Below are 57671 nucleotides of genomic sequence, written 5' to 3'. Positions count from 1 at the left end.
GGTCGGCGTGGCCGACGAGTCACCGGCCCGGCGGGGCATCACCCACCTGGTGGAGCATCTGGTGCTGCCCGGGCCGGCGCAGGTGAGCAGCCACCTCAACAGCCGGACCGGGACCGAGCACACCTACTTCCACGTCCAGGGCTCGGCCGAGCGGATCACCGAGTTCCTCGCCGGCGTCTGTGCCGCGCTGCGCCGCCTGCCGGACGGCCGGATGGCGGCCGAGAAGGAGGTGCTGCGCAGCGAGGCGGCCGGCCGGGTGAGCGATCCGCTGCCGATGCGCCGGCACGGCGCCCGGGACTTCGGCATGCCGAGCTATCCCGAGTGGGGCCTGTCCGGGCTCGCCGCCGAACATCTCAACGAATGGATCGCCCGCTACTTCACCAGGGACAACGCGGCTCTCTGGGTGGCCGGTGACGACCTTCCCGAGGGGCTGGCGCTGGATCTGCCGGACGGTGCCCGGCAGCCGGCGCCGGCGCCGTCGTCGGTTCTGCCGGTGACCCCGGCCGCCTTCGCCGGTTCCGGCGACCGGACCGCCTGGGACACGGCGGTACGCCGGGAGGCCCGCGCCGCGGTCTTCGCCAACGTGCTCGAGCGGCACCTGGACCGGGACCTCTGCCGGCGCAGCCCGATCGCCGGCGCGGTACGGACCGAGTACCAGCCACGCGCCGCCCGGACCGCCCGGATCACCGCCTTCGCCGAACCGCTCGCCGGGCAACGTGACGCGGCACTCCACGGGCTGGTCGAGGTGCTGAGCGCGATGCGCACCGGGCGGATCGAGGCGGATGACGTGACCACCGTCGTCGGGCTGACCTGCGACGGGTTGCGGGAGGCCGAGGAGCGGGGCGGGCGGCTCCCGGGGCAGGCGTTCAACGTGCTGGCCGGGCTGAGCGTGCGGAGCCTGGACGACGCGATCGCCGAGGTGCGTGCGGTCACGGCGCCGGAGGTGGCCGAGGTCGCGGCGACGGCGTACGACGCGGGGCTGCTGATGACGCCGGCCGGCACGTCGGCCGACTGGGCCGGCTATCCGGCGGTGCCCCCGGGTTCCGGGTCGGTGGTGACCGGCCGTACCCGGCGGTCCCGGACGGACCGGGGCCTCCGGCTGGTCCACGGCGACGACGGGATCAGCCTGATGACCGGCGAGACGGCGCGGACCGTACGGTACGACGCCTGCGCCGCCGTGCTGGCCTGGCCGGACGGCGCCCGGGAGCTGATCGGCGACGACGGCATCGCGGTACGCGTGGAACCCGCCCTGTTCCGCCACGGTGAGGCCGTGACCAGCGAGATCGACGCCCGGGTACCGGGGGCGCACCGGGTCGGTATGCCGGCCCGTGATCCCGGGTCGATCCCGCGTCCGCGCCGCGGGCTCTGGCGGACGGGCTCGTTGTCGCGTCCCGAGTGATCGACGCTTATGCTGCCCGCCATGTCCCAACCCACCGACGTGGTGCTCGACAGCGCCGCCGCCTATCCGGAGATCAACGCACTACGCGCCGCGCTGGCCCGGCGTGACTGGCCGGCCTGCCGGACCCTGCTCGACTCCGCCGGTTCGATGGAGCGCACCGGGCTGATCCGCGCGGTGTGCGAGGACGAGGGCCTGGAGGGTTTCCTGCGTGCCGTGCTGGCCGCGGACCCCGCGGACGGCGCCGCCTCCGCGCTGCTCGGCACCCACCTGATCGACGTCGGCTGGAAGATCCGCACCGGGGCCCGCGCACAGTACGTGAGCCGCGAGCAGTTCGCCGCGTTCCACGACTGGCTGCGCAAGGCGGAACAGGTGCTGATCGACGGCGCCGCGTACAACCCGAAGGACCCGGCGGTCTGGACCGCCCGGATCACCTCGGCGCGCGGCCTGCAACTCGGTCTGGCCGAGAGCCGGCGGCGTTACGACCGGCTCACCGCCGCCGACCCGTACCACCTGCCCGGGCAGCTCCAGCTTCTGCAGATGCTCTGCCCCAAGTGGGACGGCTCCTGGGAGCAGGTGCACGAGTTCGCCCGGGACGCGGTGGGTGCCGCGCCGGCCGGCGGGCCGCACGGCGTGCTGATCGCGGAGGCGCACATCGAGCACGTCTTCGACGCGGACAACCGCGCCGAGATGATGGGTTACCTGGCGAACGAGCAGGTTCGCGCGGAGATCTACCAGGCGGCGCAGCGGTCCATCTGGCATCCCGGGTTCGGCCGTGGCTATGGCTGGATCGAAGCGCTCAGCTCCTTCGCGCTGCTCTTCATGCTCCTGGACGACCAGCGCGCGGCCGCCGCCACGTTCACCGCCATGGGCAACCTGGCGACCCGGCACCCGTGGGACTACCTGGCCGACGACGTCGTCACCCAGATCCAACAGGCTCGGACCTGGGCGCTCGGAGGGAAGCGATGATCACTCAACTCGAGGTCGGCGGCATACCCACGGTGCTCGGGCCGACGACCGGGCCGATGCACGCCGGACTGGTGTTCCGGGTCGGATTCGCGGACGAGCCGCTGGCCAAGCGGGGGATCACCCATCTCGTCGAGCACCTGGCGCTGCACTCCTTCGGGGTGGCCGACTACCACTACAACGGCGCCACCAGCGTGGAGTACACGTTCTTCCACACCCGGGGCGCCGAGGCGGACATCGTCAAGTTCCTCAACGGGGTGTGCGCCGCGCTGAACGACCTGCCGATGCACCGGCTCACCACGGAGAAGGAGATCCTGCGTACCGAGGAGAACGGTCGCAGCGAGGGCCCGACCGAGGCGCTGGCACTCTGGCGGCACGGCGCCCGCGACTACGGCGTCGTCACCTACCCGGAGTGGGGGCTGTCCGGGATCACCCCGGATGACCTGCGAGCCTGGGTCGGCCGGTACTTCACCCGGCAGAACGCGGCGCTCTGGATCGCCGGCCCGGCCGTGCCGGCCGGGCTTCAGCTCACCCTTCCCACCGGGCGCCGCATGCCGGCGCCGGCTCAGTCCTCCGCCCTTCCGGTACGCCCGGCGTACTTCTCCGGTCCGTCCAACGTCGTCGCCTGGGACGCGGTGGTACGCCGGGAGGCCCGTGCCGCGGTCTTCTCCGGAGTCCTGGAGCGGGCCCTGTTCCGCTCCCTGCGCCAGGAGAGCGGCCTGTCCTACACCGTGCACGCCGGCTACGAGCCCCGGGGCGACGGCAGCGCGGTGATCTCCGCGTTCGCCGACGCGCTGCCGGAGAAGCAGGGCGCCGTGCTCGGCGGCTTCGTCGACGTGCTGGCGTCCGCCCGGCTCGGGTTGATCGACCAGGCCGAGGTGACCACCGTCGTCAACCAGCGCACCGAGGAACTGACCCACGCCGAGGAGAACGGCAGCCGGCTTCCAGGGCAGGCGTTCAACCTGCTCGCCGGCCGTCCGGTGCAGAGCCTCGACGAGGCGCTCGCCGAACTGCGCGCGGTCACCCGGGACGACGTCGCGGCGGTCGCCGCCTCGGCGTTCGCCGACGGTCTGCTGATGACCCCGGGACTGACCAGCGCCGATTGGGCCGGGTACACCGCGGCGCCGAACTCCTCCGACGTGGTGGTTCAGGGCACCACGTACCCCTCGCTGGAGGACCCGGCGCTCGCTCTGATCGCCGGGGAGAGCGGCGTGAGCGTCGTCGGCGACGGCTCGGCGGCGACGGTCTGGTTCGACCAGTGCGCGGCCGTGCTGGCCTGGCCGGACGGGGCACGGCGCTTCGTCGGGCACGACGGCATCCAGGTGAGCTTCGAACCGACGCTCTTCATGAACGGGCATGCCCTGATCCCGGCGCTCGACGCGCGGGTCCGGCCGGAGCTGCGTACCCCGATGCCGCCCCGCGACGCGGCCCGGATCCCGATTCCCCGCCCGAAGCCCCCGCAGGAGCATCAGCCGGCGCCGGCCGCGCCGGAGACCGAAAGCGGAGGTACGGCCGGAGCCGTCCTCGGCCTGGTGGTGCTCTCGCCGATCCTGCTCTTCTTCGGCCTCATCGGGGTGGTCATGCTGATCTCCGCGGTCGCCGACAGTGAGGACACCGGCTCGGAGGTGATCCTCGGTCTGTCGTTCCTGTTCGTCGCCGTGGCCTGCGGGTTCGGTGTCGGCAAGGCGATCCGGAAGTTGCGGAACCGCTGACGGCTCGGCCGGCGAGGCACGATGGTGAGGTGAAGGCGACGATCCGGGCCGGGCTGTCCGGCGTGGCGGCGGCCGCGGTCGCGCTCGGCGTGGCCGAACTGGTCGCGGTGGCGACCGGCGCCCGCTCCGCGCCGCTGGTCGCGGTCGGCGGGGTGGTGGTCGACCACGTGCCGGCCCCGGTCAAGGACTTCGGCATCGCGGTCTTCGGGGTGCACGACAAGATCGCGCTGCTGGTGGGCACCGCGCTGCTGGTCACCGGGTACGCCTACGGCCTCGGCGTGATCGGCCGGCGGCGCTGGGCAGTCGCGGTCACCGGCATCGCCGTCTTCGGGGCGATCGGTGCGGCGGCCGCGCTCACGCGCACCGGGGTGGGCCCGGAGGCGGTGCTGCCGTCGCTGCTGGGTGCGGCCGTCGCGGTGCCGGTGCTCCGGTACCTGCTCCGGGCGGCGGGTAGGGCCGAGCCGGTGACCACCGCATCTTTCCCGGCGGCCACGGTCGGCCCGGACCCGGCAGGTGCCGGGCCGACCGTGGCGGGACGCGACGATTCGGCGCAGGGCCGGAGTGCGTACCTCCGCCGAAGCCGGCGCCGCTTCGTGCGTGACCTGGGAATCGTGGCCGGGATCGCGGCGGCCGGCGGGGTTGCGGGCCGGATGCTGACCTCGCGGCGCGCGGTGACCGCGGCCCGGCAGTCGGTCGCGTTGCCGGTCACCACCGAGCCGGCGCCGGTGCTGCCGGCCGCGGTGCAGGTGCCCGGAGCGGTGCCCTATGTGACACCGAACCGGGATTTCTACCGGATCGACACGGCGCTGGTGACGCCGCAGGTGGATCCGGCGTCCTGGCGGCTGCGGATCCACGGGATGGTGCGCAACCCGATCACGCTCACCTGGGCGGACCTGCTGCGCCGGCCGATGGTGGCCCGGTACGTGACGCTGGCCTGCGTCTCCAACGAGGTGGGCGGCGACCTGATCGGAAACGCGCTCTGGCTGGGTACGCCGATCAGGGAACTGCTCGACGAGGCGGACCCGCTGCCCGAGGCGGATCAGGTGGTGCAGCGCTCGGTGGACGGCTGGACCTGCGGCACACCGACCGCGGTGCTGCGGGACGGGCGGGACGCGCTGCTCGCGATCGGGATGAACGGCGAGCCGCTGCCGGTCTCCCACGGCTTCCCGGTCCGGATGGTCGTTCCCGGACTCTACGGCTACGTCTCCGCCTGCAAATGGATCACCGAGCTGGAGCTGACGAGATTCGCTGACTTCGATGCGTATTGGGTGCCGCGCGGCTGGTCGGCGCAGGCCCCGGTGAAAACCCAGTCGCGAATTGACACCCCGCGCGACGGTGCCTCCCGGCGGTCCGGTCCGGTCACGGTGGCCGGCGTGGCCTGGGCACAGCACCGCGGGATCGCCAAGGTCGAAGTGCAGGTCGACGACGGTCCGTGGACGAACGCGGCGCTCGCACCCACGGTGTCGGCCGACACCTGGACGCAATGGAGCCTGAGTTGGCCGGCGGAGCCCGGCCGGCACACCCTGCGCGTGCGGGCGACCGATCTCGACGGCTCGACGCAGACCGGTGCGCGGGCCGAACCGGCACCCGACGGTGCCACCGGATGGCACGAGGTGGCCGTCAACATCGAATAGCGGAAAGCCGCACTTTCGGTCCGACTCGAAAACGCAAGTCGCTCATACGGTGGGTTGCATGTCCACCGATGCGGTTGAAGAACCGCTGAACCACTCGACACGGTCCTCGGCCGAGGACCGTGTCGCAAGCCGTGTGGTGATGCCGCGCGCCGGGCGGCGTCAGGCCGCCGGTGCCTGCCGTTGTGCGGGTACCGCCGTCTTGTGGGGCCGGCCGAGGCGCGCCTCGAGCCGGACAAGGTCGACCCGTCCGTGACGATCGGCCAGGTCCTCCCAGCCGACCGCGAGCAGCCGCAGCCGCTCCGATTCGCTGAAACCTCCCCAGACACCGTACGGCTCGCGGACCGCGAGGGCGTGCGCCGCACACTCCGCCCGGACCGGGCAGGCGCCGCACATGGCCTTGGCCTTGGCCTCGCGGCGATTGCGGGACGATCCGCGCTCGCCGTCGGGGTGGAAGAACTGCGCGCTGTCCCGGCCCCGGCAGAGTCCCAGCCTCTGCCAGTCCCACAAATCGGCGATGGGCCCGGGCAGTCTGCGAACGTTCGACATCAACACCCTCCTCCCGCGCGGCACCGCGGAGCGTTCGACATCGGCCTGCTACAGGCCTTTGGCGGGTGTACCCCGGCGATCGCCGGCTCACACGCAACATGTCGATGTCTTCGTGAGCGGTATGGCAAAGGGGTGGCAAGTCATACCTTTCTTTCCCGTTTTTTCCATCTAAAGCGCGTAATGCTGCGGCCCTCGCGTGATCTCCTCTGAGAGAGAAGGAGGATCACTGTGCGTACCGTCCTCGTGTGCGTCCGAACCCCGCTGGCGGCCCAGACCGTCGCGTCCACCGCGGCCCGGCTCGGCATGACCGGCGTCGTCCGGACCGCGGTCAGCGAGACCGAGGCCATGATCCGCCTGGCTGAACGGCCGGCAGAAGTGGTTCTCGCCGACACCGCCGTGACCCGTCCCGACAGCGTCGGGTTCACCCGGCGCGTCCTGGCCCGCGCGCCGCAGGCACAAGTGGTGCTCTTCGGCGCTGAAGACCCCCGGGTGGCGGCCGCAGCCGTCGCCGCCGGCGCCCGCGGAGTCATCCGCGGAGTCGAGCACGACCTGGTCAGCGTCGTCGCCAAGGCACTACTTCTGCTGCTGTTGCCGGTCCGCCCGCAGGGCATGCCGATCAACGGAGCAAACGCGCAACCGGCCACCGTGGCCGGCGGCGTGCGCAACAACAACTCCCCGGCGGCCCGGGGTCAGTACCACGGCGGTCCCGGCATGGGCGTACCGAACGCGGCGGCGGTACCGGCCATGCTGCCCAACTCGCCGATGGTCCCGGCACAGCGTGGCGACGCACCGATCGACCCGGCAACCGGCCGGCCGATGGTGGCGTGGCCCGGCAACGAGGCCGGTGTCGGCATGGCGGACGCGGCTCCGGCGACCCGGCGGCTCACGCTCACCGAGCGAGAGCTACAGGTGCTGCGGGGGATGGCCGACGGCAAGAGCAACGCCGAGATCGGCCGCGAACTGTTCGTCTCGGAGGACACCGTCAAGACGCACGCCCGGCGGTTGTTCCGCAAGCTGGGCGCTCGCGACCGCGCGCACGCGGTCGCCGCCGGCTTCCGAGCCGGCCTGGTCGCCTAGAGAAGCAAAATCGGAGGGTACGGACGACGGGTTCTAATTCTCGTCGTCCGTGCCCTCTGTCAGTGTGTCGTGCACGCCGTCGGCGTAGCCGCGTGCGTACTCCCACGTGACGTAGTGGTCGGGGTCGGGATCGTAGGCCGGCTCGTGCACCCGGGGCCGCCCGCTGCTCAGCAGGTGCCGCAGGTTTCCGCGCAGCAGATCCCAGTCGAAGTAGTGCGGCTCGTGGCAGTCCTCGCACTCGATGACCAGTCCGCGGATGCCTGTCGGACTCAGCAGCGCCTGGTAAATCTCCAGGTCGGAGAGGTCCTCCAGGACGTCCTGCCGCTCTTCCTCGGTCAGCGGTTCGGACTCGACGTCCTCGTTGAGGTCGTCGAGACCGGCGGCCGGGTCGGTCGGGTCGCCGTTGAACGGGTCGATCGGCTCTTCTTGCACCCTCATACCGTACTCACCTTGGCGGTGGGTGTGCTGGCCCGCACGTTCTGTCCGCCGCCCGGGTGCCCCGTGTGGGATGGGTAGGATGATGAACTCCGCCTCTTCTCTAGGGATGATTTGTGGAAACTGACAGCGCCCGAACTGTTCCCCTCGGCCTCACGTTCGACGACGTGTTGTTGCAGCCCGGTGAGTCGGACGTCGTGCCCAGCCGGGTCAACACCATCACCAGGCTGACCCGTAACGTCGAGCTCTGCGTCCCGCTGCTCTCCGCGGCGATGGACACCGTGACCGAGGCGCGCATGGCGATCGCCATGGCGCGTGAGGGCGGCATCGGCGTGCTGCACCGCAATCTCTCCGCGGAGGACCAGGCCGCGCAGGTCGATCTGGTGAAGCGTTCCGAGTCCGGGATGATCACCAATCCGATCACCTGCAACCCCGACGACACCCTCGCCCAGGTCGACGCCCTCTGCGGGAGGTACCGGATCTCCGGTGCCCCGGTGGTGGACGGCACCGGCAAGCTGGTCGGCATCGTGACGAACCGCGACATGCGCTTCGTGACCGACCCCAGCGCCAAGGTGCGCGACGTGATGACGAAGGCGCCGCTGATCACCGCGCCGGTCGGGGTGAGTAAGGACGACGCGCTCGAGCTGCTGCGCCGGCACAAGGTGGAGAAGCTGCCGCTCGTCGACGAGCAGGGCCGGCTGCGTGGCCTGATCACGGTCAAGGACTTCACCAAGACCGAGCAGTTCCCGAACGCGACGAAGGACTCGCAGGGCCGGCTCCGGGTGGCCGCGGCGGTCGGTGTCGGCGACGACGCCTACAAGCGGGCGCGCGGCTTGATCGACGCCGGTGTGGACGTCGTCATCGTGGATACCTCGCACGGCCACCAGCGCCAGGTGCTCGACATGATCGCCCGGCTGAAGCGGGACACCACCACCGACATCGTCGGCGGCAACGTGGCGACCTATGCGGGCGCCAAGGCGATGGTCGAGGCGGGCGCCGACGCGGTCAAGGTCGGTGTCGGGCCGGGCGCCATCTGCACCACCCGGATCGTGGCCGGCGTCGGCGTTCCCCAGATCACCGCGATCATGGAGGCGGCCCGGGCCTGCAAGCCGGCCGGTGTCCCGGTGATCGGCGACGGCGGTATTCAGTACAGCGGCGACATCGCCAAGGCACTGGTTGCCGGGGCCAACTCGGTGATGCTCGGCGGTTTGCTGGCCGGTTCCGAGGAGAGCCCCGGCGAGCTGGTCTTCGTCAACGGCAAGCAGTACAAGGCGTACCGCGGCATGGGCTCGCTGGGTGCCATGCAGTCGCGCGGCCAGGCCAAGTCGTACTCCAAGGACCGCTACTTCCAGCACGACGTGCCGGAGGAGAAGCTGGTGCCGGAAGGCGTCGAGGGTCAGGTGCCCTACCGTGGCCCGCTGTCGCGGGTGGTGGGCCAGTTGGTCGGCGGCGTGCGGCTGGCGATGGGTTACGCGGGTGCCGAGACCATCTCGGACCTGCAGGAGCGGGGACAGCTCATCCGGATCACCGCGGCCGGCCTCAAGGAGAGCCACCCGCACGACATCCAGATGACCGTCGAGGCTCCGAACTACCACTCCCGATAAAGCCTTCCAACCACCCCACCCACCGCCTATTAAAGGACTGAAGGCGCTTCCATCATGCGTGACGTCGTGGAGATCGGCCTCGGCAAGACCGCCCAGCGCGGGTACCACCTGGATGACATCGCGATCGTTCCGAGCCGTCGTACCCGCGACGTGGACGACGTGTCGACCGAGTGGAAGCTCGACGCGTACCCCTTCAAGATCCCCTGCGTCGCGCACCCGTCGGACGCCACCATGAGCCCCGACTCCGCCATCGCCCTGGGCCGCCTCGGCGGCCTGGGCGTGCTGAACGCCGAGGGTCTCTGGACCCGCTACGAGGACCCCTCCAAGATCCTCGAGGAGCTCGCCTCGCTGGACGAGGACGCCGATGCGACCAAGCGGTTGCAGGAGGTGTACGCCGAGCCGATCAAGCCGGACCTGATCGCCGAGCGGGTCCGGCAGATCCGGGCCGGCGGCGTCACCGTGGCCGTCCGGGTGTCGCCGCAGCACACCCTGGCGCTGGCACCGGTGGTCCTCGACGCCGGCGTTGACCTGCTGGTCATCCAGGGCACCCTGGTCTCGGCCGAGCACGTGTCCACGACGGACGAACCGCTCAACCTCAAGGAGTTCATCGCCGACCTCGACCTGCCGGTCATCGTCGGCGGCTGCACCGACTACAAGACGGCGCTGCACCTGATGCGTACCGGTGCGGCCGGCGTCATCGTCGGCGTCGGCGCCGACGAGTGGGCCACCACGGACACGGTGCTCGGCATCCGGGTGCCGATGGCCACCGCGATCGCCGACGCCGCGGCCGCCCGCCGCGACTACCTGGACGAGACCGGCGGCCGCTACGTGCACCTGATCGCCGACGGTGGCATCGCCACCTCCGGTGACATCGCCAAGGCGATCGGCTGCGGTGCGGACGCGGTGATGCTGGGCGAGCCGCTCTCGCTCGCCGAGGGCGCGCCGGCCGGTGGTGCCTGGTGGCACTCGGCCGCCAGCCACCCGGCCCTGCCGCGCGGTGGTTTCTGCATCGCCGGCGAGCCGGACGGCACCCTGGAAGAGGTTCTGTACGGTCCCGCCGACCGGCCGGACGGTCAGCTCAACCTGTTCGGCGGCCTGCGCCGGGCGATGGCCAAGTGCGGTTACCGCGACGTCAAGGAGTTCCAGAAGGTAGCCCTGGTCCTCGATAGGGCTTGATTGCTCCGCGGCGTTTCTACGGGGCCGGGGGTTTCTCGGTCCCGTAGAGCCAGGCCTGGAAGAAGGCGTCGAGGTCCTTTCCGGAGGCCGCCTCCGCCGCCGCGGTGAACTCCTCGGCGGTGACGTTGCCGTTGCGGTGTTCGCTCGTCCACGACTTCACCAGCTTGGCGAACGCCGGGTCGCCGATGGTGCGGCGCAGCGCGTGTACGGTCATCGCGCCCCGCTGGTAGACGGCCTCACCGAAGATGCGGGCCGGGGTCGGGTCGCCGGGAATCAGGCGCCAGTCGAAGCTGGCGTACCTCTGGTCGAACAGCTCCTGCGCGGTCGCCTCGCCCTCGTGCTCGGACCAGAGCCATTCCGCGTACGTGGCGAAGCCCTCGTTGAGCCAGATGTCCTGCCACCGGCTCAACGCCACGCTGTCACCGAACCACTGGTGCGCCAGCTCGTGCGCGACCACCCCCGGGTTGGGGCCGCTCGTGAAGAACGTGTTGCCGTAGACCGGCCGGGACTGCGTCTCCAGCGCGTAGGCGATCTGGTCCGCGTCGACCACGACGCCGCCGTTGGCGTCGAACGGATACGGCCCGAAGTGCCCCGCCAGGAAGTCGGTGATCTCCCCGGTCCGGGCGAGAGACCGGGCCGCCGGGCCGCGAGCCGGGAGCGACTCGGGGATCGCCGTCACCATCGGCTTGCCGGCGTGGGTGCCCGTGGTGATCCGGTACTGGCCGATGACCACGGTGGAGAGGTAACTCGCCATCGGCGAGCTCTCGCTCCAGTGCCAGGTGGTCAGGTCGTCCGTCGTCTCCCGCGCGCCGGGTACGCCGTTGCTGAGCACCTCGACGCCGTCCGGGACGGTCATCGCGAGCCGGAAGGTGGCCTTGTCCGACGGATGGTCGTTGACCGGGTACCAGGTGCTGGCCGACTCCGGCTGGCCGAGCGCGATGGCGCCGTCCGCGGTACGCATCCACCCGCCGTTGCCGAGCGTCTTGTTCTCCAGCAGGCCGGGCCGGCCCGCGTACCGGACCACGACGGTGAACCGCTGCCCGTTGCGGATGCCGGCGGCCGGCGTGACCACCAGTTCGTTGCCCTCGGCGGTGCCGGTGGCGGCCGCTCCGTCCACAGTGATCTCCTCGGCCTTGAGGTGAGCGAGATCGAAGTTGAACCGGGACAGGTCCTGGGTGGCGGTCGCGGTGATGGTCGCGGTGCCGCTGAGCCGGCCGGCGCCCGGGTCGTACCGCAGGTTCAGGTCGTAACCGGCGACGTCGTACCCACCGTTGCCGTACTTGGGAAAGTACGGGTCACCGGCACCGTCCGTGCCGGGACGGAAGGTGGGCGCGGCCGACGGGCTGGGCGGCGGTGCCAGCCGGTTCTCGTCGGGGGAGCACCCGGTGAGCAGTAGTAGCACCAGGGCCGGCCAGCCGCGTCGCATCATGATTCGAGATTACGGCGCTATCCCTTGTCGACCAGCTTGGGATGATCTGCCAGGTAGGCGGCGTGTTGATTCCTGGCCAGCGCCTTGAGGAAGCCCTTGCCCTCCGCCTTCAGCTGTTCGCCCAGGTAACCGCCGCCACGGCCGACCCCGCCGCCGGGCAGGCTCACCATGGTGATGTTCGCCGGGGTCAGGTCACGCAGGGCGTACGCGTACTCGAACGGGGTACGCCCACCCACGTACACCAGCGACTTGCCGAGCGCGCGGATCACCCCGCCGAGCTTCGCCGGATCCTCCAGCCCCTGCTTCATCGCCGTGGCCAGGATCGCCCGGACCAGTTGCCGGTGGTGCCGCTGCCGGTCGTAGTCGCCGTTCGGCAGGCCGTACCGCTGCCGGGCGTAGTCGATCGCCTGCCAGCCCACCAGGTGCCGTTTGCCGGGCTGGTACACCGCCTGCGGCCCGACGAAGTCGCCGCCGCCGCGGGCGAGTGGGCGCAGCGATCCGTCCGGCTTGCGATGCCGGGACTCGACCCGCTGGTCGATCGTCATGTCGATGCCGCCGAGCTCGTCGACGAGCTTCGCCATGCCGCCGAAGTTGAGGATCGCGCCGCCCTGGAAGGTCTTGATCCCGGTGTACCGGCTGAGCGTCTTGGTGAGCAGCTCGTACCCCTGCGCGACGCTCTTCTTCTTCGAACCCGGGATGCGCGACCCCCGGCTCATCGCCTCGGTGATCTTGTAGCGACCGCCGCCGAATCCGGACTTCTTGTAGGCCGGGATGTCCACCCGCAGGTCGCGGGGGAGCGAGTAGAGGTATGCGGATTTCAGCCCGGCGTCCACGTGCAACAGCATGATGGCGTCGGCGTGCGGCTCCCAGTCCGGAATGGAGACTCGGGTGTCGACGCCGACCAGCACCAGATCCAGCGGGCCTTTGATGTCGACGCCGGGTGAGGGGGCGGGCGACGGCGAGGCCGAGGGAGTGGCCGATGCCGTGGCCGAGGGCCCCGGCTGGGGACCGGCCGGTGCGGCGGCCGGCTCGGAGGAATTCCGATTGATCGCTACCGCGACGCCGATGCCGGCGACCAGCGCCAGGATGACGCCGGCGAGCATCGCCCAAGTGATCTTGCTGTTCCGCATAGCGGAACCCTAGAGGACCGCCGGTGTAGTGCTCAACGTTCGTCCATATCCCGCTGAATGGTCCCGGGTCTTGCGGAATTCAAGATCGCCAGTACGCTGGCTCGGCGACGCGTCGATACGCGACCGTCGCTACGGGGGAGGCTAGTAGCGTATGAAATCCACTCACCGGCGCATCACAGTCGGGCTCGTCACCGCGGGTCTCGCCGTGAGCCTCGGCGGGTTCGGCGTTGCCGGTGCCGCGGAATCGCCTTCGCTGCCGGTGCGGCTCATCGTGGGCTTCAAGCCCGGGGTCGACACCGCCACGGCCGCTCTCTCCGCCGCCGCCCGGCTCGGTGTGAGCGAGGCGAGCGCCCGTCGCAGCAAGATGTCGAGTCAGCTGGGCGTCGAGCTCCGGGCCAAGTCCGTCGAGGTCGCCGGATCGAAGGCGACGGCCGCGATCGCCGCGCTGGAGAGCGACCCGGACGTCGCGTACGTCGAGGTGGACCGGCAGTCCCGGGCGTTCGACGTGGCGCCGAACGACCCGGTCTTCGCCGCCGGCAACCAGCGAGAGCTGACCCAGCTCAACGTGCCGAAGGCGTGGGACACCACGACCGGCGCGGCCGTGAAGGTCGCGGTCCTGGACACCGGCGTCTCGCCGGTCGGTGACCTGGCCGGCAAGGTGCTTCCCGGATACGACTTCTTCAACTACGACAACGACGCCAACGACAACGACGCGGGCGCGTTCCGCCACGGCACGGTGGTCGCCTCGCTGATCGCGGCCACCCCCAACAACGGGACCGGCATGGCCGGGGTCTGCGCCAGTTGCCAGATCCTCCCGGTGAAGGTCCTGGGCGGCAAGAACGGCGTCGGCTACAACTACGACATCGCCCAGGGGATCATCTACGCGGTCAAGCAGGGCGCGAAGATCATCAACATGTCGCTGGGCGGCCCGTCGCGCTCGACGACCATTCAGAACGCGGTGGCGTACGCGAACGGCCGCGGTGTTCTGGTGGTTGCCGCGGCCGGTAACGAGGGCGACGAGGGCAACCCGGTCAACTACCCGGCGGCGTACCCGGACGTGCTGTCGGTGGCCGCCACCAACACCCGTACCGGCGGCACCGCGCTGACGAGCTGGTCCAGCTACGGCGCGAACTGGGTGGACGTCGCGGCGCCGGGCATCACCGCCGGCATGTGGAGCAACGGCAGGTACTGCTGGGACGGCGACTACACGAACTGCGGCGGCTACACCCTGCAGGGCACCTCGTTCGCCGCCCCGCTGGTCGCCGGTGCGGCCGCGCTGGTCGCCTCGGTGCGTCCGAACTACTCCGGGTGGAGCCTGCAGAACTCGATCGTCGCCAGCGCTCGCAAGATCAGCAACCGGGTGAAGTACGGCCTGGTGGACGCGAACGCCTCGCTCTTCAAGGCCACCGACACCGTGCCGCCGACCGTGGGCGGGATCAGCCCGCGGCAGAACGCGGCGGTGCACGGCACGGTGCCGATCGTCCCGACCGGGATGGCCGACAGCAAGTCCGGCATCCGCGCCGTCGATCTGTACGTGGACGGCAAGTGGCACAGCGTGGATTACACCGCCCCGTTCGCGCCCGCTCTGAACACCGCCGGGCGTAACGGCGCGCTCAAGCTGCAGCTGCGGGTCACCGACAAGGCCGGCAACCGCACCATGAGCGGTTACCGCGTCGTGATCGCCGACAACGTGAAGCCGACCGTGAGCATCACCAAGGGCCCGAAGAACAAGGCCAAGGTGAAGGGCACCGTCAGAATCAATGTCAAGGCCTCCGACCGGTCCGGCATCCGCAAGGTGCAGCTGCTGGTGAACGGCAAGGTGGTCGCCACCGATACGAAGGCGGGCTACCAGCTCAGCTTCCAGGTGGCCAAGCAGAAGAAGACGATGAAGGTCCGGGTACGGGCGTACGACGGGGCGGGCAACCTCAAGTACGTGACGACCCGTACGTACTACCGCGCCTGATCCACCACGGCGACCAGGGGCGGCTCCGGAAGGGGCCGCCCTTCGCCGTTAAACTCGCCGGGTGAGTACCCCGCGTCCCGTCCTCGTCGTCGACTTCGGCGCCCAGTACGCCCAGTTGATCGCCCGCCGGGTCCGTGAGGCCCGCGTCTACTCGGAGATCGTGCCGCACTCGATGCCGGTCGCCGAGATGCTGGCGAAGAACCCCGCCGCGATCATCCTGTCCGGAGGTCCGTCCAGCGTCTACGAGCCGGGTGCGCCCGCGCTCGACGCCGGTCTCTTCGACAGCGACGTTCCGGTCTTCGGTATCTGCTACGGCTTCCAGGCGATGGCCCAGGCGCTCGGCGGCACGGTCGCGCACACCGGCTCCCGGGAGTACGGGCGGACCCTGCTCGCCGCTCAGGGCGGCACCCTGCTCCGTGACCTCCCCGCCGACCTGCCGGTGTGGATGAGCCACGGTGACAGCGTCGCGGTCGCACCGGAGGGCTTCGCGGTCACCGCCTCGACCCCCGGCGCGCCGGTCGCCGCGTTCGAGGACCTGACCGCCAAGCGGGCCGGTGTGCAGTTCCACCCCGAGGTGGCGCACACCGAGCAGGGCCAGGAGATGCTCAAGCGCTTCCTGTACGACATCGCCGGCATCGAGCCGACCTGGACGCCCGGCAACATCATCGAGGACCAGGTCGCCGCGATCCGTGCGCAGGTCGGCGACAAGCAGGTGCTCTGCGCGCTCTCCGGCGGCGTCGACTCGGCGGTCGCCGCGGCGCTCGTCCACAAGGCGATCGGTGACCAGCTCACCTGCGTCTTCGTCGACCACGGCCTGCTGCGGTCGGGCGAGGCCGAGCAGGTGGAGAAGGACTACGTCGCGGCCACCGGCATCCGGCTCGTGGTGGTCGACGCCGAGGAGCAGTTCCTCGGCTTCTTGAAGGACGTCACCGACCCGGAGCAGAAGCGGAAGATCATCGGCCGCGAGTTCATCCGGACGTTCGAGGCGACGGCTCGCAAGCTGGACGCCGAGCGGCACATCGAGTTCCTGGTGCAGGGCACCCTTTACCCGGACGTGGTGGAGTCCGGCGGCGGCACCGGCACGGCGAACATCAAGTCGCACCACAACGTCGGCGGCCTCCCCGACGACCTTCAGTTCGCGCTGATCGAGCCGCTGCGCACCCTATTCAAGGACGAGGTACGCGCGCTCGGTGCCGAGCTCGGCCTACCCGAGGCGATGGTCCAGCGGCACCCCTTCCCGGGCCCCGGCCTGGCCATCCGGATCATCGGAGCGGTCGACCGGGAGCGCCTGGACCTCCTGCGCCAGGCCGACCTGATCGCCCGGGAGGAGCTGACCGCGGCCGGACTGGACCGGGGCGTCTGGCAGTTCCCGGTGGTGCTGCTGGCTGATGTACGCAGCGTGGGCGTGCAGGGCGACGGACGGACCTACGGGCACCCGGTCGTGCTGCGCCCGGTCTCCAGCGAGGACGCGATGACCGCCGACTGGTCGCGCCTGCCGTACGACCTGATCGCGAAGATCTCGAACCGGATCACCAACGAGGTCCGGGAGGTCAACCGAGTGGTCCTGGACGTCACGAGCAAGCCGCCGGGCACCATCGAATGGGAGTAACCCTCCGTAGCGGATCAATTGCTCAGGGCGGGTAAAACCGCCCTGAGCTGCGGTTACGGATAGCTATCCCCCTGTCAGGAATCCGACAGAAGTTCTTGAGAGGTAACATAATCCGGGCAGAATGCCGCCCGTGACCCCCGCACTTGAACCGCTCCGCAGGATCGCCGCCTACGCCGTCGCCCGCGACGACCAGGGCCGCGTCCTCCTGGTCCGGGCCTCGTCCCGCTCCGGCACACCCGGAGTCTGGTCGCTGCCCGGCGGCGCCGTCGACCACGGCGAAGACCCCAACCACACCGTCGTCCGCGAGACCGCGGCGGAGACCGGACTCTCCGTCGCCGTCTCGGGCCTGCGTGACGTCCTGGCCGACATGCGCTCGGTGCCGCATCGAGGCGTCACCATCCACACCGATCGGCTCATCTACTCGGTGTCGATACGCGGCGGCAACCTGATCGACCGGGTCGGCCACCCCACCGACCTGGCGCGCTGGCACACGCTGGAGGAGGCCGAGCGGCTACGCCTGCGACCGTTCACCGCGGCGGCACTCGGGCTGCCCGCGGCCTCCGCCGACCTGCGGCCGGAGGAGGTGCCCGACTTCCCCTCCTTCTACGCGTACCGGGGGCCGGACGGGTTGCACCGGGCGCAGCGCTTCGCGGCGTACGCGATCGCCACCGACCCGGACCAGAACCTGCTCCTCACCAAGATCTCGCCCTGGTACCCCGGTGCCGGCTGCTGGCACCTGCCCGGCGGCGGTACCGACTACGGCGAACAGCCGGGCACCGCGCTGATCAGGGAACTCGTCGAGGAGACCGGCCAGCAGGGCCGTCTGGTCGAGCTGCTCGGCGTGGCCAGCCACCGGGACGCCGCCTCCCTCGGACCGGAGGGATATCCGATCGACTGGCACGGCGTGCGCGCCTTCTACCGGGTGGTCGTCGACAAGCCCACCCCGGTGACGATCCACGACGTCGGCGGCTCGACCGACGAGGCCCGGTGGTGGCCGCTCAAGGAGGTCGCCGAGATCGCCGCCGATCGGCTCACCGAAGTCACCGCCGAGGCGTTGCGAGCGGCGCGACTAATCTAGGGGCGGTGAAGATCAAGAGAAGGGCCGCTGCGTACGGCGTCTGTCGCGCCACCGACGGCCGGGTCCTGCTCACTCGTGGCTCGGACGCCTGCGCGTTCCCCGGCGTCTGGTCGCTGCCCGGCGGCGGCATCGATCACGGCGAGCACCCGGGCGACACGATCGTCCGGGAGTTCGCCGAGGAGAGCGGCCTCGAGGTACGCGTCAGCGGCGTCCGCGCGGTCCTCGCCGACCTGACACGGCTGCCCGACGGTTCGATCGAGCACACCGACCGGATCGTCTACGACGTCGAGGCCGCCGGCGGCGATCTGCGGTCCGAGGCGAACGGCACCAGCGACCTCGTCGAATGGGCCGCGCCCGCGGACGTGGCGGCCCGCCCGCTGCTGCCGTTCGCAGCCCGCATCCTCGGCGTCCGGTTCGACGAGCCGGCCGATCTCAGCGCCGACCTGCCGGCCGGCGAGATCGAGCGGTCGCCCGGACGGGTGCAGCGGTTCGGTGCGTACGGCCTGGCCACCGACCCGGCCGGCCGGGTGCTGCTGACCCGGATCGCCGAGGGGTACCCGGGCGCGGGCCACTGGCACCTGCCGGGCGGCGGCACCGACTTCGGGGAGACCCCGGAACGCGCCCTGGCCCGCGAGCTCCTCGAGGAGACGTCGCAACGAGGGCGGGTCGTCGGTCTGCTCGGCGTCGGGCACCGGTACGACCCGGCGGTGGTCGGTCCGGAAGGGGTGCCGCTCGACTGGCACGTGATCCGGGTGACCTACCAGCTCCGGGTCGACGAGCCGACCACCGCGGCGGTGACCGAGGCAGCGGGCGGCTCGACCGCCGAGGCTGCCTGGTTCACCCGGGAAAAGGCCGGCAACCTGCCGCTCACCGAGCTGACCCGGGAAGCGCTGGTCCGTACGGGCTAAAATCATTACACGGAAGGTTGAGGGAGTGTCCGACGGTCCGCGGGAGGGATGAAACCGTCGGCTCTCGTTGTTGCACCTCAGGACTGTTCACCCACTCGCCAAGGCCGTCCCGCTGTGCGATGGTGTAACCCGCAATTTCGCCGGTCTCCCGCAACTGCCCGGTGGAAACCCGAACTCCATGGAGGAAGCACGTGCCGAGTTCCCCTTGGCGCCGGCGTCGCACGACGGATAGTCCCCGTCCCGCCGGACGTCGTTGGGCTGGCCGGCTGCGCCGCGGCGGCACCATCGCCCGGCAAGCCCTGATGGTTCGGGTGGGCCGCCGCTCCGCCGAGACCGGGCGGGCCGCCACAGCTACCCGGGCCGAGGTTCTCTACACCGGGCCGGAACCGGTGCGGACTGTGTTGATCCCCGCGCCTGGAGTTCCTGTGGACGTGCCCGCCGCCGTTACCGAGACGGTGCCGGCTCCGATCCCGCTGCTGCCCGGTGAGCACACCATGTCCCGGCGCGCCAGCTTCGCCCTGGTCAACGCCTGCACGCTGGCCAGCCTCGGCCTCGGCCTGCTGGCGATCTTCCTGGCCATGGACGGTGAGCCGCGGATCGCGGCCGCCTTCCTGGTGGCCTGCGTGGTGTTCGACGGCCTGGACGGCGCGCTTGCTCGCAAGCTCGGCGTGGCTAGCCCGTTCGGCGCCCAGATGGACTCGCTCGCCGACATGTGTTCGTTCGGTCTCGCGGCTCCGGTCGTGGTCTACGCCTCGCTGGCCCAGTCGGTCCCGCAGGCCGCCGCCGCGGTCGCATGCGCCCTGGTCGCCGGCTGTGCCGCGATCCGCCTGGCCCGCTTCAACGTCTCACCTAAGGACGGCCGCTTCTTCTGCGGCGTGCCCACCACGATGGCCGCCGCGGTGCTGGCGCTGGCCGTGCTGATCGGCCTGCCGCTGCCCGGCATGGCCCTGCTCGGCGGGGTCACCCTGCTGGCCTTCGCGATGGTCTCCAGCTTCCCGTACGCGAAGCTCGCCCGGATTGTGAAGCTGCCGCCGTGGCTGTGGCTGCTTCCGATCGTCGGTGCGCTGGTCGAGCCGCGGATGACCTTCGTGCTGATCGTGGGGACCTACCTGGTCAGCGGCCCGTTCTTGTGGATGAGGGCCAAGCGCGTGTGAGTTTGATGGCCTCGCTTCGCATTGCGTTGTGGTCCTGGTCGTAGCAGAAAGGCCGCCCCGAGGGGCGGCCTTTCTGCTTGGCTGCCACCTGCCCTTTCCCGGCGGTCGCGGTGGGGCCGGGAGTGGGCAGGTGGGCGCGTGGTGGGGTGGGGACTTTGCGGAGCGCGTACCCCGAATGGGTTTTGGATTTAGTTTTTCCAGCGGGCGATGATCGTGGAGCCGCCGACTACGCGCTCGCTGACGCTGACCAGGGCTTCGGCCTTGTCGGCGGGCAGGTAGACGTCGGTGCGGGAGCCGAAACGGATCAGGCCGTAGCGCTCGCCCTTGGCCAGCAGCGTGCCGACCGGTGCGCGCTGCACGATGCGGCGGGCGATCAGGCCGGTCCGCTGCGCGACCACCACGGTGCCCTGCTCGGTGTCGAGCACGGTGTAGGCCGCCACGTTGTGCTCGGCCGCGGCGGTCATCGCGTTGGCGTAGCCGCCCTCCTCGACGAAGTAGTCGGCCACCCGGCCGGCCACCGGCGAGCGGTTGACGTGCACGTCGAAGACGGAGAGGAAGACCGCGATACGCAGGAACTCGCCCGGGCCGAACCGCTCGTCGTGCATCCGCTCGACCGAGAGCACCTTGCCGTCGGCCGAGGCCACCACGGCGGACGGGTCGGCCGGCACGTCCCGCTCCGGGTCCCGGAAGAAGGCGGCAACCGGGGCCGCGGCCAGCGCGGGCAGCAGCCAAAGCTTCGAGTTCGGCCGGGCCCGGCGGGCGACGGCGGCCAGGCCGAGCGCGATGCCGGCCGCGGCGACACCGTTGGAGTCGATGTGCATGGTGCGGGTCACCGGGACGCTGGACGGCCGGTACGCCGGGGCGAGGGTGGCCGCGGTCGCCACCTGGGCCGGGCTGAACCGGAGCTTGTGCACCCGTAGCGGCGGCTGGTTGCGGACGATGAGGTCGGAGCCGACACCGAAGAGCGCCCCCTGCCGGAACAGCTCCGCGGCGGCACCGGCGGTGCGTCCGGGTACGGCGGGCGTGGCGACGGAGAGGACGGCGCCGTCGGCGAGGTACTTGCCGAGCCGGTCGAGCCAGGCCCGGGTCTCGTCGGCGGTGCCGGTCAGCGGCTCACCGACGATCACCACGTCGGCGGGCTGCGCCTCGTCGAGCGCTCCGACGACCTTCACCCGGTCGGCGACCCAGCTGCCCAGGCCGGTGATGTGGCCGCGCAGCAGGTCGGTGCTGCTGTGCTCTCCGGGAACCAGGGTCAGGGTGTCGCCGGGCAGCAGCGCCTCGACGGCGGCGGCCACCACGGCCGAGGCGTGATCGGCGCCGACCAGCAGCGCGGACGTGGCCACGTTCTGCCGGGCGAACTCAGCGGTCAGGGCGCGGGCGGCCCGGGCACCCACGCCGGGTACGGGCGTGGCGGACACGGCGGGATACGGGGTCATTCAGCGAGCATATTGCCCCGCCCACCGGTCAACTCGCGGTGGGCGGGGCATGGCACACGATCAGTCCTGCTTGGGTTGTTCCCTGGTGTCCTCCGGGTGCTCCCGGGCGAACCGGTGACCCGGATCGTCGAGGAGCTCCTGCACGATCGACGCGTGCATCTCCGGGGGCAGGTCGCCCGGCGTCTCGATGACCGCCTCGGCGGGAACCGGGGCGGGCAGGTCCCGGCGACCGGAACGGAGCGCCCCGAGCAGCCCGACCATCCCGAAGAAGATCAGACCACCGGCGGCGATCCAGCCCACGGCGGGCAGGTGCAGCGTGACCACCCGGGAGATCGCCCACCAGAACGCGACGGCCAGGAAGAGCAGGCCGAACGTGAGCGAGATGGCGTCCATGCGGTGCGGCTTCATCGCGCCACCTCCAGGTTTCCGGCCTCCATCTGGAGGTTCAGCAGCAGGGTTCCGCCGCCGGCTCCGTCGATGCCCAGGTCGCTGGCCGACTGGCTGCCCGCGTCGTTGAACTCGTTGCCGAAGAGCAGGGTGCGCCCACCGTCGAGCCGGACGTCCGCGGTGGTGTCCACCTCCGGCGGCAGCAGCACCCGCAGCTGGCCCAGCTTCATGGTGACCGTGGTGGACTGCTCGGCACCGGCGAAGTCCACCTGCCGCAGGTCCAGGGTGACGTTGCCGAAGGTGAAGTCGTAGCGGTCGGCCACCTCGGCGAGGCTCGCCGGCCGGTACACGCTGGGCGTGAAGTCCTGGCCGAAGCGTTCCACGCCGGTCGAGACGATCAGCCCGAAGGTGACCAGCACGGCGAGCGCGATCAGGCCCCGGGCCCGGCCGAACCAGGTACCGACGATCAGGCCCAGCGCGATGGTCGCGAGGGCCAGCGCGAAGTAGGCGGAGACCGCGACGCTCATCCCGGCCATGTCCAGCGCGGCCAGCACGCCCATGGCGACCAGCACCGCGAAGAAGGTCAGCCGGCCGAGGACCGAGCGCTCCTTCGGAGGCTTCGGAGGCTTGGCCGGCTTGACCGGCGCGGGCGGCTGCGGGGGCAGGTTCGAGGATCCGGCGTACGGCCCGTGCGGCGCGAACGGCGGACGGAACCCACCGGTCGGCGGCTCGTAGCGGGGCGGAGCCGGCGGCGCGGTCACCGGTTCTGCGGTCGGTGCGGTGGCGGCCGGCGGGGTGAACGCCATCGTCGGCTCCTCGGCAGTGGGCGGGGCCGGCGGGGTCGGCGCCGGCGGCGGCGGAGCAGCCGGAAATGTGGTCTCCCGGCTGGGTACGCCACCCCGCTTGATGAGCAGGAACGCGCCGATGATCACCGCAGCCGCGAGCATGCTGGCCCGCGCTCCCGAGTTCACGATGAACGCGAAGGTCAGCAGCGCGGCGCCGCCGAGCAGCACCACGGAGAACGGGGCCATCCCGGACTGCCCCTTGCCGAGCAGCGACTCGATCGGCGAGGCGCTGTCGCCCTCGGACGGGATGATCAGCCAGCCGATCAGGTAGAGCAGGACACCGGTGCCGCCCAGGATGCCGAGCACGGCGAGCATCACCCGCCACAGCACCGGATCGGTGTTGGTGGCCCGGGCCAGCGCGCCGCAGACACCGGCGACGTACCGGCCGTTACGCGGGCGGACCAGTTGCTGACGGGCGAATGCGGCGCCGGCCGAGGAGAGCCACGGGGGCACACCGGCGTTCGGCGGAAACGCGGAGCCGGTCGGCGGTGGTGGCGGTGTGGTGGTGGTCGTGGTGTCGTCGGCGGGCGGCTTCTCGGACGATGCCGGCTCGCCCTGGGGACCGGCACCCGGCGTGGAAGGTCCGCGGGGTTCGGCAGCTTCGTCGTTCATGGTTCGATCGTGCTTCCCGGGCCACCCCACTCGCTTCCGGAGCCGACCCTGAGGCCACCCTGAGATCCTGGCCCTGGTTTCCGGGGGAAGTTACCCGTGGCCCCGGCTTGTCCCACATGTGACGATCGAAGCGTGACTACCGCTGCCCCGCCGCAACCACGCCGGCTGTACCGGCCGCGCGACCACCGCATCGTCGCGGGCGTCGCGGTCGGCCTGGCACGCCATCTCGGCCTGCCGGTGCTGGCGGTGCGTATCGCGCTCGTCGTGCTGCTCGGCTTCAACGCCCTCGGCCTGCTGCTCTACGCGGCCTACTGGGCGGTGCTCCCGCAGGAGGCCCGCGCCGATGAGGAACCGGCCCGCCGCGACTTCGCGGCGCTGATGCCGTTCGCCGCGATCGGCCTCGGCGTCGTCCTGCTCCAGGCGCTGGTCTTCGACGACCAGGTGACCACCACCGCGGGCTGGATGATCGCGGTGATCGCGGTGGGTGCCGGCGTGATCTGGCACCAGTCCGATCCGAGCCGCCGCGACCAGGGCGCCGACAACAACATCGCCTCGGCCCCCTGGTTCGCCGCCTTCGTGTCCGAGAACGATCGGCGGTCCTTCGTCTTCCGCTTCATCGGCGGCGGGATCCTGGTCGCGGTCGGCATCATCGGCGTGGTCGCGGTGTACGCGCCGGCCGGGTCGCTCGCCGCCGTCTTCAACGGCGTGATCTTCGCGTTCGTCGGCCTGCTCGGCGTCGGCGTCGTGGTGGCGCCGCTGGTCTGGCGTACGTTCGGCCAGCTCCGCGCCGAGCGTGAGGGCCGGATCCGGGAGCAGGAGCGGGCCGAGCTGGCCGCCATGATCCACGACCAGGTGCTGCACACCCTGGCTCTGATCCAGCGCAACTCGGCCGACATCAAAGAGGTGCAGCGGCTCGCCCGCGGGCAGGAGCGCAGCCTCCGCAACTGGCTCTACCGGCCCACCGGGTCGCCGACCGAGCGTTTCTCCGCCGCACTGGAGCAGGCCGCCGCCGAGGTCGAGGACACCTTCGCGATCACCGTGGAGACGGTGGTGGTCGGCGACACGCAGTGCGACGAGCGGGTGATGGCGCTGGTCGCCGCCGCGCGGGAGGCGTTGGTGAACGCCGCCCGGCACGCCGGGGTCCAGACTGTTTCGCTCTACGCCGAGGTGGAGGAGGATGAGCTCAGCGTCTTCGTCCGGGACCGCGGTGCGGGCTTCGAGATCGGCGGCGTGGCGGAGACCCGGCACGGCGTACGAGGATCGATCATCGGGCGCATGCAGAGACATGGCGGGCGCGCCGAGATCCGCAGTGCACCCGGTGACGGTACGGAGGTGCGGCTCATGCTTCCCGTTTCGCGGGAGAGCGTGACCGCCGGTAAGGAGCAGGCACGATGACCGAGTCCGTGGCACAGCCGGAGGACCGCCGGCTCACCGTCTTCCTGGTCGACGACCATGCGATGTTCCGCGCCGGCGTGCGCGCCGAGCTCGGGGTGCACGTCGACGTGGTGGGTGAGGCGAGCACGGTCGCCGAGGCGATCAGCCGGATCGCGGCGGTGCAACCCGACGTGGTCCTGCTCGACGTGCACATGCCGGACGGCGGGGGACGGGCGGTCCTGGAGTCGGTCCGCCGCAGTCATCCACAGGTCAAGTTCCTCGCGCTCTCCGTGTCGGACGCGGCCGAGGACGTGATCGGCCTGATCCGCGCCGGCGCCCGGGGGTACGTCACGAAGACCATCTCGCCGGACGAACTGGCCGCGGCGGTTCGGCGGGTGGCCGACGGCGACGCGGTCTTCAGTCCGCGCCTGGCCGGCTTCGTGCTGGACGCGTTCGCGTCCCGGCCGGACGTGCCGGTCGCCGACCCGGAGCTGGACCAGCTCACCAACCGCGAGCGCGAGGTGCTGCGGCTGCTGGCCCGGGGGTACGCGTACAAGGAGATCGCGAAAGAGCTGTTCATCTCGATCAAGACAGTGGAGACGCACGTCTCGAACGTGCTTCGCAAACTACAGATGAGCAACCGCTACGAGCTGTCACGATGGGCCGCCGACCGACGCCTGGTCTAGGGTCCGTCAAGCGAGTTTCGTATCAGTCTGCACGGCTGCGTTGGGTACCCGAACGGACACTCCACGGTATACGCGCAGGTCAGGTCGGTCAGATCTGCCGAAAGAACGATCTTTGCGTCGGCGCCGGGACGTAAACGGCTAATATCGGCTTGATAACGGCGCTCATCGGTTTCCGTGCCCCTGTGTCACAGTGGCAGCTACTCACACAACCCCTCGTGAGCGCCCCTGAAGGAGGCACTCCCATGCCTGGGAAAAGCCCATGGAAGATGGCGGTCGGTGCGACCGCCATCGCCTTGTTGGCCGCCGGTTGCGGTAGTGGCGGGTCCGATGACTCGGCCGCTACATCAAATACGGTTTCGATTGGTATCGGCGAGCCCCAGCACTTGATTCCGTCGAACACGACGGAGTCGAACGGTGCCGAGGTTCTCGCGTCGCTGTTCTACCCGCTCGTCGACTTCGACGCCCAGAACCAGCCGGTCGAGGTCGCCGCGGAGTCGATCACGCCGGACAAGACCAACACCACCTGGACCGTGAAGCTCAAGCCGGGCTTCACCTTCCACAACGGTGAGCCGGTTGTCGCGCAGAACTACGTCGACGCCTGGAACTACGGCGCCTATGGGCCGAACGGCCAGGGTGGTTCGTACTTCTTCGAGAAGATCGACGGCTTCGCTGACCTGCAGTCCAAGGACCCGGACGGCGAGGAGGGCCCGCAGAAGGCGCCCGAGCCCAAGGCCAAGAAGATGACCGGTCTGACCGTCGTTGACGAGTCGACCTTCACGATCAAGCTTTCGGCACCGTTCGCCGGCTTCAAGTCGGTGCTCGGCTACACCGTCTTCTACCCGCTGCCGAAGGCCGCGTTCTCCGGTGACGGCGTCATCGCCGAGGGCTTCGAGGACGCCATCGTCGGCAACGGCCCCTTCAAGATGAAGGGCAAGTGGGAGCACGACGCGCAGATCGTCGTGGAGAAGGTCGCCGACTTCAAGGGCCAGGTCCCGAAGATCGACGGCATCACCTGGAAGATCTACCAGGAGGACACCGCGGAGTACGCGGACCTGGTGGCGGGCAACGTCGACGTGCAGACCCAGATTCCGATCGAGAGCCTGGCGAAGGCCTCCGCCGACCTGGGCGACCGCTTCAAGAAGAGCCCGAACTCCTCGTTCCAGTTCGTCGGTTTCCCGACGTTCCAGAAGGAGTTCGCGGACGTGAACGTCCGGAAGGCGATCTCCATGGCGATCAACCGCCAGGAGATCACCGACCAGGTGTTCCTGGGCTCGCAGACCCCGGCGACGTCCTTCGTCTCCCCCGTGGTGGCGGGCTACCGCCCGAACACCTGCGGCGCGGCCTGTGAGTACAACCCCACCGAGGCCAAGACGATGTACGAGGCCGCCAAGGGCCCGGCCGAGATCAAGATCACGTACAACGTCGACGGTGGCCACAAGGCCTGGGTCGACGCCACGTGCAACCAGATCAAGGCCTCGCTGGGCGTCAACTGCACCGGTCAGGGTGAGCCGAAGTTCGCCGACCTGCTGACCAAGGTGGAGAAGAAGGAGCCGGTCGGCCTCATCCGCCTCGGCTGGCTGATGGACTACCCGCTGATGGAGAACTACCTCGGTCCGCTGTACAGCACGACCGGTGGCTCCAACTACTACGGGTACAGCAACCCGGCCTTCGACAACCTGGTCGCCGCGGGCTCTGCTGCCGCCACGCCGGAGGAGGCCATCAAGAAGTGGCAGGAGGCCGAGGACATCCTCGTCAAGGACCTCCCGGTGATCCCGCTCCGTAACGGACAGAACGTGTTCGGCTACTCGGAGAAGGTCAACAACGTCGAGGTCGACCTGTTCCAGAAGGTGAACCTCTACAAGATCGAAGTAGTCGGCTGATTTAACCGCTCGAACGGTGGTGGCGTCACGGGATTTGTGCGACCGTGGCGCCACCGCTTTGTTGATCCCACTTCCCTCGTCGCCGTGCTCACGAGGCCGGCGCTCTTCCGCGGAAGAGGCTAAACCCGAATGTTCCGCTACATCGTGCGGCGCTTACTTCAGATGGTGCTCACCTTCTTCGGGGCCACCTTCGTCGTTTTCGCGCTGATGTTCGCCAACCAGGACGACCCCCTCCAGGCGTTGGCGGGCGAACGGCCCATCACTGAGAGTCAGCGCCAGGCGCTGACCGAGCGTTATCACCTGGACGAGCCCTTCATCGCCCAGTACTGGCACTACATGAAGGGCATGCTCACCGGCGACTTCGGTCAGTCGCTGACCGGGCGGCAGATCGGCGACATGCTGGAGGCCGCCTGGCCGGTCACCTTCCGGCTTGCCCTGCTCGCAGCCGTGATCGCGGCGGTCATCGCGATCGTGGCCGGTGTAGCGTCCGCTATCCGCCGCGGTGGCACCTTCGACAACGTCACGCTCGTCTTCACTCTGATCCTGCTGTCCATGCCGATCGTCGTGATCGCGCCGCTGGCTCAGCTGCTCTTCGGCATCCAGCTCGGTTGGTTCCCGCCGACCTCCGGCGCTGACCCGAGCATGTGGGCTCTGCTGTTGCCGGCGCTCGTTCTGGCGAGTTCGGTCTTCGCGACACAGTTGCGTGTCACGCGTACCTCGGTCGCCGAGAACCTGCGGGCCGACTACGTGCGCACCGCGAAGGCGAAGGGCCTGGCGTTCCGGCGGGTCATCTCCGTGCACGTGCTGCGCAACTCGCTGATCCCGGTGATCACTCTGATCGGTGTCGACCTCGGCAACCTGATGGCCGGCGCCATCGTGACCGAAGGCGTCTTCAACATCCCCGGTGTGGGCTTCAACCTCGCACGCGGCATCCGGACCGAGGACGGTCCGCTTGTGGTCGGTTTCGTGAGCGCCCTCGTGATCATCTTCTTGATCGTGAACCTGCTCGTCGACCTTCTGTACGCCGCTCTCGACCCCAGGATCCGCTATGAGTGACTTGAATTCGGTGACCGCCGCCGAAGCCCCGGACCAGATGTCGATGCAGCCGCGCCCGCGTCGTGGCAAGCAGGACAAACCCCGGAGCCTGGCCGGCGACGCGTGGAACGACCTGCGCAAAAGCAAGATCTTCTGGGTGGCCATCGTCCTGGTGGTCGTGGTTCTCCTGATGGCGGCCTGGCCGACGCTGTTCACCTCGGCGGACCCGCGTGACTGTGCCCTCAGCCGCAAGTTCGCCGGCCCCAGCGGCGGCGCGATCTTCGGGTACGACTTCCAGGGCTGCGACGTCTACGCCAAGACCATCTACGGCGCCCGTAACTCGATCATCGTCGGTATGGTGTCGACCGCGATCGCCGGCGTGATCGGCATGGTCGTCGGCCTGTCCGCCGGCTTCTTCGGCGGCTCGGTGGACGCGGTACTGTCCCGGTTCATCGACATCATGCTGGCGATCCCGTTCCTGCTCGCCGGCATCGTGCTGTCCTCGCGGCTCTCCGCGGACCCGAACGACGACGGTCTCATCGCGGTGATCCTGACCCTGGGTCTGCTGACCTGGACCACCGGAGCCCGTGTCATGCGCTCCGCGGTGATCTCGTCGAAGAACCAGGACTACGTCGCGGCCGGCCGGATGCTCGGTGCCGGCCCCGGACGCCTCATGTTGCGGCACATCCTGCCGAACTCGATCGCCGCCTTCATCGTCGTGCTGACGATCCTGCTGGGTGTCAACATCGGCGTCGAGGCGACGCTGTCCTTCCTCGGTGTCGGCCTCAAGGGCGACGCCATCAGCTGGGGTATCGCGATCTCCGAGGCCACCGGTACCGCCCGTGTGGCGGCCGCCCCGCTGGTCTGGCCCGCGACCTTCCTCGGCCTCACGGTGCTGGCCTTCATCATGTTGGGCGACGCCATCCGCGACGCCTTCGACCCGAAGTTGCGGTGACCCTGTGACTGATATCAAGGCGCAAATGGACGTCCTACCCGGCGTTGATCCGCGCGCACCTCTCCTCGAGGTCACCGACCTGCACGTCGAGTTCCGCACCCAGTACGGCGTAGCCAAGGCCGTCAACGGCGCGAACTTCTGGCTCTCCCCCGGCGAGACCCTCGCCATCCTGGGCGAGTCCGGCTGCGGCAAGTCGGTGACCGCCCAGGCGATCATGGGCATCCTGGACAGCCCGCCCGGCTTCATCACCAAGGGCGAGGTGCGCTACCGCGGCATCGACCTGCTAACCCTGCCGGAGGAGCAGCGCCGCAAGGTGCGGGCCAACCGGATCGCCATGATCTTCCAGGACGCGCTTTCCGCGCTGAACCCGGTCTACACGGTCGGCTTCCAGCTCGCCGAGGTGTTCCGGATCCACCGCGGCATGTCCCGCGGGGACGCGAAGAAGAAGGCGGTGGAGCTGCTCGACCAGGTCAAGATCCCGGCCGCGAAGGCGCGGGTCAGCGATTACCCGCACCAGTTCTCCGGCGGTATGCGCCAGCGCGTCATGATCGCCATGGCGCTCGCGCTCGACCCGGAGGTGCTGATCGCCGACGAGCCCACCACGGCGCTCGACGTCACCGTGCAGGCGCAGATCATGGGCCTGCTCGCGGAGTTGCAGCAGCAGCGCAACATGGGCCTCATCCTGATCACGCACGACATGGGCGTGGTCGCGGACGTCGCCGACCGGATCTCCGTGATGTACGCGGGCAAGGTCGTCGAGGAGGCCGCTGTCTACGACATCTACTCGCGGCCGGCTCACCCGTACACCCGGGCGCTGCTCGAGTCGATCCCGCGGCTCGACATGAAGGGCCAGCAGCTCAACGTCATCCGCGGCCTGCCGCCGGCGCTCACCGACGTTCCGCGCGGTTGCGCGTTCAACCCCCGGTGCCGGTACGCGAAGGATCCCTGCCGCCAGGATCCGGCGCCCCCGGCGTACGCCGTGGCGCCGCACCGTACCGCCCGTTGCCACTTCTTCCGGGAGGTCCTCGGTGACTGACGTCGTCCTGGAGACCAAGAGTCTCGTCAAGCACTTCCCGATCAACCAGGGCATCGTCTTCAAGACCAAGGTCGGTGCGGTTCAGGCGGTCGACGGCGTCGACCTCCAGCTGCGCCGCGGTGAGACCCTCGGCGTGGTCGGCGAGTCCGGCTGCGGCAAGTCCACCCTGGCGAAACTGCTGGTCGGCTTGGAGAAGCCGACCTCGGGCTCGATCATGGTGCGTGGGCAGGACATGGTCCGGCTCAAGGGCAACGAGCTGCGCCGGGCCCGCCGCAACATCCAGATGGTGCTGCAGGACCCGTACACCTCGCTCAACCCGCGGATGACGGTCGGCGACATCATCGGCGAGCCGTTCGAGATCCACCCGGAGGTCGTCCCGCGCAAGGGACGCGAGCGTGCGGTGCAGGACCTGCTGGACACGGTGGGTCTCAACCCGGACCACATCAACCGGTACCCGCACCAGTTCTCCGGCGGCCAGCGGCAGCGCATCGGCATCGCCCGGGCCCTGGCGCTCAAGCCGGAGATCATCGTCTGCGACGAGCCGGTGTCCGCGCTCGACGTGTCGATCCAGGCGCAGGTCATCAACCTGCTGGAGCGGCTGCAGGACGAGTTCGGTCTGTCGTACATCTTCATCGCGCACGACCTGTCGGTGGTTCGGCACATCTCCGACCGGGTCGCCGTGATGTACCTCGGCCGGATCGTCGAGCAGGGGTACGACACGGAGATCTACGACCAGCCGACGCACCCGTACACCCAGGCGCTGCTGTCGGCCGTACCGGTCCCGGACCCGCGCCTGCGTGGCCACCGCGACCAGATCGTCCTGGAAGGTGACGTGCCGTCGCCGGCCAACCCGCCGTCCGGCTGCCGGTTCCGTACCCGGTGCTGGAAGGCGCAGAGTGTCTGCGCCGAGAAGGACCCGGTCCTGCAGTTGCGGGAGCGGTCGCCGCACCCGAGCGCGTGCCACTTCGCGGAGATCCGCGACGTCGTGCACGGGCACTGACACTGCGAAAAAGGCCGGGAGATCAACGATCTCCCGGCCTTTTTTGATGGGCGGGATGCGCCGCATCCTGCCCAACGAGGGTCCGGAGCGGCCGGGCATCGCGGCGCACCCGGAAATGGATCATTCGGCACCCGATTCGGCCAGTAGATCATTGGTATCTGACCGAAAGTACCTGTATAGGTGCTTAGAGTGATTTGTCCGATCTGTCATCGTCTTAACCACGGAGGGAACAACACCGAGGAATGGGGAAAGACGATGAACAAGGTGATGCGGACGCTGACCATGGCGGGCCTCGGCTTGCTGGCCGGTGCTTCGGTCGGCGCGCCGGCCCTCGCGGCCGACAGCAGCGGCACGACGGTGAAGAAGCCCACCAAGAGCCAGGTCCAGCAGGACTTCGGCCGCGAGCGGGTGGCCGGCTTCTTCCGGACCTACCGGGCCTGTGAGCGGGCCGGCCGGATCGGAGACTGGGCCGGCAAGTGGGACGAGTACGAGTGCAACCCGATGCGCTTCGGGTTCCGCCGCGGTGCGTGGGTCCTCAAGGTGGAGCGCGACCGGTTCCGTCACTTCCGCGGCCACGACCGGCACGACTTCCGCGGCCACGACCGCCACTTCCGCGGCGACGGTCATGACTTCCGTGGCAACGACGGTCACGACTTCCGCGGCAACCACTGATCAGATCGCGCCTGGCCGGGCCCGTTTCGGGCCCGGCAGCGCTGTTTCCGGGGGCCGTTTCCCGCCTGACCGGTCCGGCGACCGGCGATGAGCCTCCGGTCAGAGCGGCCCGCGGCCGGAACGGAGCAGCAGCAGGGCGACCTGCGTGCCGTCCGGGCCGAGAGCGGCGCGGAAACGCTCGACGATCTCCCGCTCGCGGGCCAGGACCAGGCGTGTCCCACCGCTGGCCATGCGGGTCTTGCCGACCTCCTGCGAGAGGCTCGCGCGCTCCAGCCAGAGATCGATGATGGCCTGATCGATCTCGTTGATCCGCTCGCGCATCTCGCGGATCCGCTCGGCAGCCGGTTCTTTGCCCGCGCCGGTTGCCTGGTCCATCACATCGGCGGTCATGTCCTGCTCCTCGGGTGCTCGCGCCCCGGTCGACGACCCGGCCCGGGCAGCATCAAGCCCCGGGCTGGGAAGCCCGGGGCTTGATGTAGGTCTGTCGTTCAGGAGCGACCTACGGCTGCCGAGCTTCCGGTGCCGTAGTAAAAAAATCGCGCCTGCTGGATCACGAGCCGAGTATGCCCCCGCTTCGGACGGTCCCGCAAGGAAACCGCCCGAAGCGTGGGATGTTTACGGCGTTGTGGTGATGCGGTTGGCCGGTCCGGGCGCGATCGGGCCGGTGGCGAGGTACGCGACAAGCGCGTCCACGTCGAAGCCCGGCGCGGTGACCCGTCCGGTGCCCTGGGTCAGGTTGGTGAAGCCGTCTCCGCCGTTGGCCAGGAAGTCGTTCGTCGTGACGAGGTAGTTGGCGGCCGGGTCGATCGGCGTGCCGTTCAGCGCCAGGTTGCTGACCTTCGAGCCCGGTGCGGCCGACGCCGACCAGGTGTAGGTCAGGCCCGCCGACACCTGAAGGATCCGCTGGGTGGTCTGCCCGGCGAATCCGACGAACTGCTGCTCCAGCACGTTCTTGAGCTGCGTACCGGTGAGCGTCTGAGTGACCACCAGGTTGTTGAACGGCTGGACGGTGAACGCCTCGCCGTACGTCACCTGGCCGAACGCCTCGCCACCGGACGACTGGTCGGCGTCCAGATCGGCGCGGATGCCACCCGGGTTCATCAGGGCGATCTGCGCGCCGGCGCTCCGGGTGTACGCGAGCTGCGCGTCGGCGATCACGTCACCGAGCGGGCTCTCCCCGGCCGCGTTGGCGGCACGGAGGATGTCGGCGCTGATGCTGCCGACCACCTCGTTGGCGATCGGGGCGACCGCAGCGCGGTACTTGTCCGCCACCTTCTTCGCGGCCGCGTCGACGGTGTCCGGGTTCTTCAGGAACGCGCCGCTGGCGTCCCTCAGCCAGCCGCCTTTACCGTCCGGCACCCCGTTCTCCACGATGACGTTCTTCGCCGTGATCCCGGTGAACCTGCCGGTGCGCCGATCGAGGGTGTAGTCGATGTCGGTGATCAACTGGCCGTTGCTGCCGGCGCTGGTGACGATCGTGTCGGCGCCCTTGCTGTTCGGCAGCTTGCACGAGTAGAAGCGGTGCGTGTGCCCGGAGATGACGATGCTGATCGCCGGGTTGAGGCCGGCCACGATCGGCACCACCGGACCGGTGAAGTTGGTGCAGTCCGACACCCCGGGCGTCGGGGTGGCCGAACCCTGCGAACCGCCCTCGTGCAGCAGCAGCACCTGCGCCTTGACCCCGAAGAGGGTGAGCAGGTTGCTCCACTTGTTGGCGGTCTCGATCTCGTCGGTGAAGCGCACGTTCCGGATACCGGCCGGATTGACGATGGACGGCGTGCCCTCCAGAGTCATGCCGATGAAGCCGACCGGTACGCCGCCGACGTACTTGATGTCGATCGGCGGCAGGATCGGCAGCCCGGTCCTCTTGTCGATCGTGTTCGCCGCGAGGTACGTGAAGTCGGCGCCCCCGAAGCCGTCGCCGTCCTGACAGCCGTCGACCGGGTGGCAGCCGCCGCGCTGAATGCGGATCAGCTCGTCGACACCCTCGTCGAACTCGTGGTTGCCGACCGAGCTGACCTGGAGCCCGATCTCGTTCATCAACTCGATCGTCGGCTCGTCGTGGAACGCCGCGCTGACCAGCGGAGTGCCGCCGATCAGGTCACCGGCCCCGGCGGTGATCGTCTGGCGTCCCTCGGCCGTGGCCTCGGCACGCAGCTTCTTGAGGTACGTCGCCAGGTACTCCACGCCACCGGCCGGCGTGCTCGTCCCGCCGGCGTTGACCACCGCACCGCTGCCGGTCGGTGGGTCGATCGCACCGTGGAAGTCGTTGTAGCTCAGGAACTGGCCCTTGACGGTGGCACCCTTCGGCGCATCGTAGGCGGCCGACACCGGGTTGAACTCCGGCGGCGGTGCCGCTGCCGCGGTCTGCGCGGCCGGGATCGCCGCGACGGCTCCGGTGGCGGCCAGGAGCGCGGCGGTGAGGATGGCCCGGCCCCGGCGCTGGGGAAGAGGCATGGTTTCGATCCCCCGATCGGAGTGCTTTTCTAGCCGACTCGCACAGCCTCGTGGATCAGTTGACGCGGCGCCACCACTTCGAGGTGACAAATCGATTGCTCAGTGCCGATGTCCGCGCCCCTCGGCGGCGGATTTTCTGTCGGTGGGTCGGCATACACTGGCTCCCGCGATGCGACCTACCTCAGAACCTTCCGAAGCCCTGTTCTCCCTGCCCGCGGTGCGGGCTCCGGAGGCGCCCCGGCCAGCACCCCGGCGGCTGGACCCGGAGTCCCTGCTCACCGGCCTGAACGGCCCTCAGCGGGACGCGGTGACCCACTCCGGGTCCCCCTTGCTCATCGTGGCCGGTGCCGGCTCGGGCAAGACCCGGGTGCTGACCCATCGGATCGCCTATCTGCTCGCCGAGCGGGATGTGCACCCCGGTCAGATCATCGCGATCACCTTCACCAACAAGGCCGCCGGGGAGATGAAGGAGCGGGTGGCCCATCTGGTCGGTCCGCGTGCCCGGCTGATGTGGGTGTCGACCTTCCACTCCGCGTGCGTGCGGATCCTGCGGGCCGAGCACGAGCACGCCGGGCTGAAGAGCACGTTCTCGATCTACGACGCGGACGACTCACGCCGGTTGATGCAGATGGTCGCCCGCGAGCTCGATCTGGACCCGAAGAGGTACACGGCTCGTGGACTCGCCGCCCAGGTGTCGAACCTGAAGAACGAGCTGGTCGAGCCGGATGATTTCAAGCAGAAGGCCAAGGGGCCCAACGAGCGGGCCGTCGCCGAGGCCTACGAGCTGTACCAGCGGCGGCTGCGCGAGGCGCACGCGCTCGACTTCGACGACATCATCATGGCCACGGTGCACCTCTTCCAGTCGCATCCGCACGTGGCGGAGGTGTATCGGCGACGGTTCCGGCACGTGCTGGTCGATGAGTACCAGGACACCAACCACGCGCAGTACACGCTGGTGCGCGAGCTGGTCGGGCTGGAGGATCCCGCGGAGCTGTGCGTGGTCGGTGACGCGGACCAGTCGATCTACGCGTTCCGCGGCGCGACCATCCGCAACATCCTGGAGTTCGAGCGCGACTACCCGGACGCGCGGACCATCCTGCTGGAGCAGAACTACCGCTCCACCCAGACCATCCTCACCGCCGCCAACGCGGTGATCGACCGCAACACCTCCCGCAAGCCGAAACGGCTCTGGAGCGACCAGGGCGCCGGCGAGCAGATCGTCGGCTACGTCGCGGACACCGAGCACGCCGAGGCCGACTGGGTGGCCCGGGAGATCGACCGGCTGAGCGACAACCACGAGGTGCGCCCCGGCGATGTGGCGGTCTTCTACCGGACCAACGCGCAGTCCCGTGTCTTCGAGGAGGTGTTCATCCGTGTCGGGCTGCCGTACAAGGTGGTCGGCGGGGTGCGCTTCTACGAGCGCAAGGAGGTCCGGGACGCGCTGGCGTACCTGCGGGCGATCGTGAACGACGACGACACGGTGAGCATCCGGCGGGTTCTCAACACGCCGAAACGGGGCATCGGCGACCGTGCCGAGGCCTGCATCGAGGCGCTGTCGAGCCGGGACCGGATCTCGTTCGGCCAGGCGCTGCGTCACGCCAAGGACGCGCCGGGCATCTCCACCCGTGCGGTCAACAGCATCGGTGACTTCGTGCAGCTCCTCGACGACGTGCGCGACCTGTCCCGGACCGCCCCGCCGGAGGAGGTGCTGGAGGCGGTTCTCCAGCGCTCCGGCCTGCTCAGCGAGCTGGAGGAGAGCCTCGACCCGCAAGACCAGGGCCGCGTGGAGAACCTCCAGGAGCTGGTGAGCGTCGCGCGGGAGTACACCGAGCGGGTCGAGGCCCAGGCCGAGGAGGGGGAGGAGCCGGCCGCGACGCTGGCCGGCTTCCTGGAGCAGGTGGCGCTCGTGGCCGATGCTGATCAGATTCCCAGCGACGACCCGGAGCACCAGGGCGTGGTCACGCTGATGACCCTGCACACCGCGAAAGGCCTGGAGTTCCCGGTGGTCTTCCTGACCGGGCTGGAGGACGGGGTCTTCCCGCACATGCGGGCACTCGGCGACAACACCGAGCTGGAGGAGGAGCGCCGGCTGGCGTATGTGGGGATTACCCGCGCCCGGCAGCGCCTCTACCTCTCCCGGGCGGTCACCCGGTCGGCGTGGGGTCAGCCGCAGTACAACCCGCCGTCACGTTTCACCGACGAGCTGCCGGCGGAGCTGGTGCGGTGGGAGCGGACCGGTGGGTCGTACACGTCCTGGTCGGGGACGGGCGGCGGCGTGGGCGGCCGCGGTGGGGGAGACCGCCAGCGTGGCGGCGGCTTCGCCGGGGGTACGCCGAAGGCGCAGCGGATCGCCGAGCGCCTGGGCATCGACGGCAGCAAGCTGGCCACCGCGAGCGAGCTGAAGCAGGGACCGAAGGTCGATCCCGGGGACCGGGTCAACCACCAGAGGTACGGGTTGGGCCGGGTGCTCGCCGTGGAGGGCCACGGTCCGGGCACCCGGGCCCAGATCGACTTCGGTGACCAGGTGATGTGGCTGGTGCTGCGGCACGCGCCGATCGAGAAGATCTGACTACTCGCCCGCCGGTGAGCAGGTGATCGTGCTGCGGCACGCGCCGATGGATCTGACTACTCGGCGCAGCCGGGGATCGCGACTCCGTGCTCGCGCATCCACGCGGTCGGCTCGAGCGGGTTCTGGAAGTGGCCCTGGTGCACCTCGAAGTGCAGGTGGGGCCCGGTCGAGTGCCCGGTCGAGCCTTCGTCGCCGACCAGCTCACCGGCCTTGACGGTCTGGCCCGCCGCGACGTGGATCGCGGAGAGGTGCCCGTAGTGGGTGAGGTACCCGTTGCCGTGGTCGATCAGGATCGCGCTGCCGTAGCCGCCGTTGACGCCCGCGGAGACCACCACACCGGCACCGGCCGCGACGATCGGCGCGCCGTGCGGGGCGGCGAGGTCCACGCCGGCGTGCAGGCGGCCCCAGCGCTGCCCGAAGCACGAGGTGACCTCGGCGGCGGAGAGCGGGTGCACCCACTTCGCGACCGGGACCGGGCGGGCCTTCCGCTGAGCCGTGGACACGGCCGGCGCGACCGAGTCGTCCTCGGTGTCGGTCCCGTCGCGGAACTCCTTGCCCGGGGCCTCGTCACCGGCCGGCGGGACGATGGGCAGCGCGGCCGTGGGATGCGCGGCGGTGACGTGCTCGGTGGGTGAGTTCTCCGCGCCGCCGATCGGGGCCGCCGTCGCCGAGACGCCGGCCGCGCCGATCCCGGCGGCAAGCGTCGCGCTCAGCGCGGTGACCGAGATGGCTGACCGGGAACGGGTGGCGAAGAGTGCGGGGAAAGCGGGGCCACGATGACGGTGCAGCAACTCCTGGCGGTGCCGGCCGCCCCGGCCTGATGTCGAATGCTGCCCCACGCGGTGTGTCCTCCCGACTTACGTGACGATTGCTGTCACGTTCCTGTCGGCCCCGGACACCGGTTCGTTGACCTATGGCGATGGGGTTCTACCAACATGCAACCGAGTGGTTTGACCCGATTGCGCCCGGAAAGGGGTTAAGAAGCGGCTTCGGCCGCCGCGATCCCGGCATACACCGACTCGATCTGGAGCTTGATGTCGACACCCTGGGCCTTGAGGAAGACGATCGGGTCGACCGGGGTGCCGTCCTCGTGGATCTCGAGGTGCAGGTGCGTCCCGTACGAGTACCCGGTGTTGCCCACCTCGCCGATCACCTGACCGGCCTTGACGACGTCGCCCGTCTTCACCAGCAGGCGCCGCGAGTGGGCGTAGATGATCTCAGTGCCGTCATCCTGCTGGACCGTGATCGAGTAGCCGTAGCCACCGTTGTAACCGGCCTTGGTGACCTTGCCCCCGTGGATCGCCTTGTAGGGCGTCCCGTCCGGCGCGGCCAGGTCGATGCCGGCGTGCAGCTTGCCGAACCGCACACCGTACGGCGAGGTGAACTGGTAGTCGTCGAGCGGCAGGAGGTAGATCTCCTGCGTGGCGGCCTCGGCGCCGAGCTCAGCGCTGGCGGCACGGTCGTTGCTCCGGGAGGCGCGGGTGTCCTCCTTGGCGCGCTTGTCCAGCGCGTCCGCGGCGACCTGGGAGGTCTCGAGGCTCTTCAGTACATCCGGGCTGACGGCCTTGGCGTCCGGCAGATTGGAGGCCGCTCCGAGAGCGACGACGCCGGCGCCGACGAAAGCAGAGGTGACGACGACGGCGTAGCGGCTGCGGGGAGGGGTAGGTACACGGCGGCGGCCGCGATAGCGATCGGGCTCAGACGACAAGCGCTGGCGCACGAACAACCCTCCGTTGGTGGCATTGCGGCGGCACCGCCAGATCCCGCAACTGAGCGGTAAACGGTGGTTGGCCGGGCCGTCGCTGTGGGGGAACCTGTGCGACAGCCGTGGGCCACGGTAACGAAACGGCTGCTGGGTCACAAGTCGCAGCGCCAATTTCGTGACAGTTCCTGGTCAGCATTGATCAGCGATTGTCCGAATTGGTTACCTTTTACAGTGGCTGTTATCGCGACCGTACGTGATCGTCGTCAAAACGCAAAGTAATGTGACCGGGAGAACTATTCAACTCGTCCGCGGTCTTCCGCCCGGTGCTACCCCGGCCCGGCGTCGCAGGTTACCGTTCGTTCAGGTGACCGCGGGGGCGACCCGGACGGCGACGCCCGGCACCGGGGTCGGAGAGAGCCCGAAGGGGTCAGCATGCAAGCACGGATCAGGGTCGTCGTCGCGAAGCCTGGGCTGGATGGGCACGACCGCGGTGCCAAGGTGGTGGCGCGGGCACTACGTGACGCCGGCATGGAAGTCGTCTACACCGGGCTGCACCAGACGCCCGAGCAGATCGTGGAGACCGCCATTCAGGAGGATGCCGGCGCCATCGGCCTCTCGGTCCTGTCCGGGGCGCACATGACGCTCTTCCGGAGAGTGCTGGAGCTGTTGGCGGAACGTGACGCGGCCGACATCGTGGTATTCGGCGGCGGCATCATTCCGGAGGACGACATCACCGAATTGAAATCACTCGGCGTAGCCAACATATTCACTCCGGGTGCGACGACGGCGTCCATCGTCGAATGGGTACGCGCCAATGTCGGAGCGCCGGTCTCCTGATTCGATCCCACAGCACGCGGCCGCCGGATCCGGCGGCAGGCAAGGGGAGAGGCCGGACGCACCCCTCACACGTCCGGCCTCTCTATGCGCGATGCCCCGCCGCCACCCCTCGACCGACAGGGCATCGGCCGCTTCCTTGCGGTGCGCCGTAGCGCTCCGACACCACACTCAACGACGCCCTTCTCCGGCGGGTTACGCGCGATCGCGTGACTCTTTTCGTCATTTTGGCGGATCTGATCTTCTTCCCAAGATCCAATTCTTCGACCGCTGCCGTGCCGTCGACGGGCGGGATGTGCGAAACGGGTGTCGAGCATCGAGGGTTCAAGTGGTGTGACGGTGGGGAGGATGGTGTGGACGGGGCGTTCGTGAAAGCGCCGCCAGGCCCGCCGCGAATTCTCTGTGTGCACACAGTGCGCAGTCGCATCAAGCGGCTCGGAGCTGCGTTTTCGTCACTCTGGTGTGTGGTCTTGCACACCGTGCACCCGCGCGGCCACCGGGGTCGAAACGGTCGCTAGTCTGCGGGTGACGGCCTGTTCGCGACGTGCGGATGGCCGGACGATCCTCACGCTGGCGGCGCTGCTGCTGCGACGCGCCGCGCACACAGGTCGGGACGCAACGGTGCGGCTTGCCGGCGCTTGGCGTCGCGAGCGAAAGGAGACACGTGGACCTGTTCGAGTATCAGGGGCGCGACCTGTTCGAACGGCACGGGCTGCCCGTGCTGGGCGGCGGCGTCGCCGAGACCCCGCAGGAGGCCCGGGCGATCGCCGAGCGGCTGGGCGGCAAGGTCGTCGTCAAGGCGCAGGTGAAGGTCGGAGGCCGAGGCAAGGCGGGCGGCGTCAAGCTGGCCGACGGCCCGGACGAGGCGGAGGCTCGCGCCACCGACATCCTGGGCATGGACATCAAGGGCCACACGGTCCACAAGGTGATGCTGGCCGAGACGGCCGACATCAAGGAGGAGTACTACTTCTCCTACCTGCTGGACCGGGCCAACCGTACGTTCCTCTGCATCGCCAGCGTCGCCGGTGGTATGGAGATCGAGACGGTCGCCGAGGAGGACCCGGACCGGGTCGCCAAGATCGCGATCGACGCGAGCAAGGGCGTGGACGAGGCGAAGGCGCGCGAGATCGTCACCGCCGCCAAGTTCCCGGCCGACATCGCCGACCAGGTCGTCGACATCGCGGTGAAGCTGTGGCAGGCATTCGTCGCCGAGGACGCCACGCTGGTCGAGGTCAACCCGCTGGCCAAGGTGGGCGACGGCCGCGTGCTGGCCCTGGACGCCAAGGTCACGCTGGACGAGAACGCCGGCTTCCGGCACCCCGACCACGAGGCGCTCGAGGACAAGTCCGCGGTCGACCCGCTGGAGCAGGCCGCCAAGGCGAAGAACCTCAACTACGTCAAGCTGGACGGCGAGGTCGGCATCATCGGCAACGGCGCCGGCCTGGTCATGTCGACTCTGGACGTGGTGGCGTACGCGGGCGAGAAGCACGGCAACGTGAAGCCCGCCAACTTCCTCGACATCGGTGGTGGCGCCAGCGCCCAGGTGATGGCGAACGGTCTGGAGATCGTGCTCGGCGACCCGGCCGTGAAGTCCGTGTTCGTCAACGTCTTCGGCGGCATCACCGCCTGCGACGCGGTGGCCAACGGCATCGTCCAGGCCCTCGCGCTGCTCGCGGAACGCGGCGAGCAGGTCACCAAGCCGCTCGTGGTCCGCCTCGACGGCAACAACGCCGAGGCCGGCCGTGCCATCCTCGACGGAGCGAACAACCCGCTGGTCCAGCGGGTGGACACGATGGACGGAGCGGCCGAGCGCGCCGCCGAGCTCGCGGCTGCGGGGAAGTGAACTAATGGCTATCTGGCTCACCAAGGACTCCAAGGTCATCGTCCAGGGCATCACCGGCTCGGAGGGCTCCAAGCACACCCGCCGGATGCTCGCCGCGGGCACCCAGGTCGTCGGTGGCGTGAACCCGCGCAAGGCCGGCACCAAGGTGGACTTCGACGGCACCGAGCTGCCGGTCTTCGCGACCGTCGCCGAGGCGATCAAGGAGACCGGCGCGGACGCGTCGGTCATCTTCGTACCGCCGGCGTTTACCAAGGCCGCGGTGGTCGAGGCGATCGACGCCGAGATCCCGCTCGCCGTGGTGATCACCGAGGGCGTGCCGGTGCAGGACTCGGCCGCCTTCTGGGCGTACAACGTGGCCAAGGGTGAGAAGACCCGGATCATCGGGCCGAACTGCCCGGGCATCGCCTCGCCGGGCGCGTCGAACGCCGGCATCATCCCGGCCGACATCACCCCGCAGGGCCGGATCGGCCTGGTCAGCAAGAGCGGCACGCTGACCTACCAGCTCATGTACGAGCTGCGCGACTTCGGCTTCTCCACCTGCGTGGGCATCGGCGGTGACCCGGTCATCGGCACCACCCACATCGACGCGCTGAAGGCGTTCCAGGAGGACCCGGAGACCGACGCGATCGTCATGATCGGTGAGATCGGTGGCGACGCCGAGGAGCGGGCCGCCGAGTTCATCAAGGCGAACGTGACCAAGCCGGTGGTCGGCTACATCGCCGGCTTCACCGCCCCGCCCGGAAAGACGATGGGCCACGCCGGCGCCATCATCTCCGGCTCGGCGGGCACCGCCGACGCGAAGAAGGCGGCCCTCGAGGCGGCCGGCGTCAAGGTCGGCAAGACGCCGAGCGAGACGGCCCGCCTCATGCGCGAGGTCATGAGCGCTGCTTAGGCGAAAAGGCCCAACGCCAGTGCTGTCTCGCTCGCGCGGAGACGACACTGGCGTTGGGCTCAGGGTGTACGCGCTGCCGGTCGGGCCCGTGAGGGCCCGATCGGCGGCGCGCCGCCGTTTCTGCATCGCTGTGAGCGCCGCGGCGTGAAAAGGTAGTCGGCGATGCCCAGCACAACAGACCGGCCAGACGGCTCGGAGGACCCGTTCGCGGTCGCCGAGGCGCTCCAGTCTGTGGTGCGCGATACCGAGCCGCTCGAACCCGGGCCCGCGGAGCCGGAGGACGACCGGCGGGACACCCTCGTGGTCGACGACGCGATGCTCGGGCGCCGGGACACGGTCCGGCTGCCCGCCCAGCGCCGGCCGCAGGACTCGGCGAGCCGGGCGCCACTGCTCGTGGCGGCGCTCTTCGCCACCTGCTGGGCGGCTCTGCTGACCTACCTGCCGGTGGCCGCCGTGATCGGGCTGGCCCGGACCCTGGAGGGTGCCGGCGACATCGGCGGGGCCGCACACGCCGGGCTGGCCGCCTGGTTGCTGGGCCACGGCGTACCGATCGGGACCTCGATCGGCCCGCTCGCTGTCACTCCGCTGCTGCTCACGCTGCTGGTGATATGGCGGCTCAACCGGGCGGGACTGCACGTCACCCGCGCGGTGGGTGCCCGGCGGACCGGGTCGACCGGTCGCGCGCTGCTCGTGGCGGTCACCGTCGGTCTCGCGTACGCCTCGGTGGGAGCCCTGGGTGCCTATCTGGTCGACGGTCGCGGCACTGAGGTCTCCACCAGCCGGGCCGCGTGGCATTTCCTCGCCCTCGGCGTCGCCGGGGCGCTGATCGGGTCGCTGCGCGGCACTGACGCGCTCTCCGTGCTGGCCCGGCGGGTTCCGCCGGTGCTGCGGCACGGGCTGCGGGCCGGGCTGGTGGCGGCCTTCCTGATGCTGGCCGCGGGCGCGGTCGCCGGTGGGCTCTCGCTGGCGCTCGGCGGCGGCCAGGCCGCCGAGATGATCGCCGCCTATCGCACCGGTGTGGCCGGCCAGGCCGGGATCACCCTGATCAGCATCGGGTACGCGGTGAACGCCGCCATCTGGGCCGCCGCCTACCTGCTCGGGCCGGGTTTCGCGCTCGGCACCGACTCGGTGATCCGGCTGACCGAGGTCACCGTCGGCCCGTTGCCGACCCTGCCGCTGCTCGCCGGCCTGCCGGACGGGCCGATGGGCGCGGGCGGGACGGCCCTGCTGGCGCTGCCGGTGGTCGCCGGTGCCGCCGCGGGCTGGCTGCTCACCCAGCGGCTACGACACGGCCGCAGCGGCGTCCGGCGTTCCGGCCGGCGCGGCGGTACGGATGTCGAAGAGCCCGCCTGGCTGCTGCTGGTCGGCGCGAGCCTGCTCTCCGGCCCGACCGCGGGTGTCGTGCTGGGGCTGCTCTGCTGGCTCTCCGGAGGGGCGCTCGGCGACGGCCGGCTCTCCCAAATCGGGCCGGACCCGCTGCACGTGTGCCTGGTCGGCGCGATCGTGGCCGGCGTGGCGGTGGCGATCGGTGCTGCCGCGGCCCGGCTGTTCGGCTCGGGCCGGCGTTCCGGACCGGTAGCCCGGAACCGGTGATCCGGCGCCGAAGCACCGGATCACCGGGTGTGGATCAGGCGTTCTGCTGGTCCTCGACCCACTTCTGGACGTCGAAGTCCTGAAGCGCGACCGACAGGATGATGAAGAGGATCGCGATCGCGATGCCGACCGCGCTGGTGACGATGCCGGCGATGGCGATGCCGCGGTTGTTCGCGAGGCCGGAGTCGACCTTCTTCTTACCGAGGAAGCCGAAGACGAGGCCGATGATGCCGAGAACGCCACCGATGTACGGGCAGCAGGCGGTCGGGATCGACACGATGCCCAGGATCATGCTGGTGAGGCCGAGGCCGTTCTGCGGTGCGGCACCGTAGGGTTGCTGGCCGGGCGGCGGTCCGTAAGCAGGAGGCGGGTATGACACGTTTCTCTCCTAGCGGGTTCGCCGCGAGCGGCGATCAATGACAAGTTTCAGTCTGCTGGCGCAGCGTAATGGATGTCAGCCGATTTGCGGTGACCCGGAATGCCCCGTTGTCGGCCGTCACACCCTGCGGCGATAGGGTGCACAGGTGATTGACCCCGCGCCCGCCCGCCTGGTCGTCCTCATCTCCGGCTCGGGCAGCAACCTGCAAGCTCTTCTCGACGCGGCCGCCGACCCGGCGTACGGCGCACAGGTGGTGGCCGTGGGAGCCGACCGGGACGGCATCGCCGGACTGGACCGGGCCGCCGAGGCCGGGATTCCCACGTTCGTGGATTCGGTGAAGGCGTACCCGACCCGTGACGACTGGGATGCCGCGCTCACGTCGCACGTCCTGGAGTATCGGCCGGATCTGGTGATCTCGGCCGGCTTTCTGAAACTGGTCGGCAAGCAGTTCCTGGACGCGTTCGGCGACCGGTACATCAACACGCACAACGCGCTTCTGCCGGCCTTTCCCGGCATTCACGGGCCGCGTGACGCGCTCGCGTACGGCGTCAAGATCGCCGGCGCGACGCTGTTCTTCGTCGACGCCGGCGTCGACACCGGCCCGATCATCGCCCAGGTCGCCGTGCCCGTGCTCGACGACGACACGGAGGAGACGCTCACCGAGCGGATCAAGGTCGCCGAACGGGCACAGTTGGTGGAGTACGTGGGCCGGCTGGTCCGTGAGGGCTGGACCATCGAGGACAGAAAGGTACGGATCCCGTGAGTTCCGCTTCTGACGAGGGGCGTCGTCCGATCAAGCGGGCGCTGCTGAGCGTCTGGTACAAGGACGGCATCGTCGAGCTGGCCCAGGCCCTGCACGCGGCCGGGGTGGAGATCGTCTCGACCGGCTCGACCGCGTCGACCGTGGAGAAGGCCGGCGTGCCGGTGACCCGGGTCGAGGAACTGACCGGCTTCCCCGAGGTCCTCAGCGACCGGGTCAAGACGCTGCACCCGCGTGTGCACGCCGGGCTCCTCGCCGACCTGCGGCTCGACAGCCACGTGCAGGAGCTGCGGGAGCTGGACATCGAGCCGTTCGACCTGCTGGTCAGCAACCTCTACCCGTTCACTGAGACGGTCGCCTCGGGTGCGGGCGAGGAGGAATGCATCGCCAAGATTGACATCGGTGGACCGGCGATGGTGCGGGCGGCCGCGAAGAATCACGCCTCGGTGGCCGTGGTGACGGCGGTTTCGGCGTACCCCCTGGTTTTGGAGGCCGTCAAGGACGGCGGTTTCACGCTGACGCAGCGCAAGCTGCTGGCGGCTCGCGCCTTCGCGGACATCGCGGAGTACGACGTGGCGGTCGCCAACTGGTGCGCCACCGTGCTCGCGCCCTCGGAGTGGCCGGAGTTCGCCGGGATCGCCCTTCGCCGGGACAACACGCTGCGTTACGGGGAGAACCCGCATCAGGAAGCCGCGCTCTATGTCGACCCGGGTGCGCCGGTCGGGCTTGCCCAGGCGACGCAGCTGCACGGCAAGGAGATGTCCTACAACAACTACGTCGACGCGGATGCCGCGTGGCGCAGCGCCAACGACTTCACCTCACCGTGCGTGGCGATCATCAAGCATGCCAACCCGTGCGGCATCGCGGTCGGCCCGGACGTGGCTTCGGCGCACCGGAAGGCGCACGAGTGCGACCCGGTGTCGGCGTTCGGTGGCGTCGTGGCGGTCAACCAGGAGGTGACCCTTCCCCTCGCGCAGCAGCTCTCGGAGATCTTCACCGAGGTGATCGTGGCGCCGTCCTATGCGCCGGACGCCCTTGCGGTGCTCCAAGAGAAGAAGAACCTGCGCGTGCTGGTCGCGCCCGCCTGGAACCCGCCGCCCGCGGAGATCAAGCAGGTCGGCGGTGGTGTCCTCGTGCAGATGGCGGACCGGATCGATGCGCCCGGCGACGATCCGGCCGGGTGGGAGCTGGCGTGTGGCGAGCCCGCGTCTCCCGCCGATCTCGCGGACCTCGCCTTCGCGTGGCGGGCTATCCGCAGTGTGAAGAGCAACGCGATCCTGCTGGCGCGGGATGAGGCGACTGTCGGGGTTGGGATGGGGCAGGTCAATCGGGTGGACTCCGCTCGGCTGGCCGTCGAGCGTGCCGGTGCGGAGCGGGCCAGCGGGAGTGTGGCGGCTTCGGACGCGTTCTTCCCGTTCCCGGATGGGCTTGAGGTGCTGATCAAGGCCGGGGTCAAGGCGGTTGTGCAGCCTGGTGGGTCCATCAGGGACAACCTGGTGATCGAGGCTGCGGAGAAGGCTGGTCTTACGGTTTATCTGACGGGGACGCGGCACTTCTATCACTGATCTGCTTGCTTGACGGGGGCGCCGGGCTCGACGAGCCGGCGTCCCCGTTTGCGTGCAGAGGTACGGCGAACGGCGCTCCAGGGCTGTGGACAACCCGCGACTTCCTGTGGACAACGCCGATCGGTGGCAGGATCGGGACGTATGAGTGGCTTATTTCGCGTTGAGCCGACCGCCTCGTAATGCGCCGTTTACCGGCTGATACGGTCGCGAAAATATCGCCCGGACACTGGGAGAGCAGAGCTATGGGCAAGAAGGTAACCGTCGTAGGCGCCGGTTTCTACGGGTCCACGACCGCGCAGCGTCTCGCCGAGTACGACATCTTCGAGACGGTGGTTCTCACCGACATCATCGAGGGCAAGCCCGCCGGCCTGGCGCTCGACCTCAACCAGTCCCGCGCGATCGAGGGCTACGAGACCAAGGTCATCGGCGCCAGCACCGGCCCGAACGGTGAGGGCTACGAGGCGATCGAGGGTTCCGACGTGGTCGTCGTGACCGCCGGCCTGCCGCGTAAGCCGGGCATGAGCCGGATGGACCTGCTCGAGGTCAACGCCAAGATCGTGCGCCAGGTCGCGGAGAACATCGCGAAGTACGCCCCGAACGCCGTCGTCATCGTCGTCTCCAATCCGGTCGACGAGATGACCGCGCTCGCTCAGCTCGCCACCCAGTTCCCGAAGAACCGCGTCTTCGGCCAGGCCGGCGTGCTCGACACCGCCCGCTTCACCAACTTCATCGCCGAGGAGCTCAACGTCCCGGTGAAGAGCGTCAAGGCGCTTACCCTCGGCTCGCACGGCGACACCATGGTGCCGGTCCCGTCGCGCTGCACCGTGGACGGCAAGCCGCTCTCCGAGCTGCTGCCGGCCGACAAGATCGAGGAGCTGGTGGTCCGGACCCGCAACGGTGGCGCCGAGGTGGTCGCGCTGCTGAAGACCGGCTCGGCGTACTACGCCCCGTCGGCCGCCGCGGCCCGGATGGCCAAGGCCGTGGCCGAGGACTCCGGTGTGGTCATGCCGGTCTGCGCGTGGGTGGACGGCGAGTACGGCATTTCCGGCGTCTACCTGGGCGTCGAGGCCGAGCTGGGCGCGCAGGGCATCAAGAAGGTCGTCGAGGACAAGCTCACCGACACCGAGCTGGCCGGCCTCAAGGAGGCCGCCGAGGCGGTCCGCGCCAAGCAGGCGGACGTCGCGGGTCTCTGACCTCAGCGCGCGAGATCACTGCGGGAGAGGCCGGGGCAGCAGACCCCGGCCTTCTCCCTTTCTGGTACGGGTCTCACAAGGCCGAACCCAGCTACACATGCACCGCTTGCTCCGGCCGGTCACCCGGCATTCGTCATGGCGAGCACCAGGGTCAGCGCCGCACCGGTGACGACCGCCGCGGCGGTGCCGAGCAACCACCGCCGGGTCCACAGCTCGCCGGCCCGGAGAAGTGTCTGCGCCAGGGCCGACAGCATCACCACGAAGCCGCTGAGCACGATCGTGATCCAGCCCCATCGCGTCCCGGCCACCAGGTCGGCGCTGCCGTGGCCGAACATCTCTTCCGAGTTGCGGTTCGGGATGTACCAGAGCGCCGGAAAGGCGGCCACCGCCCCGGCGGCGTAGAAGCCCAGCAGCAGCGCACGGTGCAGACGGTCTCGCAGGGCGATCGCCAGGCAACCGGCGCTGGTGCCCACGGAGGCCATCACGATGCACCAGCCGGCCGCGGCCATTGCGGCCGGACCGCCGCCGGTCAGCTCGCCGGCTGTTTCGACGAGGTCGTCGTGGAGAAAGTATCCGGTGACCCCGGCCACAGCGATGACCGCGAGCCAGCCCAGTGCCGTACCGAAATCGCCGGCCCGCACCTGAACAGCTTCGACCCAGGTAAGGCCGTGGCGGGGCTGATAGCGCTTATCGGCACGCCGGATCTTCATCGCCTGGAATGGTAGAGGGGATCGCTAGAACGCGGGGCCGCCCGGCGATCTCCGACGGGCGGGCAGTACGCTCGTACTGCTAAGCGTGTGTTTCGGGAGAGGAGCGCCGGCCGATGGCGAAAATCAAGGTCAAGAACCCGGTCGTGGAGATCGACGGCGACGAGATGACCCGGATCATCTGGAAGCAGATCCGTGAGCAGCTGATCCTGCCGTACCTCGACGTGAACCTCGAGTACTACGACCTGTCGATCCAGTACCGCGACGAGACCGACGACCAGGTCACGATCGACTCGGCCAACGCCATCAAGCGGCACGGTGTGGGCGTCAAGTGCGCCACGATCACGCCGGACGAGGCCCGAGTACAGGAGTTCGGCCTCAAGAAGATGTGGCGGTCGCCGAACGGCACGATCCGTAACATCCTCGGCGGTGTCGTCTTCCGTGAGCCGATCATCATGTCGAACGTGCCCCGGCTGGTGCCCAGCTGGACCAAGCCGATCATCATCGGCCGGCACGCACACGGCGACCAGTACAAGGCGACCGACTTCGTCGCGCCGAAGGCCGGCAAGTTCACCGTCACCTTCACGCCGGAGGACGGCTCGGAGCCGCTGGAGTTCCACGTCGCGGACTTCCCGGCCGGTGGCGTCGGCATGGCGATGTACAACTTCGACGAGTCGATCCGCGACTTCGCGCGCGCCTCGTTCCGGTACGGCCTGGCCCGCAACTACCCGGTCTACCTGTCCACCAAGAACACGATCCTGAAGGCCTACGACGGGCGCTTCAAGGACCTGTTCGCGGAGATCTTCGAGACCGAGTTCGCCTCTGACTTCGCCGCGGCCGGCTTGACGTACGAGCACCGGCTGATCGACGACATGGTCGCCGCCGCGCTCAAGTGGGAGGGCGGCTACGTCTGGGCCTGCAAGAACTACGACGGTGACGTGCAGTCGGACACCGTGGCCCAGGGCTTCGGCTCGCTCGGCCTGATGACCTCGGTGCTGATGACCCCGGACGGCCAGACCGTCGAAGCCGAGGCCGCGCACGGCACGGTCACCCGGCACTACCGGCAGTGGCAGAAGGGCGAGAAGACCTCGACCAACCCGATCGCCTCGATCTTCGCCTGGACCGGTGGCCTCAAGCACCGCGGCAAGCTGGACGGCACCCCCGAGGTGACCACGTTCGCCGAGACGCTGGAAAAGGTCTGCATCGAGACCGTCGAGGGCGGCCAGATGACCAAGGACCTCGCGCTGCTCATCGGCCGCGACGCCCCGTGGCTGTCCACCGATGAGTTCATGAACGCGCTCGACGAGAACCTCGCTCGCAAACTGGCCTGATCTCGTACACCGAAAGCATCGAAGCCCGCCGGCTTTGCCGGCGGGCTTCGCTTTGCTCGCGGCTATGCGGCAACCTGCATGTTTGAGCGCGTAACTACGGGGTACGCGCGTCGTTCCTCAGGGTGGAGCGGGCGTTTCGGTTCGCTGTCCCCTTTGCGACCGGGGGGTCTTGTCCCGGACCCCCCGGTTGTCCCGCCGCAGGTCAGGCGGCGTCGCGCAGCATCCGCGCCGCGCTCTCCGGCACGATGTCGTTCACGAAGGCGCCCATCGCCGACTCCGACCCGGCCAGGTACTTCAGCTTGTCCGCGGCCCGGCGGATGCTGAACAGCTGCAAGTGCAGGTAACCGAGCTCGCGGCCTTCGCCCACCACGGCCTGGTGCCACGCCGAGATGTAGGGCATCGGCTTGCCGAAGAGCCCGTCGAAGCGGCGCAGCACGTCCAGGTAGAGCGGCCCGAACGCGTCCCGCTCGGCGTCGGTGAGCGCGGGCAGGTCGGGGACCTGACGATGCGGTGCGAGCTGCACCTCGAACGGCCAGCGGGCAGCCGCCGGCACGTACGCCGTCCAGTGCTCGTTGGCGGCGATCACGCGTACCTTCGTCGTCTGCTCCGCCGCCAGCACGTCGGCATAGAGGTTGCGGCCGCCGGTCCGCTCGGCATGCCGGGCGGCGGCGCGCAGCATGGCCGCCGTCCGCGGCGGCACCGTCGGGTACGCATAGATCTGCCCGTGCGGGTGGTGCAGCGTCACGCCGATCTCGACGCCCCGGTTCTCGAACGGGAAGACCTGCGCCACACCAGGCAGTCCGGAGAGCTCGGCGGTGCGGTCCGCAAGCGCTTCGACGACGGTACGCACGCGCGACGGCGGCAACGATCCGAAGGCGGCGTTGTGGTCGCTGGTGAAGCAGACGACCTCGCAACGGCCCAGGCCCGGCTTCACCGGCACCATGTCGGTCAGCTGCGTGATCTCGTCGGGCGCGATGCGGTCGCTGAACGACGGGAACTGGTTCTCGAAGACCACGACGTCGTAGCTGGGCGCCGGGATCTCGCTGGCGAACCGCTTCGTGGTCGGGCAGAGCGGGCAGGCGTCCGACGGCGGCAGGAAGGTACGCGTCTGCCGGTGCGCGGCGATCGCGACCCACTCGTCGACCAGCGGGTCGTAGCGCAGCTGCGAGGCCGGCGGGGGCGGCGGCAGCTCGCGGGTGTCCGGGTACGCCGCACGGCCACTGCCGGCCGCCTCGTCGAAGTAGATCAGATCCCGGCCGTCCGAGAGTCGGACGACCGTGCGGGTCAAGCTCACTGGGGATTCACCACCACGAGTTCGGTAACGGATTCCGCGAGGACGGCACGGGCGCTCTCATCCAGACCGCCGTCGGTGATCAGAACGTCCGCGCGGCTGAGCGGCACGATCGAAGAGATGCCGACGGTGCCCCACTTGGTGTGATCGGCGAGCACCACCAGGCGCTCGGACGCCTCGACCAAGGCCCGGTTGACGTCCGCCTCCATCAGATTAGGGGTGGTGTATCCGGCACGTTCACTCATTCCGTGCACACCGAGGAAGAGCATGTCCAGGTGCAGGGTGCCGACCGCGGCCACCGCCACCGGTCCGACCAGGGCGTCCGACGGCGTACGCGTCCCGCCGGTCAGCACCACGGTCTGGTCCGGCCGGCCCGCCCGGTAGAAGACGTCGGCCACCGGGATGGAGTTGGTCACCACGGTCAGCGAGGGCACGTCGACGAGGCGTTGCGCCAGCTCGGCGGTGGTGGTGCCGGCCGAGAGCGCGATGGCGTCGCCGGGGGAGACCAGGCCGGCGGCCCGGACCGCGATCGCCGTCTTCTCGTCGCGTTGCCGATCGGACTTGGCGGCGAATCCGGGCTCGTGTGCGGAACCGGGGCTGACGGTGGTCGCGCCGCCATGTACCTTCGCCAGCAGACCGCGGTCGGCCAGGGACTCCAGGTCACGGCGGATCGTCATGTCGGAGACGCCGTACTCCATGGCGAGCTCGCTGACTCGCACACCACCGGTCGCCCGGACCCGATCAAGAATCGCGGCCTGACGCTGCTGAGCTAACATTCGCTCACGCCCGGCTTGCTGAACCGCACTAATTCGAACACACTCGAACACTACCGTGTGCGAAGTCCGTGCGGAAGAGTGAGTTCAGATACCCCGGCCGCGCTTGTGCAGGGCGGAGAGCACGTTCTCCACCTTGACGGCTCCGGTCATCGCCGCCAGAGCGATCGCGGTACGCGGCTCCTTCCAGTTCGCACGCACCGCCTCCTTGCTGTACCGCCAGGCCTGACTGCGGTTTCCGGTCGCCGCGGACCAGCACGCCAGCTGACCGTAGACGCGGGCCGCCCCGGGACGGCAGCCGCTGATCTCCGGGTGCCGCTGCATCATCCACCGCAGCGAGGAGATCTTGGTGGCGTACTCGTACGCGTAGTGCGAGGTGCGGCCCCACAGCACCTGCACCAGCGGCTCGTCCAGGTGCACGACCGGCGCCCGGCGGGCGGCCCGCAGCAGCAGGTCCCAGTCCTCGTTCTGGCTGCCCGGCGCGTCCTCGGCGACCAGGCCGATGGCGTCCTCGGCCAGTGCCTCCCGACGGATCAGGAACGACGACGAGTGCAGCATCGCCATCCGCGACCGGGCCAGATCGTCAACGGTCACCCGGCTGCGGTGAGCCAGGCGCGGTGTCGCCCGGCCCTCGTACTCCACCTCGATCGCACACGTGGCGAACTCGGCCTCCGGCTCGGCGAGCAGCGCGGCGACCTGACGTCGCAGCTTGTCCGGCAGCCACCGGTCGTCGTCGTCGCAGAACGCCACCAGCTCCGTGTCCAGCGCGAGCAGGCCGGTGTTGCGGGCGCCGGCCAGGCCCGGCGAGCGCCAGTTGGTCAACACCAGCACCGGTACGCCCTCGGTGGAGGCGAGCAGGTAGTCCGGCTCGGTCTGGTCGTACACCACGACGATCTTGACCTCGCCGGGATAGCGCTGTTCCCGGACCGCGGCGATCGAGCGCCGGACCAGCTCCGGGCGGTTCCGGGTGGGGATGACTACCCCGACGGACGGCCAGTTCATCGTGCCTCCACGTTGATCGGATAGCCGTACGCCCGCAGCATCGGCCCGCACACCGCGCCCACGAGCCGGCGCTGGGCGCTGGGCAGGGCACGCTTCCAGGTGTCGTCACGGCGCAGCGGAAGGCGCCCCACGGTGAACCGCATCGGGTTGCCGGCCGCGCTGTGCCCGACCCGCAGGTCGGCGTGCTCGGGCCGGAGGAAGTCCAGGTCCGTCGGGTGCAGCCGGATGTCGGCGAAGTCGGCGAGCCGGACCAGGCCGGCCCGCGGGTCGGCGAGGAACTCCTCGTAGCGGATCCGCCGCACCGGTACGCCTCGGCGGGCGAGCAGGCCGAAGGCGGCGTTGTGGGCGTTCCAGAGCAGCGCCGAGCGGCCGGGGGAGTAGCGGGTCATCTCCTGGGTGCCGTCGGTCTCCGGGCGGGCCACCTTCTTGGTCCAGGAGTACGCCACGCCGCGGGCGTCCCGGACCACGTGCACGACCCGCAGGTCGATGTCGCCGGCCCAGCGCAGCACGTGGGCCAGGGCGGAGTGCTTGGACGAGTCGATCACGACCGGGGAGCCGGAGACCTCGGCCGCGGCGGCGTAGACCCGGGCATAGTACGACGCGTACTCCAGCACCTCCGGCGGCGCGGTGGTGGCCGAGGCGAGGCGGGGGATGTGGCGGGTCCGTTCGACCGTGTCCCGCAGTGCGTGCACCCGGTCGACGTCGACGTTCGTCCAGCCGTTGAAGGCGAGATCGCCGACGCGGCGCCAGAAGGTGCAGCCGGAGAACCGGGAGCCGCAGCCGCAGCGCTCGTTGTCGCGCAGGTCGCGCTGCCACAGGTGAACGACCTCACCCAGGGCGCACATCCCGGGCAGTTCGCCGAGCAGGCGTTCAACGAGGGTAGTACCACTTCGTCCGAATCCGCCGAGAAAAAGCACCTGTGCCACTTTGTATCACCTTCGCTCGTTTCGCTCTGGTAACGAGTGAAGCAAGTAAAAGGAGGCGTTAGGTGAGTATCGAGGCTTTCGGCCGCGTGCACCTGGATGGCACCGGCATCGACCGGATCACCGAGGACGAGGTTGTAGCCGTCGTACGGGACGCACTGGCGAACGGCCGGGGCGGTCGCATCATCACCCCCAACGTCGACATCCTCCGTCGTGCCGCCGCCGATCCCGAGGTGCGCCGGCACCTCGACGACGCCGACCTGATCGTCGCCGACGGCATGCCGCTGGTCTGGGCCAGTCGCCTGGGCGGCGCGCCGCTGCCGGAACGGGTGGCGGGCAGCAGCCTGATCTGGTCGCTCTCCACCGGAATCGGCCGCGACGGCCGCTCCATCTTCGTAGCCGGCGGCGCTCCGGCCCCTCGGTCCGCGACCCCCTGGCCTGCGGCCGCCGACCGGCCGGCCGAAGGCGTCGTGACCGCCGACGGCGCGACCCGGGCGGCGGCCCGGCTGGCCGCCGCGTGCCCCGGCCTGCGCATCGCCGGCTCGCTCAGCCCTGCCTACGGGTTCGACGAGGACGAGACCGCCTACGCCGAATTCTGCGCGAAGATCGTGGACGCGCGACCGGACCTGGTCTTCGTCGGGCTGGGCTTCCCGAAGCAGGAGCTCGTGATCGAGCGGCTCCGCCGCGACCTCCCGGCCACCTGGTTCGTCGGCTGCGGCGCGGCGGTCAACTTCGTCGCCGGCGATGTGCACCGCGCACCCCGCTGGATGCAGCGCACCGGCCTGGAATGGGCCCACCGGCTCGGCACCGAACCCCGCCGCCTGGCCGGCCGCTATCTGCGTCATGACGCCCCTTACGCCCTCCGCCTGCTGGCCAGAGCCCCACGCCGCCGTCGCCCTTGAGCGCCCGGCCCAGCCAGTGCCCCCACGCCGCCGTCGCCCTTGAGCGCCCGGCCCAGCCAGTGCCCCCACGCCGCCGTCGCGCCAAAACGCCCGGCCCTGCCAGGGCCCACGCCGCCGTCGCCCCTGAGGGGCCGACCGCCTCGCCACGAGCGGCTCAGCTCCCCTCCCGCCTGCTCCAGCTGGAGGGTCGTCGCCGGCCGTGCGCGTGTGGGATGCCCCGGAACCCCCGGCACCGAGCCGCAGCCGCCGGAGCCGGCGCCCCGATCGTCGGCTGCGGGTAGAGAAGCGACTCATACCCCCGCTGCCAGGGATACCGATTGTCGAGGTCGGGCCAGACGATCTGGCGCAGGTGCACCCGCTCGTCGCCATATCTCGCCAGCGCGGCACCGGGAAACACCTCCTCGGTGGCCTCGCCCGCCACGATCACCACCTCCTGGTCGGCCAGCAGGTCGGAGATGCGCTGCCCGTGCGACAGGCGCAGGCCGTCGTCGCAGAGCCGGCAGGCGAGCTCGTTGAGGATCTGGTGGCCGGCCTCGGGGTCCAGCCCGGTGATGGCCAGCTCGGGGAAGCCGAAGCCGGTCAGGCCCACGGTGTAGGCGAACGGGACCGTCTCCTCCGGGTCATCGTCGGCGGGCAGGACGTGGACGACTGCCCACCCGTACTCATCGATGATCTCGCTCTGGCGCTCGAAGAAGTCGTCGCGGAAGGACATCGGTGACACCCCCGGAGTCGTGCTCGTCCTGTCCCGCTAAGCATGGAACAGGTGTACGACACTTTTCGGAGCCTGGCTAACCGTACGATCGTACTGTTAGGGTCGCCGGATGGCGTTCCGTATCAAAGATCTGCATCACGTCCAACTGCTGATCCCGTCCGGCGGGGAGCGGGTGGCCCGCGACTTCTACAGCGGCGTCCTCGGCATGGCCGAAGTGATCAAGCCGCCGGTGCTCGCCGCCCGCGGCGGTTGCTGGTTCCGGGCGGGCGGCTGGGAGGTGCACCTCAGCCCGGCGCCCGACTTCGTGCCGGCCGCCAGGTCTCATCCGGGCGTGCTGGTCCAGGACCTCGACGGGCTGGCGCAGGCGCTCGAGGCCGCCGGCCACCCGGTGCAGTGGGATCCCCACTTCCCGGGTCACCGGCGGCTCTACTCGGCCGACGGGCACGGCAACCGCCTGGAGTTCCTCGAGCCGGCCCGGTGACGGGCTCAGCCGCGAGCGTTGAAATAGGGGTCGCGCACCAGTGAGTGGAAGACGTCGAACGCCGCCTCGTCCCCGGTGAGCTGGAACTGCTGTTTCGGCCCGTTGCCGTCCGGGTTCGACTCGAAATAGGCGATCGCTTTGATCTGCCGGTTCGCCTTGAAGGTCCGCTCGGCGTCCTTGAGCCATGCCGCCCGTCCCGCCGACCCCCACGCCTTGGCCACCCCGAACTCGCCGATCACGATCGGTTTGGGGCGTTGCGAGGCCCAGTCCAGGAACGGTCCCATCAGTTTCCCGATCGGCTGGAACACGGCGCCGGCGTAGACGTCCACACAGGTCCAGTCGACCTGGTCGTCGCCGGGGTAGAAGTCGGGCGCCTCACCGCGGATGAAGCCCTCGGCGGTGGGACACCACACCCAGGACACGTTCTCCGTACGCTCCTTCCGGAAGATCTCCCGGACGTACTTCCAGGCGGCGATGTAGTCGGCGCCGGACCACATGGTGGCCCGCAGGTTGGGCCGGTCCATCTCCCACCGCATGCGCAGCAGCACCGGCTTTTTGATCTTGCGGATCGCCCGAGCCTGCTGGCGGATCAGCCGGTCGTGCTCGCCGGCCAGGATGGACCGGTTGTCGCCGGTCGCCCAGCTGATCATCAGGTTGGCGCCCTGGGACAGGAACTCCTTGTCCGAGGCGGTGCCCATCATCTGGTCGAACCGGCGGTACGTGTTGATGAAGTCCAGCCGCCGGCCGAGCGACTCCTCCAGCCCGTCGACCGCGGTGATCCGGCCCACGTGGGTGAGCTCGTCCGGCTTGATCCACGCGCCGAAGTACGCGCCGTGCTCGGGCGGCTCGAACGGGCCCGCCTCGAACGGTCCCGGATCGATCGCGACCGCCCGCGGTGGGCTGGTCAGGTCGGGTGCCGGCTCCGGCTCGGGCTTCTCGCGCTTGTCCTCGGTGCAGCCGGCGAGCAGCAGCAGCGCGACGGCGACGGCCGCGACACCCCTACGCATGGACCCGCCGCGCGGTGTAGAGGACGTTCACCGCGTACGCGTCACTTCCCGGCAGCCGCCGCGCCGCCGCGTCGGCGAGCCGGGCCACCCGGTGGTCGTGCAGCGACGGGGTCAGCATGGAGAACCCGCGTCGCTCGACCATCTCGAAACCGTGCCGTGCCAGCAGCCGCTCCACCTCGGCGTGCGAGAGCTCGGCGAACCAGCGCTCACCGTTGTGCCGGCGGGCGCGGAGATGCCGGATCGAGCCGGCGTTGCCGTGGTTCTCCACCACGAGCAGCCCGGAACCGCGGTGCGGCAGCACCTTGGCGGCGAACGCCAGCGCCCGGTCCCGGACGCTCTCGTCCACGTTGAGCAGCAGGCGGAAGAGGGTGACCACAGCCGGGAAGCCGGCCGGTACGGGGTTCGGCACCGGACCGTCCATCGGGATCTGATGCCAGTAGGCCCGGGATCCGACCTCGGCCGCCTTCGCCATCATCTCGGCCGACGTGTCGTACCCGTGCGCCTCCCGGACCAGGCCGTGCAGCGCCCGGATGGCCCGGCCGGTGCCACACGCGAAGTCGTGCTGCACCGGTGGATTCTCGACGAACTCACGTCTCACCAGAGCCCGCAGGTAGTCCCGCTGGCGGTCGTTGATCTGCGACGCGTAGCTCTCCGGGGCGTACGTCACGGTCTCGTACTTCTCGACCGCCTCGGTGTCCTGGAACACCTGGGTGTAATCGCTTGTCAACTTCTCCTCCTTGAGCGCGTACTGAAGGCGCTGAGCATCAGCCGCTCGCGCAGCAGCCAAGCCCCCGCGACATAGGCCGGCACGGCTACCGCGGCGGCCGATGGGATCAAGATCGACGGGCCGAAGCAGACGAGAGCGAGCAGTGCGGCGGCCCGGGTGCCCGGCCCGAACGGATGCAGCCCGATGCCGCGGTACACCTGGGCCAGCGGCAGCAGGTTGTTGACGACCATCGCGCCGGCCAGCCCCGCCGCGGCGCCGAGCGCTCCCCACCGGGGAATCAGCAGCACGTC

52 protein-coding genes (2 of these 52 only partly in view) are annotated in these 57671 nt (G+C 69.8%); 31 read left to right on the top strand and 21 right to left on the bottom strand.

From position 1 onward, the window contains the following. The 4 genes in view from I4J89_RS17700 to I4J89_RS17685 are tightly spaced (at most 21 nt apart) and all read left to right on the top strand, a layout consistent with a single transcriptional unit that may run on beyond the window. On the top strand, window positions 1–1399 hold the 3' portion of the coding sequence (locus I4J89_RS17700; protein ID WP_196415076.1) for a peptidase M16 family protein. 83 nt of this gene lie to the left of the window's left edge; the window shows 1399 of its 1482 coding nt (coding positions 84–1482); its start codon lies off the left edge, out of view; the stop codon is at window positions 1397–1399. Between the two features lie 21 nt (window positions 1400–1420). Beyond that, window positions 1421–2365 carry a hypothetical protein gene (locus I4J89_RS17695; protein WP_230859065.1) on the top strand — a complete coding sequence of 315 codons (945 nt, stop codon included), beginning with the start codon at window positions 1421–1423 and terminating at the stop codon, window positions 2363–2365. After that, on the top strand, window positions 2362–4074 hold the full coding sequence (locus tag I4J89_RS17690) for a peptidase M16 family protein (RefSeq protein ID WP_196415074.1): 1713 nt from the start codon (window positions 2362–2364) through the stop codon (window positions 4072–4074). Before I4J89_RS17695 ends, I4J89_RS17690 begins: the two co-directional genes overlap by 4 nt. Beyond that, window positions 4071–5708 carry a molybdopterin-dependent oxidoreductase gene (locus tag I4J89_RS17685; RefSeq protein ID WP_373688139.1) on the top strand — a complete coding sequence of 546 codons (1638 nt, stop codon included), beginning with the start codon at window positions 4071–4073 and terminating at the stop codon, window positions 5706–5708. Before I4J89_RS17690 ends, I4J89_RS17685 begins: the two co-directional genes overlap by 4 nt. Window positions 5709–5867: 159 nt before the next feature. Here the strand turns inward: I4J89_RS17685 and I4J89_RS17680 are convergent, their stop codons facing one another. Next, window positions 5868–6254: a WhiB family transcriptional regulator gene (locus I4J89_RS17680; RefSeq protein ID WP_196415073.1), complete on the bottom strand. Its 387-nt coding sequence runs from the start codon at window positions 6252–6254 to the stop codon at window positions 5868–5870. Between the two features lie 228 nt (window positions 6255–6482). Here I4J89_RS17680 and I4J89_RS17675 point away from each other — a divergent pair, with 228 nt between their 5' ends. Beyond that, window positions 6483–7331, top strand: coding sequence for a response regulator transcription factor (locus I4J89_RS17675; RefSeq protein ID WP_196415072.1), 849 nt, complete (start codon window positions 6483–6485; stop codon window positions 7329–7331). 33 nt (window positions 7332–7364) lie between these two features. On the opposite strand, the gene I4J89_RS17670 is transcribed toward I4J89_RS17675, so the two are convergent. Continuing rightward, window positions 7365–7763, bottom strand: a complete 399-nt coding sequence (locus I4J89_RS17670) for a DUF5319 domain-containing protein (RefSeq protein ID WP_196415185.1) — start codon at window positions 7761–7763, stop codon at window positions 7365–7367. A 119-nt stretch (window positions 7764–7882) separates the two neighbouring features. Here I4J89_RS17670 and guaB point away from each other — a divergent pair, with 119 nt between their 5' ends. Then, a complete protein-coding gene (guaB, locus tag I4J89_RS17665; protein WP_196415071.1) occupies window positions 7883–9370 on the top strand; it encodes an IMP dehydrogenase in 1488 nt (495 codons plus the stop codon). A 54-nt stretch (window positions 9371–9424) separates the two neighbouring features. After that, complete coding sequence (locus I4J89_RS17660) at window positions 9425–10546, top strand: GuaB3 family IMP dehydrogenase-related protein (RefSeq protein WP_196415070.1); 1122 nt, start codon at window positions 9425–9427, stop codon at window positions 10544–10546. Between the two features lie 16 nt (window positions 10547–10562). Here the strand turns inward: I4J89_RS17660 and I4J89_RS17655 are convergent, their stop codons facing one another. Both I4J89_RS17655 and I4J89_RS17650 read right to left on the bottom strand, forming a co-directional pair. Next, window positions 10563–11975 carry a M1 family metallopeptidase gene (locus tag I4J89_RS17655; RefSeq protein ID WP_196415069.1) on the bottom strand — a complete coding sequence of 471 codons (1413 nt, stop codon included), beginning with the start codon at window positions 11973–11975 and terminating at the stop codon, window positions 10563–10565. Window positions 11976–11992: 17 nt separating this feature from the next. Further along, the gene (locus I4J89_RS17650; protein WP_196415068.1) at window positions 11993–13105 is read right to left on the bottom strand and encodes an LCP family protein; all 1113 of its coding nucleotides are present in this window, start codon (window positions 13103–13105) and stop codon (window positions 11993–11995) included. Between the two features lie 151 nt (window positions 13106–13256). Here I4J89_RS17650 and I4J89_RS17645 point away from each other — a divergent pair, with 151 nt between their 5' ends. The 5 genes from I4J89_RS17645 (at window position 13257) to I4J89_RS17625 (ending at window position 19817) form a co-directional block, all read left to right on the top strand. Then, window positions 13257–15068 carry a S8 family serine peptidase gene (locus tag I4J89_RS17645; protein WP_196415067.1) on the top strand — a complete coding sequence of 604 codons (1812 nt, stop codon included), beginning with the start codon at window positions 13257–13259 and terminating at the stop codon, window positions 15066–15068. A gap of 61 nt (window positions 15069–15129) precedes the next feature. Next, complete coding sequence (gene guaA / locus I4J89_RS17640; protein WP_196415066.1) at window positions 15130–16677, top strand: glutamine-hydrolyzing GMP synthase; 1548 nt, start codon at window positions 15130–15132, stop codon at window positions 16675–16677. Window positions 16678–16807: 130 nt separating this feature from the next. Further along, on the top strand, window positions 16808–17755 hold the full coding sequence (locus tag I4J89_RS17635) for an NUDIX hydrolase (RefSeq protein ID WP_196415065.1): 948 nt from the start codon (window positions 16808–16810) through the stop codon (window positions 17753–17755). 5 nt (window positions 17756–17760) lie between these two features. After that, entirely contained in the window at window positions 17761–18663 is a 903-nt protein-coding gene (locus I4J89_RS17630; protein WP_196415064.1) for an NUDIX hydrolase, read from the top strand. Between the two features lie 266 nt (window positions 18664–18929). Then, window positions 18930–19817 carry a CDP-alcohol phosphatidyltransferase family protein gene (locus tag I4J89_RS17625; RefSeq protein ID WP_196415184.1) on the top strand — a complete coding sequence of 296 codons (888 nt, stop codon included), beginning with the start codon at window positions 18930–18932 and terminating at the stop codon, window positions 19815–19817. A 188-nt stretch (window positions 19818–20005) separates the two neighbouring features. Here the strand turns inward: I4J89_RS17625 and I4J89_RS17620 are convergent, their stop codons facing one another. Genes I4J89_RS17620 through I4J89_RS17610 form a run of 3 tightly spaced genes read right to left on the bottom strand, consistent with a single transcriptional unit; the run spans window position 20006 to window position 23097 of the window. Further along, window positions 20006–21253: a phosphatidylserine decarboxylase gene (locus I4J89_RS17620; protein ID WP_196415063.1), complete on the bottom strand. Its 1248-nt coding sequence runs from the start codon at window positions 21251–21253 to the stop codon at window positions 20006–20008. A gap of 60 nt (window positions 21254–21313) precedes the next feature. Further along, on the bottom strand, window positions 21314–21661 hold the full coding sequence (locus I4J89_RS17615) for a hypothetical protein (RefSeq protein WP_196415062.1): 348 nt from the start codon (window positions 21659–21661) through the stop codon (window positions 21314–21316). Then, window positions 21658–23097, bottom strand: a complete 1440-nt coding sequence (locus tag I4J89_RS17610) for a PspC domain-containing protein (RefSeq protein ID WP_196415061.1) — start codon at window positions 23095–23097, stop codon at window positions 21658–21660. Before I4J89_RS17610 ends, I4J89_RS17615 begins: the two co-directional genes overlap by 4 nt. A gap of 132 nt (window positions 23098–23229) precedes the next feature. Between I4J89_RS17610 and I4J89_RS17605 the strand changes: the two genes are divergently transcribed. The 8 genes from I4J89_RS17605 to I4J89_RS17570 all read left to right on the top strand — a co-directional run bounded on the left by I4J89_RS17605 (window position 23230) and on the right by I4J89_RS17570 (window position 31735). Further along, window positions 23230–24492, top strand: a complete 1263-nt coding sequence (locus tag I4J89_RS17605) for an ATP-binding protein (RefSeq protein WP_196415060.1) — start codon at window positions 23230–23232, stop codon at window positions 24490–24492. After that, complete coding sequence (locus tag I4J89_RS17600; protein ID WP_196415059.1) at window positions 24489–25157, top strand: response regulator; 669 nt, start codon at window positions 24489–24491, stop codon at window positions 25155–25157. Before I4J89_RS17605 ends, I4J89_RS17600 begins: the two co-directional genes overlap by 4 nt. A gap of 242 nt (window positions 25158–25399) precedes the next feature. Beyond that, on the top strand, window positions 25400–27037 hold the full coding sequence (locus I4J89_RS17595; protein ID WP_196415058.1) for a peptide ABC transporter substrate-binding protein: 1638 nt from the start codon (window positions 25400–25402) through the stop codon (window positions 27035–27037). Window positions 27038–27166: 129 nt separating this feature from the next. After that, the gene (locus tag I4J89_RS17590; protein ID WP_196415057.1) at window positions 27167–28093 is read left to right on the top strand and encodes an ABC transporter permease; all 927 of its coding nucleotides are present in this window, start codon (window positions 27167–27169) and stop codon (window positions 28091–28093) included. Next, window positions 28086–29027 carry an ABC transporter permease gene (locus tag I4J89_RS17585; protein WP_196415056.1) on the top strand — a complete coding sequence of 314 codons (942 nt, stop codon included), beginning with the start codon at window positions 28086–28088 and terminating at the stop codon, window positions 29025–29027. The genes I4J89_RS17590 and I4J89_RS17585 overlap by 8 nt, the downstream gene beginning before the upstream one ends. A gap of 25 nt (window positions 29028–29052) precedes the next feature. Beyond that, on the top strand, window positions 29053–30063 hold the full coding sequence (locus I4J89_RS17580) for an ABC transporter ATP-binding protein (protein ID WP_196415055.1): 1011 nt from the start codon (window positions 29053–29055) through the stop codon (window positions 30061–30063). Next, window positions 30056–31063 (top strand): ABC transporter ATP-binding protein, encoded by a 1008-nt coding sequence (locus I4J89_RS17575; protein WP_196415054.1) that lies wholly within the window; start codon window positions 30056–30058, stop codon window positions 31061–31063. The genes I4J89_RS17580 and I4J89_RS17575 overlap by 8 nt, the downstream gene beginning before the upstream one ends. A gap of 255 nt (window positions 31064–31318) precedes the next feature. Continuing rightward, window positions 31319–31735 carry a hypothetical protein gene (locus tag I4J89_RS17570; protein ID WP_196415053.1) on the top strand — a complete coding sequence of 139 codons (417 nt, stop codon included), beginning with the start codon at window positions 31319–31321 and terminating at the stop codon, window positions 31733–31735. A 99-nt stretch (window positions 31736–31834) separates the two neighbouring features. On the opposite strand, the gene I4J89_RS17565 is transcribed toward I4J89_RS17570, so the two are convergent. Together I4J89_RS17565 and I4J89_RS17560 are read right to left on the bottom strand one after the other, a co-directional pair. Next, complete coding sequence (locus I4J89_RS17565; protein ID WP_196415052.1) at window positions 31835–32125, bottom strand: chorismate mutase; 291 nt, start codon at window positions 32123–32125, stop codon at window positions 31835–31837. A gap of 225 nt (window positions 32126–32350) precedes the next feature. Further along, a complete protein-coding gene (locus I4J89_RS17560) occupies window positions 32351–34192 on the bottom strand; it encodes a bifunctional metallophosphatase/5'-nucleotidase (RefSeq protein ID WP_196415051.1) in 1842 nt (613 codons plus the stop codon). Window positions 34193–34361: 169 nt separating this feature from the next. On the opposite strand from I4J89_RS17560, the gene pcrA reads away from it, so the two are divergent. Beyond that, window positions 34362–36761, top strand: a complete 2400-nt coding sequence (pcrA, locus tag I4J89_RS17555; protein WP_196415050.1) for a DNA helicase PcrA — start codon at window positions 34362–34364, stop codon at window positions 36759–36761. 56 nt (window positions 36762–36817) lie between these two features. Here pcrA and I4J89_RS17550 read toward each other — a convergent pair whose 3' ends face one another. Further along, complete coding sequence (locus tag I4J89_RS17550; RefSeq protein WP_196415049.1) at window positions 36818–37600, bottom strand: M23 family metallopeptidase; 783 nt, start codon at window positions 37598–37600, stop codon at window positions 36818–36820. A 137-nt stretch (window positions 37601–37737) separates the two neighbouring features. After that, window positions 37738–38481, bottom strand: coding sequence for a M23 family metallopeptidase (locus I4J89_RS17545; RefSeq protein ID WP_196415048.1), 744 nt, complete (start codon window positions 38479–38481; stop codon window positions 37738–37740). A gap of 417 nt (window positions 38482–38898) precedes the next feature. On the opposite strand from I4J89_RS17545, the gene icmB reads away from it, so the two are divergent. The 4 genes from icmB to I4J89_RS17525 all read left to right on the top strand — a co-directional run bounded on the left by icmB (window position 38899) and on the right by I4J89_RS17525 (window position 43628). Next, window positions 38899–39303 carry a coenzyme B12-dependent isobutyryl CoA mutase small subunit gene (gene icmB / locus I4J89_RS17540; RefSeq protein WP_196415047.1) on the top strand — a complete coding sequence of 135 codons (405 nt, stop codon included), beginning with the start codon at window positions 38899–38901 and terminating at the stop codon, window positions 39301–39303. A 661-nt stretch (window positions 39304–39964) separates the two neighbouring features. Then, the gene (gene sucC / locus I4J89_RS17535; protein WP_196415046.1) at window positions 39965–41143 is read left to right on the top strand and encodes an ADP-forming succinate--CoA ligase subunit beta; all 1179 of its coding nucleotides are present in this window, start codon (window positions 39965–39967) and stop codon (window positions 41141–41143) included. Between the two features lie 4 nt (window positions 41144–41147). Then, window positions 41148–42035, top strand: coding sequence for a succinate--CoA ligase subunit alpha (gene sucD, locus I4J89_RS17530; RefSeq protein ID WP_196415045.1), 888 nt, complete (start codon window positions 41148–41150; stop codon window positions 42033–42035). Window positions 42036–42197: 162 nt separating this feature from the next. Beyond that, the gene (locus tag I4J89_RS17525; protein ID WP_196415044.1) at window positions 42198–43628 is read left to right on the top strand and encodes a cell division protein PerM; all 1431 of its coding nucleotides are present in this window, start codon (window positions 42198–42200) and stop codon (window positions 43626–43628) included. 34 nt (window positions 43629–43662) lie between these two features. Here the strand turns inward: I4J89_RS17525 and I4J89_RS17520 are convergent, their stop codons facing one another. Next, window positions 43663–44007: a DUF4190 domain-containing protein gene (locus I4J89_RS17520; protein WP_196415043.1), complete on the bottom strand. Its 345-nt coding sequence runs from the start codon at window positions 44005–44007 to the stop codon at window positions 43663–43665. Window positions 44008–44152: 145 nt separating this feature from the next. Between I4J89_RS17520 and purN the strand changes: the two genes are divergently transcribed. From purN to mdh, 3 genes are all read left to right on the top strand, one after another. Continuing rightward, the gene (purN, locus tag I4J89_RS17515; protein WP_196415042.1) at window positions 44153–44770 is read left to right on the top strand and encodes a phosphoribosylglycinamide formyltransferase; all 618 of its coding nucleotides are present in this window, start codon (window positions 44153–44155) and stop codon (window positions 44768–44770) included. Beyond that, window positions 44767–46332, top strand: a complete 1566-nt coding sequence (gene purH / locus I4J89_RS17510; protein ID WP_196415041.1) for a bifunctional phosphoribosylaminoimidazolecarboxamide formyltransferase/IMP cyclohydrolase — start codon at window positions 44767–44769, stop codon at window positions 46330–46332. Before purN ends, purH begins: the two co-directional genes overlap by 4 nt. A 242-nt stretch (window positions 46333–46574) precedes the next feature. Beyond that, a complete protein-coding gene (mdh, locus tag I4J89_RS17505) occupies window positions 46575–47525 on the top strand; it encodes a malate dehydrogenase (RefSeq protein WP_196415040.1) in 951 nt (316 codons plus the stop codon). A gap of 119 nt (window positions 47526–47644) precedes the next feature. Here the strand turns inward: mdh and I4J89_RS17500 are convergent, their stop codons facing one another. Next, on the bottom strand, window positions 47645–48235 hold the full coding sequence (locus I4J89_RS17500) for a hypothetical protein (protein ID WP_196415039.1): 591 nt from the start codon (window positions 48233–48235) through the stop codon (window positions 47645–47647). Window positions 48236–48348: 113 nt separating this feature from the next. Between I4J89_RS17500 and I4J89_RS17495 the strand changes: the two genes are divergently transcribed. Beyond that, window positions 48349–49563, top strand: a complete 1215-nt coding sequence (locus I4J89_RS17495; RefSeq protein WP_196415038.1) for an NADP-dependent isocitrate dehydrogenase — start codon at window positions 48349–48351, stop codon at window positions 49561–49563. 202 nt (window positions 49564–49765) lie between these two features. Here the strand turns inward: I4J89_RS17495 and galT are convergent, their stop codons facing one another. The 4 genes from galT to I4J89_RS17475 form a co-directional block, all read right to left on the bottom strand. After that, a complete protein-coding gene (gene galT / locus I4J89_RS17490) occupies window positions 49766–50857 on the bottom strand; it encodes a galactose-1-phosphate uridylyltransferase (RefSeq protein WP_196415037.1) in 1092 nt (363 codons plus the stop codon). Beyond that, window positions 50854–51630, bottom strand: a complete 777-nt coding sequence (locus tag I4J89_RS17485; protein WP_196415036.1) for a DeoR/GlpR family DNA-binding transcription regulator — start codon at window positions 51628–51630, stop codon at window positions 50854–50856. Before I4J89_RS17485 ends, galT begins: the two co-directional genes overlap by 4 nt. Window positions 51631–51714: 84 nt before the next feature. Continuing rightward, a complete protein-coding gene (locus I4J89_RS17480) occupies window positions 51715–52629 on the bottom strand; it encodes a glycosyltransferase family A protein (protein WP_196415035.1) in 915 nt (304 codons plus the stop codon). After that, entirely contained in the window at window positions 52626–53555 is a 930-nt protein-coding gene (locus tag I4J89_RS17475) for a sulfotransferase (protein WP_196415034.1), read from the bottom strand. Before I4J89_RS17475 ends, I4J89_RS17480 begins: the two co-directional genes overlap by 4 nt. Before the next feature lie 62 nt (window positions 53556–53617). On the opposite strand from I4J89_RS17475, the gene I4J89_RS17470 reads away from it, so the two are divergent. Next, window positions 53618–54454, top strand: a complete 837-nt coding sequence (locus I4J89_RS17470; protein ID WP_196415033.1) for a WecB/TagA/CpsF family glycosyltransferase — start codon at window positions 53618–53620, stop codon at window positions 54452–54454. Window positions 54455–54608: 154 nt separating this feature from the next. On the opposite strand, the gene I4J89_RS17465 is transcribed toward I4J89_RS17470, so the two are convergent. Then, window positions 54609–55166 (bottom strand): DUF4262 domain-containing protein, encoded by a 558-nt coding sequence (locus tag I4J89_RS17465; RefSeq protein ID WP_196415032.1) that lies wholly within the window; start codon window positions 55164–55166, stop codon window positions 54609–54611. A gap of 109 nt (window positions 55167–55275) precedes the next feature. Here I4J89_RS17465 and I4J89_RS17460 point away from each other — a divergent pair, with 109 nt between their 5' ends. Continuing rightward, entirely contained in the window at window positions 55276–55647 is a 372-nt protein-coding gene (locus I4J89_RS17460) for a VOC family protein (RefSeq protein ID WP_196415031.1), read from the top strand. Between the two features lie 5 nt (window positions 55648–55652). Here the strand turns inward: I4J89_RS17460 and I4J89_RS17455 are convergent, their stop codons facing one another. The 3 genes in view from I4J89_RS17455 to I4J89_RS17445 are tightly spaced (each overlapping or abutting the next) and all read right to left on the bottom strand, a layout consistent with a single transcriptional unit that may run on beyond the window. After that, on the bottom strand, window positions 55653–56654 hold the full coding sequence (locus I4J89_RS17455; RefSeq protein ID WP_196415030.1) for a glycosyl hydrolase: 1002 nt from the start codon (window positions 56652–56654) through the stop codon (window positions 55653–55655). Beyond that, complete coding sequence (locus tag I4J89_RS17450) at window positions 56647–57381, bottom strand: class I SAM-dependent methyltransferase (RefSeq protein WP_196415029.1); 735 nt, start codon at window positions 57379–57381, stop codon at window positions 56647–56649. Before I4J89_RS17450 ends, I4J89_RS17455 begins: the two co-directional genes overlap by 8 nt. Further along, window positions 57378–57671: the final stretch of a lipopolysaccharide biosynthesis protein gene (locus I4J89_RS17445; RefSeq protein ID WP_309238359.1), read on the bottom strand. The gene runs 1212 nt beyond the window's last position; the window shows 294 of its 1506 coding nt (coding positions 1213–1506); the start codon falls outside the window, past its right edge; it ends in the stop codon at window positions 57378–57380. The genes I4J89_RS17450 and I4J89_RS17445 overlap by 4 nt, the downstream gene beginning before the upstream one ends.

Source organism: Actinoplanes aureus (assembly GCF_015704865.1).
GTDB classification, from domain to species: Bacteria; Actinomycetota; Actinomycetes; order Mycobacteriales; family Micromonosporaceae; genus Actinoplanes; species Actinoplanes aureus.
The sequence above is the reverse complement of the archived record's forward strand: the minus strand, read 5'-3'. Positions and strand labels throughout refer to the sequence as shown.

Coding starts and splice junctions, on each gene's coding strand:
- I4J89_RS17695 (WP_230859065.1), top strand. CDS start 1,421: ATGTCCCAACCCACCGACGTGGTGCTCGACAGCGCCGCCGCCTATCCG.
- I4J89_RS17690 (WP_196415074.1), top strand. CDS start 2,362: ATGATCACTCAACTCGAGGTCGGCGGCATACCCACGGTGCTCGGGCCG.
- I4J89_RS17680 (WP_196415073.1), bottom strand. CDS start 6,254: ATGTCGAACGTTCGCAGACTGCCCGGGCCCATCGCCGATTTGTGGGAC.
- I4J89_RS17660 (WP_196415070.1), top strand. CDS start 9,425: ATGCGTGACGTCGTGGAGATCGGCCTCGGCAAGACCGCCCAGCGCGGG.
- I4J89_RS17655 (WP_196415069.1), bottom strand. CDS start 11,975: ATGATGCGACGCGGCTGGCCGGCCCTGGTGCTACTACTGCTCACCGGG.
- I4J89_RS17650 (WP_196415068.1), bottom strand. CDS start 13,105: ATGCGGAACAGCAAGATCACTTGGGCGATGCTCGCCGGCGTCATCCTG.
- I4J89_RS17645 (WP_196415067.1), top strand. CDS start 13,257: ATGAAATCCACTCACCGGCGCATCACAGTCGGGCTCGTCACCGCGGGT.
- I4J89_RS17620 (WP_196415063.1), bottom strand. CDS start 21,253: ATGACCCCGTATCCCGCCGTGTCCGCCACGCCCGTACCCGGCGTGGGT.
- I4J89_RS17615 (WP_196415062.1), bottom strand. CDS start 21,661: ATGAAGCCGCACCGCATGGACGCCATCTCGCTCACGTTCGGCCTGCTC.
- I4J89_RS17610 (WP_196415061.1), bottom strand. CDS start 23,097: ATGAACGACGAAGCTGCCGAACCCCGCGGACCTTCCACGCCGGGTGCC.
- I4J89_RS17600 (WP_196415059.1), top strand. CDS start 24,489: ATGACCGAGTCCGTGGCACAGCCGGAGGACCGCCGGCTCACCGTCTTC.
- I4J89_RS17595 (WP_196415058.1), top strand. CDS start 25,400: ATGCCTGGGAAAAGCCCATGGAAGATGGCGGTCGGTGCGACCGCCATC.
- I4J89_RS17590 (WP_196415057.1), top strand. CDS start 27,167: ATGTTCCGCTACATCGTGCGGCGCTTACTTCAGATGGTGCTCACCTTC.
- I4J89_RS17585 (WP_196415056.1), top strand. CDS start 28,086: ATGAGTGACTTGAATTCGGTGACCGCCGCCGAAGCCCCGGACCAGATG.
- I4J89_RS17580 (WP_196415055.1), top strand. CDS start 29,053: ATGGACGTCCTACCCGGCGTTGATCCGCGCGCACCTCTCCTCGAGGTC.
- I4J89_RS17570 (WP_196415053.1), top strand. CDS start 31,319: ATGAACAAGGTGATGCGGACGCTGACCATGGCGGGCCTCGGCTTGCTG.
- I4J89_RS17565 (WP_196415052.1), bottom strand. CDS start 32,125: ATGACCGCCGATGTGATGGACCAGGCAACCGGCGCGGGCAAAGAACCG.
- I4J89_RS17560 (WP_196415051.1), bottom strand. CDS start 34,192: ATGCCTCTTCCCCAGCGCCGGGGCCGGGCCATCCTCACCGCCGCGCTC.
- pcrA (WP_196415050.1), top strand. CDS start 34,362: ATGCGACCTACCTCAGAACCTTCCGAAGCCCTGTTCTCCCTGCCCGCG.
- icmB (WP_196415047.1), top strand. CDS start 38,899: ATGCAAGCACGGATCAGGGTCGTCGTCGCGAAGCCTGGGCTGGATGGG.
- sucD (WP_196415045.1), top strand. CDS start 41,148: ATGGCTATCTGGCTCACCAAGGACTCCAAGGTCATCGTCCAGGGCATC.
- I4J89_RS17525 (WP_196415044.1), top strand. CDS start 42,198: ATGCCCAGCACAACAGACCGGCCAGACGGCTCGGAGGACCCGTTCGCG.
- mdh (WP_196415040.1), top strand. CDS start 46,575: ATGGGCAAGAAGGTAACCGTCGTAGGCGCCGGTTTCTACGGGTCCACG.
- I4J89_RS17500 (WP_196415039.1), bottom strand. CDS start 48,235: ATGAAGATCCGGCGTGCCGATAAGCGCTATCAGCCCCGCCACGGCCTT.
- I4J89_RS17495 (WP_196415038.1), top strand. CDS start 48,349: ATGGCGAAAATCAAGGTCAAGAACCCGGTCGTGGAGATCGACGGCGAC.
- I4J89_RS17485 (WP_196415036.1), bottom strand. CDS start 51,630: ATGTTAGCTCAGCAGCGTCAGGCCGCGATTCTTGATCGGGTCCGGGCG.
- I4J89_RS17480 (WP_196415035.1), bottom strand. CDS start 52,629: ATGAACTGGCCGTCCGTCGGGGTAGTCATCCCCACCCGGAACCGCCCG.
- I4J89_RS17465 (WP_196415032.1), bottom strand. CDS start 55,166: ATGTCCTTCCGCGACGACTTCTTCGAGCGCCAGAGCGAGATCATCGAT.
- I4J89_RS17460 (WP_196415031.1), top strand. CDS start 55,276: ATGGCGTTCCGTATCAAAGATCTGCATCACGTCCAACTGCTGATCCCG.
- I4J89_RS17455 (WP_196415030.1), bottom strand. CDS start 56,654: ATGCGTAGGGGTGTCGCGGCCGTCGCCGTCGCGCTGCTGCTGCTCGCC.